Origin of the sequence: Micromonospora sp. NPDC049891, assembly GCF_040660295.1 — a bacterium.
Taxonomy (GTDB): Bacteria; Actinomycetota; Actinomycetes; order Mycobacteriales; family Micromonosporaceae; genus Micromonospora.
Genome location: NZ_JBFAML010000034.1, coordinates 1 through 57671, shown reverse-complemented (window position 1 = coordinate 57671; position 57671 = coordinate 1). Strand labels below are relative to the sequence as shown.

At 71.3% G+C, this 57671-nt stretch carries 45 protein-coding genes, 1 tRNA gene, 1 rRNA gene and 3 pseudogenes (1 of these 50 running past the window's edge); 14 read left to right on the top strand and 36 right to left on the bottom strand.

Annotated features, from left to right (window positions below; translation table 11 throughout):
• From AB0I71_RS28790 to AB0I71_RS28780, 3 genes are all read left to right on the top strand, one after another.
• Nucleotides 1–528: the final stretch of an ABC transporter permease subunit gene (locus AB0I71_RS28790; RefSeq protein WP_357589881.1), read on the top strand. 549 nt of this gene lie to the left of the window's left edge; 528 of the gene's 1077 nt are visible here — the last part of the coding sequence; its start codon lies beyond the left edge, outside the window; it ends in the stop codon at nucleotides 526–528.
• Between the two features lie 9 nt (nucleotides 529–537).
• Entirely contained in the window at nucleotides 538–1491 is a 954-nt protein-coding gene (locus AB0I71_RS28785) for a carbohydrate ABC transporter permease (protein WP_357589879.1), read from the top strand.
• 107 nt (nucleotides 1492–1598) lie between these two features.
• Nucleotides 1599–2189: a hypothetical protein gene (locus AB0I71_RS28780; RefSeq protein WP_357589896.1), complete on the top strand. Its 591-nt coding sequence runs from the start codon at nucleotides 1599–1601 to the stop codon at nucleotides 2187–2189.
• A gap of 278 nt (nucleotides 2190–2467) precedes the next feature.
• Here the strand turns inward: AB0I71_RS28780 and AB0I71_RS28775 are convergent.
• Nucleotides 2468–3007: pseudogene (locus tag AB0I71_RS28775) on the bottom strand (transposase family protein); the annotation flags it as partial.
• 770 nt (nucleotides 3008–3777) lie between these two features.
• Between AB0I71_RS28775 and AB0I71_RS28770 the strand changes: the two are divergent.
• Nucleotides 3778–5073: a cellulose binding domain-containing protein gene (locus tag AB0I71_RS28770; RefSeq protein WP_357589877.1), complete on the top strand. Its 1296-nt coding sequence runs from the start codon at nucleotides 3778–3780 to the stop codon at nucleotides 5071–5073.
• 473 nt (nucleotides 5074–5546) lie between these two features.
• On the opposite strand, the gene AB0I71_RS28765 is transcribed toward AB0I71_RS28770, so the two are convergent.
• From AB0I71_RS28765 to AB0I71_RS28755, 3 genes are read right to left on the bottom strand one after another with little or no spacing between them, the layout of a single operon-like run.
• Entirely contained in the window at nucleotides 5547–6890 is a 1344-nt protein-coding gene (locus AB0I71_RS28765; RefSeq protein WP_357589875.1) for an MFS transporter, read from the bottom strand.
• Entirely contained in the window at nucleotides 6887–7714 is an 828-nt protein-coding gene (locus AB0I71_RS28760; RefSeq protein WP_357589873.1) for an SDR family NAD(P)-dependent oxidoreductase, read from the bottom strand. The genes AB0I71_RS28765 and AB0I71_RS28760 overlap by 4 nt, the downstream gene beginning before the upstream one ends.
• Entirely contained in the window at nucleotides 7711–9054 is a 1344-nt protein-coding gene (locus tag AB0I71_RS28755; protein WP_357589871.1) for an NAD(P)-binding domain-containing protein, read from the bottom strand. Before AB0I71_RS28755 ends, AB0I71_RS28760 begins: the two co-directional genes overlap by 4 nt.
• Nucleotides 9055–9180: 126 nt before the next feature.
• Here AB0I71_RS28755 and AB0I71_RS28750 point away from each other — a divergent pair, with 126 nt between their 5' ends.
• Nucleotides 9181–10311 (top strand): helix-turn-helix domain-containing protein, encoded by a 1131-nt coding sequence (locus AB0I71_RS28750; RefSeq protein ID WP_357589869.1) that lies wholly within the window; start codon nucleotides 9181–9183, stop codon nucleotides 10309–10311.
• Nucleotides 10312–11495: 1184 nt separating this feature from the next.
• Here AB0I71_RS28750 and AB0I71_RS28745 read toward each other — a convergent pair.
• The 5 genes from AB0I71_RS28745 to AB0I71_RS28725 all read right to left on the bottom strand — a co-directional run bounded on the left by AB0I71_RS28745 (nucleotide 11496) and on the right by AB0I71_RS28725 (nucleotide 17877).
• Nucleotides 11496–12542 (bottom strand): hypothetical protein, encoded by a 1047-nt coding sequence (locus AB0I71_RS28745; protein ID WP_357589867.1) that lies wholly within the window; start codon nucleotides 12540–12542, stop codon nucleotides 11496–11498.
• Nucleotides 12506–13327, bottom strand: coding sequence for a hypothetical protein (locus AB0I71_RS28740; protein ID WP_357589865.1), 822 nt, complete (start codon nucleotides 13325–13327; stop codon nucleotides 12506–12508). Before AB0I71_RS28740 ends, AB0I71_RS28745 begins: the two co-directional genes overlap by 37 nt.
• A gap of 4 nt (nucleotides 13328–13331) precedes the next feature.
• On the bottom strand, nucleotides 13332–13559 hold the full coding sequence (locus tag AB0I71_RS28735) for a hypothetical protein (protein ID WP_357589863.1): 228 nt from the start codon (nucleotides 13557–13559) through the stop codon (nucleotides 13332–13334).
• A 395-nt stretch (nucleotides 13560–13954) separates the two neighbouring features.
• The gene (locus tag AB0I71_RS28730; RefSeq protein WP_357589861.1) at nucleotides 13955–16579 is read right to left on the bottom strand and encodes a hypothetical protein; all 2625 of its coding nucleotides are present in this window, start codon (nucleotides 16577–16579) and stop codon (nucleotides 13955–13957) included.
• Entirely contained in the window at nucleotides 16576–17877 is a 1302-nt protein-coding gene (locus tag AB0I71_RS28725; protein WP_357589859.1) for a CHAT domain-containing protein, read from the bottom strand. The genes AB0I71_RS28730 and AB0I71_RS28725 overlap by 4 nt, the downstream gene beginning before the upstream one ends.
• Nucleotides 17878–17970: 93 nt before the next feature.
• Here AB0I71_RS28725 and AB0I71_RS28720 point away from each other — a divergent pair, with 93 nt between their 5' ends.
• Entirely contained in the window at nucleotides 17971–18342 is a 372-nt protein-coding gene (locus tag AB0I71_RS28720; protein ID WP_357589857.1) for a hypothetical protein, read from the top strand.
• The gene (locus tag AB0I71_RS28715) at nucleotides 18339–19136 is read left to right on the top strand and encodes a hypothetical protein (RefSeq protein ID WP_357589855.1); all 798 of its coding nucleotides are present in this window, start codon (nucleotides 18339–18341) and stop codon (nucleotides 19134–19136) included. Before AB0I71_RS28720 ends, AB0I71_RS28715 begins: the two co-directional genes overlap by 4 nt.
• Here AB0I71_RS28715 and AB0I71_RS28710 read toward each other — a convergent pair.
• Nucleotides 19133–21613: a tetratricopeptide repeat protein gene (locus AB0I71_RS28710; RefSeq protein WP_357589853.1), complete on the bottom strand. Its 2481-nt coding sequence runs from the start codon at nucleotides 21611–21613 to the stop codon at nucleotides 19133–19135. The genes AB0I71_RS28715 and AB0I71_RS28710 overlap by 4 nt on opposite strands.
• Before the next feature lie 110 nt (nucleotides 21614–21723).
• Between AB0I71_RS28710 and AB0I71_RS28705 the strand changes: the two genes are divergently transcribed.
• From AB0I71_RS28705 to AB0I71_RS28695, 3 genes and pseudogenes are all read left to right on the top strand, one after another.
• Nucleotides 21724–21819, top strand: coding sequence for a hypothetical protein (locus AB0I71_RS28705; protein ID WP_357589851.1), 96 nt, complete (start codon nucleotides 21724–21726; stop codon nucleotides 21817–21819).
• A gap of 70 nt (nucleotides 21820–21889) precedes the next feature.
• A pseudogene (locus AB0I71_RS28700) lies at nucleotides 21890–21979 on the top strand (DNA-binding protein); the annotation flags it as partial.
• A gap of 3 nt (nucleotides 21980–21982) precedes the next feature.
• On the top strand, nucleotides 21983–23194 hold the full coding sequence (locus AB0I71_RS28695) for a tyrosine-type recombinase/integrase (RefSeq protein ID WP_357589849.1): 1212 nt from the start codon (nucleotides 21983–21985) through the stop codon (nucleotides 23192–23194).
• A 113-nt stretch (nucleotides 23195–23307) separates the two neighbouring features.
• Here AB0I71_RS28695 and AB0I71_RS28690 read toward each other — a convergent pair.
• The 9 genes from AB0I71_RS28690 to ald all read right to left on the bottom strand — a co-directional run bounded on the left by AB0I71_RS28690 (nucleotide 23308) and on the right by ald (nucleotide 32121).
• Nucleotides 23308–23381, bottom strand: a tRNA-Pro gene (locus AB0I71_RS28690).
• A 194-nt stretch (nucleotides 23382–23575) separates the two neighbouring features.
• Nucleotides 23576–24979, bottom strand: coding sequence for a ribosome biogenesis GTPase Der (der, locus tag AB0I71_RS28685; protein ID WP_357589847.1), 1404 nt, complete (start codon nucleotides 24977–24979; stop codon nucleotides 23576–23578).
• Entirely contained in the window at nucleotides 24976–25656 is a 681-nt protein-coding gene (cmk, locus tag AB0I71_RS28680; protein ID WP_357589845.1) for a (d)CMP kinase, read from the bottom strand. Before cmk ends, der begins: the two co-directional genes overlap by 4 nt.
• A 147-nt stretch (nucleotides 25657–25803) precedes the next feature.
• Entirely contained in the window at nucleotides 25804–26574 is a 771-nt protein-coding gene (locus AB0I71_RS28675; RefSeq protein WP_357589843.1) for a pseudouridine synthase, read from the bottom strand.
• Entirely contained in the window at nucleotides 26561–27520 is a 960-nt protein-coding gene (scpB, locus tag AB0I71_RS28670; RefSeq protein ID WP_357589841.1) for an SMC-Scp complex subunit ScpB, read from the bottom strand. Before scpB ends, AB0I71_RS28675 begins: the two co-directional genes overlap by 14 nt.
• Nucleotides 27517–28665, bottom strand: a complete 1149-nt coding sequence (locus AB0I71_RS28665; RefSeq protein WP_357589894.1) for a ScpA family protein — start codon at nucleotides 28663–28665, stop codon at nucleotides 27517–27519. Before AB0I71_RS28665 ends, scpB begins: the two co-directional genes overlap by 4 nt.
• 145 nt (nucleotides 28666–28810) lie before the next feature.
• Entirely contained in the window at nucleotides 28811–29734 is a 924-nt protein-coding gene (locus AB0I71_RS28660) for a ParA family protein (RefSeq protein WP_099851725.1), read from the bottom strand.
• A gap of 273 nt (nucleotides 29735–30007) precedes the next feature.
• Complete coding sequence (locus tag AB0I71_RS28655; protein ID WP_357589839.1) at nucleotides 30008–30994, bottom strand: site-specific tyrosine recombinase XerD; 987 nt, start codon at nucleotides 30992–30994, stop codon at nucleotides 30008–30010.
• Between the two features lie 11 nt (nucleotides 30995–31005).
• On the bottom strand, nucleotides 31006–32121 hold the full coding sequence (gene ald / locus AB0I71_RS28650) for an alanine dehydrogenase (protein WP_357589836.1): 1116 nt from the start codon (nucleotides 32119–32121) through the stop codon (nucleotides 31006–31008).
• A 294-nt stretch (nucleotides 32122–32415) separates the two neighbouring features.
• Between ald and AB0I71_RS28645 the strand changes: the two genes are divergently transcribed.
• Entirely contained in the window at nucleotides 32416–32673 is a 258-nt protein-coding gene (locus AB0I71_RS28645; RefSeq protein ID WP_357589834.1) for a TM2 domain-containing protein, read from the top strand.
• 61 nt (nucleotides 32674–32734) lie between these two features.
• Here the strand turns inward: AB0I71_RS28645 and AB0I71_RS28640 are convergent, their stop codons facing one another.
• The 9 genes and pseudogenes from AB0I71_RS28640 to recN form a co-directional block, all read right to left on the bottom strand.
• Entirely contained in the window at nucleotides 32735–33340 is a 606-nt protein-coding gene (locus tag AB0I71_RS28640) for an NUDIX hydrolase (RefSeq protein ID WP_357589832.1), read from the bottom strand.
• Nucleotides 33341–33419: 79 nt separating this feature from the next.
• Complete coding sequence (locus tag AB0I71_RS28635; RefSeq protein ID WP_357589830.1) at nucleotides 33420–35159, bottom strand: CTP synthase; 1740 nt, start codon at nucleotides 35157–35159, stop codon at nucleotides 33420–33422.
• Between the two features lie 172 nt (nucleotides 35160–35331).
• A pseudogene (locus AB0I71_RS28630) lies at nucleotides 35332–37536 on the bottom strand (hypothetical protein); the annotation flags it as partial.
• The gene (locus AB0I71_RS28625; RefSeq protein WP_357589828.1) at nucleotides 37536–38711 is read right to left on the bottom strand and encodes a glycosyltransferase family 4 protein; all 1176 of its coding nucleotides are present in this window, start codon (nucleotides 38709–38711) and stop codon (nucleotides 37536–37538) included. The gene AB0I71_RS28625 and the pseudogene AB0I71_RS28630, both read right to left, overlap by 1 nt.
• Nucleotides 38712–38763: 52 nt before the next feature.
• Nucleotides 38764–40398, bottom strand: a complete 1635-nt coding sequence (locus AB0I71_RS28620; protein ID WP_357589892.1) for a lipid II flippase MurJ — start codon at nucleotides 40396–40398, stop codon at nucleotides 38764–38766.
• Between the two features lies 1 nt (nucleotide 40399).
• Entirely contained in the window at nucleotides 40400–41266 is an 867-nt protein-coding gene (locus AB0I71_RS28615) for a hypothetical protein (RefSeq protein ID WP_357589890.1), read from the bottom strand.
• An 81-nt stretch (nucleotides 41267–41347) separates the two neighbouring features.
• On the bottom strand, nucleotides 41348–42289 hold the full coding sequence (locus AB0I71_RS28610; protein ID WP_357589826.1) for a copper transporter: 942 nt from the start codon (nucleotides 42287–42289) through the stop codon (nucleotides 41348–41350).
• Nucleotides 42290–42316: 27 nt separating this feature from the next.
• The gene (steA, locus tag AB0I71_RS28605) at nucleotides 42317–43495 is read right to left on the bottom strand and encodes a putative cytokinetic ring protein SteA (protein ID WP_357589824.1); all 1179 of its coding nucleotides are present in this window, start codon (nucleotides 43493–43495) and stop codon (nucleotides 42317–42319) included.
• Nucleotides 43496–43613: 118 nt separating this feature from the next.
• Entirely contained in the window at nucleotides 43614–45371 is a 1758-nt protein-coding gene (gene recN, locus AB0I71_RS28600) for a DNA repair protein RecN (RefSeq protein ID WP_357589822.1), read from the bottom strand.
• 91 nt (nucleotides 45372–45462) lie between these two features.
• Here recN and AB0I71_RS28595 point away from each other — a divergent pair, with 91 nt between their 5' ends.
• Nucleotides 45463–46452, top strand: a complete 990-nt coding sequence (locus tag AB0I71_RS28595; protein WP_357589820.1) for a helix-turn-helix domain-containing protein — start codon at nucleotides 45463–45465, stop codon at nucleotides 46450–46452.
• Between the two features lie 50 nt (nucleotides 46453–46502).
• On the opposite strand, the gene AB0I71_RS28590 is transcribed toward AB0I71_RS28595, so the two are convergent.
• From AB0I71_RS28590 to AB0I71_RS28570, 5 genes are all read right to left on the bottom strand, one after another.
• Complete coding sequence (locus tag AB0I71_RS28590) at nucleotides 46503–50222, bottom strand: S8 family serine peptidase (RefSeq protein WP_357589818.1); 3720 nt, start codon at nucleotides 50220–50222, stop codon at nucleotides 46503–46505.
• 196 nt (nucleotides 50223–50418) lie between these two features.
• Complete coding sequence (locus tag AB0I71_RS28585; RefSeq protein WP_357589816.1) at nucleotides 50419–51303, bottom strand: NAD kinase; 885 nt, start codon at nucleotides 51301–51303, stop codon at nucleotides 50419–50421.
• Nucleotides 51304–51468: 165 nt separating this feature from the next.
• The gene (locus AB0I71_RS28580; RefSeq protein ID WP_357589814.1) at nucleotides 51469–52329 is read right to left on the bottom strand and encodes a TlyA family RNA methyltransferase; all 861 of its coding nucleotides are present in this window, start codon (nucleotides 52327–52329) and stop codon (nucleotides 51469–51471) included.
• Nucleotides 52330–52345: 16 nt separating this feature from the next.
• Nucleotides 52346–52567 carry a hypothetical protein gene (locus tag AB0I71_RS28575; RefSeq protein WP_357589812.1) on the bottom strand — a complete coding sequence of 74 codons (222 nt, stop codon included), beginning with the start codon at nucleotides 52565–52567 and terminating at the stop codon, nucleotides 52346–52348.
• Between the two features lie 22 nt (nucleotides 52568–52589).
• Entirely contained in the window at nucleotides 52590–53171 is a 582-nt protein-coding gene (locus tag AB0I71_RS28570; protein WP_357589810.1) for a hypothetical protein, read from the bottom strand.
• 111 nt (nucleotides 53172–53282) lie between these two features.
• Between AB0I71_RS28570 and AB0I71_RS28565 the strand changes: the two genes are divergently transcribed.
• The gene (locus AB0I71_RS28565) at nucleotides 53283–53621 is read left to right on the top strand and encodes an SCP2 sterol-binding domain-containing protein (RefSeq protein ID WP_093409767.1); all 339 of its coding nucleotides are present in this window, start codon (nucleotides 53283–53285) and stop codon (nucleotides 53619–53621) included.
• A gap of 14 nt (nucleotides 53622–53635) precedes the next feature.
• Here the strand turns inward: AB0I71_RS28565 and AB0I71_RS28560 are convergent, their stop codons facing one another.
• Together AB0I71_RS28560 and AB0I71_RS28555 are read right to left on the bottom strand one after the other, a co-directional pair.
• Nucleotides 53636–54649, bottom strand: coding sequence for an HAD-IIA family hydrolase (locus tag AB0I71_RS28560; protein ID WP_357589808.1), 1014 nt, complete (start codon nucleotides 54647–54649; stop codon nucleotides 53636–53638).
• Nucleotides 54646–55662, bottom strand: a complete 1017-nt coding sequence (locus tag AB0I71_RS28555; RefSeq protein ID WP_357589806.1) for a Replicase polyprotein 1ab — start codon at nucleotides 55660–55662, stop codon at nucleotides 54646–54648. The genes AB0I71_RS28560 and AB0I71_RS28555 overlap by 4 nt, the downstream gene beginning before the upstream one ends.
• Between AB0I71_RS28555 and AB0I71_RS28550 the strand changes: the two genes are divergently transcribed.
• Complete coding sequence (locus AB0I71_RS28550; protein WP_357589804.1) at nucleotides 55612–57483, top strand: hypothetical protein; 1872 nt, start codon at nucleotides 55612–55614, stop codon at nucleotides 57481–57483. The genes AB0I71_RS28555 and AB0I71_RS28550 overlap by 51 nt on opposite strands.
• 94 nt (nucleotides 57484–57577) lie before the next feature.
• On the opposite strand, the gene rrf is transcribed toward AB0I71_RS28550, so the two are convergent.
• Nucleotides 57578–57671 (bottom strand): 5S ribosomal RNA (rrf, locus tag AB0I71_RS28545); the annotation flags it as partial.

Sequence of the window (57671 nt, the reverse complement as noted above, 5' to 3'; positions counted from 1 at the left end):
GTGGCGCTCTCGCTGCCCTCCTCCGGCGGGTTCATCAACCAGGGCCTCATGAGCCTGCACATCATCGACCAACCGATCCTGTTCCTGACCGAGCCGAACTACTTCTGGGGGATCGTCGCCGGGACGAACCTGTGGAAGGAGCTGGGCTGGAACACGATCATCTACCTGGCCGCGATCACCGCGATCGACCCGAGCCTGTACGAGTCCGCCGAGGTCGACGGAGCAGGCCGCTTTCGCAAGATGTTCAGCATCACGCTCCCGAGCATCAGGCCCACGATCGTCGTGCTGCTCATCATCAACAGCGGCTGGATCCTGTCCACGAACTTCGAGCTGCCGTACTTCCTCGGCAACGGCCTGGTGTCCGACAGGTCCGAGACCATCGACGTCTTCGTGCTGCGCTATGGCTACGAGCTGGGCAACTACAGCCTCGCCATCGTCGCGGGCATCTTCAAGACCATCGTCGCCGTCATCCTGGTGGGCGCGGCGAACCAAGCGGCCAAGCGCCTCAACCAAGAGACGCTGGTCTAGGAGGACTTCATGTCAAGCACCACTGTCGCGAAGCCTCTGGCGCGGCGCGCATCACGGGGCGGGTCACGGCGTCGCAAGTGGACGACCGAGCGGATCATCTTCACGACGCTCAACACGACCTTCCTGCTGGCCCTCGCGGCGGTCATGGTCTACCCGCTGCTGAACACGCTCGCCATCTCCCTGAACGACGGCATGGACGCCGTCCGTGGCGGGATCGGCATCTGGCCTCGGGACTTCTCGCTGCAGAACTACAACGTCGTGTTCAACATGCACACGATCTACCAGGCGTTCTTCATGAGCGTCCTGAAGACGGTCGTGGTGGTGGCGACAAACCTGTTCTTCACCTCGATGCTCGCCTACGCGCTCAGCCGCACAGAGTTCATCTTCCGCCGCCCGATCACCGTGATCTTCGTGCTGACGATGTACTTCGACGCCGGGCTGATCCCCAACTACCTGCTCATCAAGGACCTGGGCATGCTGAACACCTTCCAGGCCTACTGGGTGCCGACGATCATCAGCGCGTTCAACCTGATCATCCTGCGCACGTACATCAAGTCGATCCCTGAGGAGATCATCGAGTCGGCACGGATGGACGGTGCGGGCGAGTTCCGCACGTGGTGGCAGATCGTGATGCCGCTGTGCAAGCCCGCGCTGGCCGTGGTGGGTCTGTTCGTGGCGGTGGGCAGCTGGAACGCCTGGCTGGACACCCTGCTCTACGCCTCGGGCAATCCGGCGTTGACCACCTTGCAGTACGAGTTGCAGAAGCTGCTGTCGAGCTCGATGAACGCCGGCGTGAACTCCGTGGCCGCCACGGGCGCCACGGCCTCTGGCGGGCAGGTCACCACACCGATCGCGCTGCGGTCGGCGATCACCATGGTGGCGGCCGTCCCCATCCTGTTCGTCTACCCGTTCCTGCAGAAGCACTTCGTGTCCGGTCTCATGATCGGCTCCGTGAAGGGCTGATCGCGTCGGCCTCCCGCCCGCCGCAGGAGGCCGACCCCGTCCTCAGGACCCGCAACTGCGCACACTGAAAGGCCCCGACCATTCTCCGTTTCAACCCCGCGTCGCGACTGTGGCGCATCCTGGACTCGCTCGGCTCCATCATCCTGATCAGCCTGTTCTGGCTCCTGAGCCTCGGCCTTGTCGTGACGGCGGGAGCGGGAACGGTGGTCGCCTACGAGGTGTGCCGCCGGTACGTCCTGGGCAAGGACGGTGGCGTCCGGGCCATTGCTTCGAAGGCCTTGCGGCAGAGCTGGAGGCAGGCGACCGTCGTCGGTCTGCTGGCCGTCCCGGTCGCGGCCGTCGGCATCCTCTCGCTCTCCTACCTGCCCACTCGCGGGCTGGCCGAGGTCTGGGTGCCGCTCATTGTCGTCGGACTTTTCCTCCTGCTCCTGGTCTTCTGGTGCCTCCCCCTCGTAGCCCGCTTCACCAACCCCACCTGGCGCCAGGTGCTCAACGGGCTCACGTTGGGGCTGACGACGCCCAGCCTGACGTTCCTGCTCGGGATCGTCGTGGTCCTCGGGGGCGTCGCCATCTGGAACTTCATGCCCGCGGTGTTCGTGGCGCCCGGCCTGATCCTCCTGTGGTGGTGCTACCTGCTCGAGCGGTTCTTCGTCGCCCGGGGGTACGTGCAAATGGAGCCGAAGGAGGCAGAGGCCTGACGCTCTCCAGCCGTGGACCTGAGTTGTCTCGTGAAGCGGCTCGCGGCGATCTTGTACACAGAACGGTGGGGGTGGACCAGCTTCGGTGGCCTGGGCACCGACGTATGGGAGGTGCGAGTGGGACGGCAGGTTCGCCGGTTCCGGCACACCCCTGACTGGACGTTTAATCCACGCTGGTGGCGAGAGCGGCGGATTCCTATATCGGTTCTGATGACCGGGCGGGTCCTAAGGGACGTCTCGTAACTGGGTGAAGGAGTTGCCCGGCACCGGCCCGGTGGTCAGCCGGCGAGGATGATGTTGTGGAGGTTGGCGATGCCGGAAGCGGCGTCGGCCAATGTGTGGGCGGCACGGCGGTAGTCGCGCAGGATCGTGAAGCACTTCATCCTGGCCAGGGCGTGTTCGACCCCTGCGCGGACGGTGCGGTGTTCGACGTTGAGTGCTTCTTTCCAGGCGGGCAGGTCGGTGCCGTCGGCAGGCTTGCGGTACGGCATGATCACCTCGGGGTTGCCGCGGTAGCCGCCGTCGGCCATCACCGGCCGCCCGTCCAACTTCTCGGCGATGCCGGAGGTGCGGTAGACGATGGTGTCGTTGCGGTTGCCGGGCTGCGGGTCGCCGACAGCGACGACCAGGCGGGTGCTGGCGTCGATGGCGACCTGCAGGTTCGTCGAGTACCGGTAGTTCTTGCTCCGGGCGGCCAGGCGATGGTCGCGGGTGGGGACCAGCGTGCCGTCGACGATCGCGATCTGCTCGACCGGCCGTTTGCGTACCGGCGCCAGGGCCAGCAGAGGGGCGAGGGTGTCGATGACCCGGTGCGCCGCGGGGCCACTCGCGGAGGCTTCGCAGGCGAACACCGATGCGTTCGGCGGTGCGGGCCGCGAGGATGGGTCGGCTTGCGCACAGGTCGGCGATCTCGTCGAGATTGTCCAGTCGGTTGAGGTCAACCAGGAGACCGGTTGCCGTTCCGGTGAAGGCGGGTTGGGTGGCGAGCCACCGTGCCGATTCGATCAGTGTGGTCCGGTCGGCACTGGACGGCTGGTAGCCGGATCGGACGGCCGCGCCGCGGGACAGCGGGGCAACGATCGTCAGCGTCAGGTACGCCGCCTCGACGGGGGATCGGCCGCTTGGCGGTCGGCTGATCGTTTTGGACGGCCGCCGGTTGAGTGGCCATGGCGTGCGGCACGCCACCGGCCAGCGGTACCACCTCGCCAGCGGCGCCGTTCACGCCGCCCATGCCGGCACCCTCGTCCGCCGTAGCGGCTCCGGCACGGTGCGCCGGACGGCTGCCCAGGGAGCGCCCGCCTGTCGCACAGTGCCGCGGACGGTAGAGCCATCAGATCGATACGAGTTCTGGAGGCGTTTGTATCGGACAGATCCAGCCATAGAGCGACCTGGCTACGCGATCTGTTGACTTTCATCTGATGACCGTCGTACCGTTCGCAGTGACAGCCTTCGATGGCGGGCATGGCGACCGGGCCGGCGCCGTGTTACCGGGCGGCCTCTGGGCGCGGTCGTCAATGGGTGTTGGGGTTCGCAAGCCCAGTTCCCTGTCTACGTATGCCGGCATTCGAACGGCAGAGGGAGTTCCATGATGTCCAGGCGTAGATCCCTCTTTGGACCCGTCGCGTTCGCAGTAGCTCTCGTCTTGGCCACGGGTGGCACGATGCTGAGTGGCGGCCTCGGCGGCACCGCGTCGGCCGCGAATGCCGTCCCACTCGCGGCGACGGCCGGATGTGGCAAGGCCCCGGGATTGAACAGTGGCACGCACACGATCCAGAGCGGCGGCCAGAATCGCAGCTTCATCCTGCGGGTGCCCGCCAACTACAACAACAACAACCCGTACCGGTTGATCTTCGCGTTCCACTGGCGCGGTGGCACCATGAACGACGTCGCGTCGGGCGGGAGCAGTGGCAGCATCTGGTCCTACTACGGGATGCAGGAGCAGTCGAATAACAGCGCGATCCTCGTCGCACCGCAGGGTATCGGCAACGGCTGGCCCAACTCCGGTGGTCAGGACATAACCTTCGTCGACGACATGATCAGGCGGATCGACGATGCTCTCTGTGTCGACACGACGCTGCGCTTCGCCCTCGGTTTCAGCTACGGCGGCGGCATGAGCTACTCGATCGCGTGCAGCCGGGCCAACGTCTTTCGGGCGGTCGCGGTCTACTCCGGCGCGCAGCTGAGCGGATGCAGCGGCGGCACCCAGCCGATCGCGTACTTCGGCCTGCATGGCATCTCGGACAACGTCCTGAACATCTCTCAGGGCCGTTCGCTGCGGGACACGTTCGTACGCAACAACGGCTGCGCCGCCCAGAACCCGCGCGAACCGTCGCAGGGCAGCGGGCAGCACTTCACCACCCTCTACTCGTGCCGGGCGGGTTACCCGGTGCAGTGGGCCGCGTACGACAGCGGCCACGGGCCAGCTCCGGTGGACGGATGCTCCGGCTGTGAGGACGGCGCCCGGACCTGGACCAGGGCAGAGGTGTGGCGGTTCTTCGCACAGTTCGGGGGCACCCCGCCGACCACCCCACCCACGACCCCGCCGACCACCCCACCGACCACCCCACCGACCAGCCAGCCGCCGGGCAGTTGCACCGCCACGTACAAGGTCGTGAACCAGTGGCAGGGCGGCTTCCAGGGTGAGGTAACCGTGACCGCCAGCGCCGGCGCCCTGACCGGGTGGCGGGTCAGCTGGACCTTCGCCAACGGGCAGGCCATCACGCAGATCTGGGGCGGCCGCAACGCACCGAGCGGCAGCACCCAGAACGTCACCAACGAGAGCTGGAACGGCAACCTCGGTGCGGGCGCCTCGACCACGTTCGGCTTCCTCGGCACCTGGAACGGCACCAACAGCATGCCCGCCCTGACGTGCGCGCGGGCATAGCCGTGACGATCACCTGCCACTTCTGGAGCGGCGCCCAGGTCACGTACTACATCACCTGGTTCAGCAGCACGGTCACCGACACCACCAGCTGACCTCGACAGGGTGCCGCGGCCTACCACCGGCCGCGGCACCCTCCACATCCGACGGCGAACGCTCACCATCGACACGATCCGTCCGTATGCGCCCTGGCCGAGCCGGGAGGGCTACACCAAACGGCCAGCACCGCGCCCAGGCGCTGCTCGACGCCGGCGTGCGCCGGGTCCTCATCGAACGCGTCGCTGATTGACCAGCCGTCGATGCGGCGGTGCGGGACGCTTTGGCAGCGGTGGCACCGCGTGATCGCCGAACCCGAACCGGCGCAATGCCGGCAACGTCAGCCCCCGTTCTCGCTGCTGGCTCCCCGCCCGATGCTCGGGACGCTGGCCATGCGAGCTTTCGCTCGGCGACCGGTGTCCGGCCTGAGCACGCAACGCTCAACCGGTGTGGCGTGTCCGATCCAGCTTCCAGCGCACTTGGAATGTCAGCGCCGCGGCCATCAGCACCGCCGGGACCACGGTGAAGCCGATCAACAGGGCGGTGTGGGCGGACTCCGGCTGCGTCACGGTCTGCCCCTCGGTGGTGGCGATGAAGCCGCCTAGGGCGAGCACGGCCGAGTACACGTACGGGCCGATTGCGGTGCCGGTGGCTTCGGTGGCAGTCCAGACACCGGTGTAGGCGCCAGCCCGGACGGTACCGCGCTGCTCGGCGGCCGCGACCGCATCCGGGACCATCGAGAACGCGAACAGCTGCAGCCCGGCGAACGCGATGCCCAGGACGCCGACCACCGCGACAGCCGGCCCGGTGCCGTAGCCGAGCAGCGGCGCCAGCGAACCGGCCACGAAGACCGCCTGGCAGATCAGCAGGCCACGCTGCTTGCCGATGCGCCGGGACACCTGCATCCACACCGGACCGGCGATGACCGCTGGACCGAGGAACGCCCCCATGAACACGGCGGTTAGTCCAGAGTCCTCGAAGACGTACTTGGTGTAGAACGGCAGCGCTGCGAGGAACAGGTGAGTAGTGGTGCCGGTGAACAGGTAGGACAGCACCAGCGCGCGGAAGTCGGGGTCCCGCCAGGCGACCGCGATGTCACCGATGGTCGAGTGGGCCGCCTGCTGGTCGGGCATCCGGAAACCGGCGTGGGCAGTGAGACGCCGTACCCCGGTCAGTGCGACCAGCCCGGAGATCACCATGACGCCGGAGAGCAGCAGGGCCATCCAGCCGTAGTCGCCGCGCCGTCCCGACTCCACCAGCGCCGGTGCGGCCACACCGGCACCAAGCAACCCGAGGGTGAGGAAAAGCATCCGGAACATGAACACCCGGGTGCGCTCGTGGTACCCGACTCGAAGATCGGACGGGGTGGTCAGGTAGGGCACCTGGAAACACGCGAAGAGCAGGTTGCCGGCGATGAACCAGCCGCCCACCCAGAGCGCCGCCGATGCGCCGGAGAAACCGGCGGGCACCGAGAACATCGCCACCATGGCCACCGGAAGCAGCAGACCGACCCGCAGCATGCCGAGCCGGTGTCCGCTGCTGCGCGCTTCCCGGTCGGATCGGCTGCCCAGCATCGGATGCACGATGATGTCGATGATCTTCGGCAGCAACAGGGTGAGACCGGCCAGGAACGGCGAGACCCCGAGCGTATTGGTGAGGAAATAGAGCAACAGCAGGCCGGGAACGGTCACCCAGACGCCCATCCCGACCGAACCGGTGGCGTACGCGATCAGGTCACCTGCCCTGGTCCGCACCTCGCCCGCCGCCCCGCGCAGCGCCGTCATCGGGTCGCCTCGTGCCGTGCGACCACACCCGCGGCAAGCTCGGCGCCCTGGAACGCGCCGGAGCGGACCCGGCCGGCGAGGATGCGCGCCACGATCCGATCGGTCAGCGCGGGCAGGTGACGGGCCAGGAAGAACTCGACCGCGCCCCGCCGGGTGGTGGGTAGATCACGGCGAGGACGACGACTGAGCGCGGCGCGCAGCACGGTCCGGACCACCCCGTCCAGCGGCTCGTATTGGCTCATGCCCTCCAGCGAGAGCCCGGCCGCGGCCGTCGAGTCGTGGATCGGGCTTCGTACCGCCGACGGGTACACGCAGGTGACGCCGACATGGGTGCCGAGCTCCAGACGCAGCGCGTCCGCGTAGGCGACCAGGGCGCGCTTGGAGGCACCGTACGCAGCGGCCAGCGGCAACTGCATGACGGCCATCCGCGAGCTGAGCATGACGATCCGGCCACCAGAGGCGACCAGCGCGTCCACACATGCGGCGGTGACCCGCCAGGTGCCCAGCAGGTTGATGTCGAGCTGGCGGCGTACTTCCGCGCCCGGCGCCAGTTCGGCCGGGGCGGGCCCACCGATCCCGGCGTTGTTGATCAGCAGGTCGAGCCCACCGAGCTGGTCAATTGCTTCGCGTACCACCGCCGGCACCGCGTCGTCGTCGGTGATGTCGCAGGCCAGGACCCGGACCGGGTCATCAGCGCGGGGGGCCAGGTCCAAACCGACGACCTGGGCCCCCATCTCGTCCAGCCGGGCACAGATGGCCCGGCCGAACGTGCCGGAGGCACCAGTGACGAGGACACGCAATCCGCGGGGGTCTCGGGCGCTCAAACCACACTCTCCTCGGCGGTGAAGGTGCGTCCGCCCCGGGCGAGGCGATTCCGGCCCGCCGCGACCTCCCTGGGCAGGTCGGCGACGTACCGGTCGAAATCGATACGCATGTGCGGCCGCGCGTTCGTGCCCCACCGCTCGATGGCGGCGCGCAAGGCTCGCTGCACGGCGTGCTGCTGTTCGTCGATGCCGGGCAGGGCATAGCCGCCGGAGAGATACGCGGCGACCAGTTTGGCCTGGACCTCCACGACCGGCAGAGCGGCACCGGTGGACTGCATCAGGCCGACGAATGCCAGGCTGGGGTCGTCGAGATGGAAGACCCGCTGGTACAGCGGCAGCTGCTGGGGGTCGGGGCCCAGCCATTGAGGGGACAGGAACGGGATACTCACCCGGTACCCGGTGGCCCAGACGATCACGTCGACCGGGTCGGCGCTGCCGTCGGTGAACATCACCCGTTCCCCGTCCAGCCGTTCGATGCCGGGACGTGGGGTCACCTCGCCGTGGGTGAGCCGGTGCAGGATCGTGTCGCTGATCGTCGGATGGTTCTGGAACAGGCCACCGGCCGGGGCGGGTAAGCCGTACCTCTGCGGGGTCCCGACGGCGAGCCGCAACAGGGTCTCGGCGATGCGCTGCCGCAGCCGCCACGGCAGGGCGGCGAGGGTGCCGCCGGTCGCGTCGGCCGGGCGGCCGAACAGGTACTTGGGGACGATGTGGACGCCGCGCCGGGCGGAGAGCAGGACCGGCCCCCGAGCGACGTGCGAGGCGTCCACCGCGATGTCCATGGCCGAGTTGCCCATGCCGACGATCAGCACCCGCCGATCCCGGAAGACGTCCGGAGTTCGGTAGTCGTGGGCGTGCATCTGGGTGCCGTGGAACGTCCCCGGATAAGCCGGATCCGGATAGCGCGGATGCCAGTTGTGGCCGTTCGCGACCACCACGGCGTCGTACCGCTCGGTGTCACCGGACTCGGTCGTCACCGCCCAGAGCCGGTCACGCTCGACGCGGGTGACCGTGCTCCCGAACCGGATGTGTGGAATGAGCCCGAACGACTGCGCATAGTCGGCCAGGTAACTGGCGACGTGACTGGCCGACGGATAGTCGGGCCAGTCCGCGGGCATCGGAAAATCCGCGAACTCGGTGCGGCGTTTGCTGGTGTTCAAGTGCAGGGAGGCGTACGCCGGAGACAGGCCGCTGCTGTTGTCCCTGACCCACAGGCCACCGGGCCGGTCACCCTTTTCGTACGCCACCACCGCACAACCGGCGTCGAGCAGCGCCTTCACCGTGGCGAGACCGGCCGCTCCCGCACCGATCACCGCCACCCGACTCGAAGAAACGGCCATGGTGCTCCTCGACGGTTGTAGCTTCCGCCAAACCGTAGGGCCTGGCACGGGGGCGAATACATGGCGTGGACCACGCAGTTTTGGGTTCTTGTTGTAGCGCACCACAACGGCGGGGAGCATGACAGGATGACGCATCCGGACGGCTGGACGACGATGGTGGACCTGATCGAACGCGTCGTGGGCGATGACGAACTGCTGCCGTCGGTGGTCGCCGGAGTCCGTACCACCGTGCGGGAGGTCTCCGCACTGCCCACCTCCGACATCGCCGGGCACACCCGCGCTCTGCTGGTGGCCGCAACCCGCGCATTGGCCGCACGGCGCGGCCCCACCGAAGCTGAGCTGTCGTTCGTCGCGGACCTCGGTGTCACCCGTGCCCGGCAGGGCGTGCCGATCGAATCGGTGCTGGGCGCGATCCACTTCGCCGAGCGCGCGATCTGGGCCCGGGCCCGGGAACTCGCCCGGGACCAAGGCGTCAGCGCCGAGCAACTGCTGGACGTCCGGGACCTCTACGACGACTGGGCCGAGGCCGTCCGGGCCCGGCTGATCAGCGCGCATCGGGCTACCGGAGCCAGCACGGATCCGCTTCCCGGGCGCCGGGACACGGCACTGCTGCGGCGGCTGCTCCAGGGTGGTTCGGCGGCCACGCTGGCAGCCGCCGAGGCCGGCCTTCCGGTCACCGACGGGCTGTGGGTGCTCGTCGCCCGGCCCGGGGAGACCGCCGCCGGCATCGAACGAGCCGTGCGCGAGCACCCGCCGGTGCTGTGCGCAACCGTGGACGACCTGATGGTCGGAGTTCTGTCCCGGGCTCCGTCCGCCCGCCTGAAGGGGACCGGGGCCGTGGCAGGGCTCGCCGGTCCGGCCGAACCGGAGAAACTCGCGCCGGTGCAGCGGCTCGCCACCGCGGCCCTGACCGCCGCCGAGTCCACCGGCCGCACCGGGCTGATCCACATTGCCGATGTGGCCTGGCTGGCGGCGTTGACCGAGCGGGCAGACCTGGCAACGGTGCTGCTCGACCGGTACGCGCCCGCTTGGGCGACACTCGGACCGACTGCCGAATCGGTGGCGCACGCCGTGCTCGCCTGGCTGGAGAGCGACCGCGATGTCGACCTCGCCGGAGCGAGACTTTTCGTGCACCCCAACACGATTCGCAATCGGGTCCGGCGCTTCGCCGCCGTCACCGGCATCGACCCGGCGGGCGCCTTCGGCGCCATGACCGCCTGGTGGCTTTGCCGAACCTGGCTGCACGACGCGACCTGATCTCGCACCGTAGGGCGTGTAGTCGAGGCGGTTATTCCAGTATCGAACGATACGTTGCCGACACAGGATCACCACCCTCCCACCAGACGGGAAGATCGGAGCCGAAAATGGGAAAGAAAAGGCCGTGACCCTTGTTTCCGCAGGTTACGACCTTGATCTTTTGCACGCCCGCCCGAAGGGACTCTAGCCCCTAACCTTCTGTCACGGTCCGTAGTGGCCACAGCCTTGTCGTTGATTGTCATAGATAAACGCTGAGCTGCACCGACATGACCACGCGATAGCCATCCTTTGTCACCGATTGTCGACCACTAGCCTCGATCATTCACCGCTGATGTCGGCCGCTTCGGTCCCGCGCCTGTGATCGCTGGTGTTCGATGCGGTCCGGTCGGGGCATGGTGAGGGGCCGTCTGTCGCGGCGGTGGGCGTGGTCTCCTGGGTCCCCCGGTCGTCGGGACAGGGCTGAGTTGGTCAGCCGAGGGCGGGATTGGCCGCGATCCGGCTGTTACCGTCAGTAGCCATCTCGACCTTGTCACTGGCTGTCGAAGTTCAGTACTGAGCTGCGCAGACATGATTAAGCGATGATCGCTACTTGTCACTGGTTGTCACCCACGGGCGAGGGTTTTCGGGGGCAAACGGGGGCCGACAGGGCGCGCCAGTCCAACGCGTCCCGCTGCCCTACCAGCAGAACACCCGTCACCAAGGGAGCGGCGCGCTCCTACCCATCGCTGCACGCCCGCCAAAACCCAACCGGGTCCGACGCTGTCAGCATCGATCCCGTTGCTATAGCGGCTGATCGATTGGCAGTGCTCCACTCTCGACATCCATGTGGTGGAGCAGCTCGTGGGGATTAGCCTCATCAGCGTCTATAGGCTCTTGGTTCTGCTTCCCTCGCTCTTCGTCTCTTCGCACAGCCTACATCGAGGATCTACGCCGGGCTGCCGCTGGCCGACGGGGCGCGGGGCAGTCGGAAACCCCTCGATCGGCTCTCGTGCAGCCCGCTGGCCTGCCATATCATGCAGGTCAACCGTCGTGCCCCTTTCTGGAACCCCACAGGCATCCTGTGCCCCGATCAGAAATCGGAACCGGTTGGCGCCCCCCCAGCTCCAGCATCAGGTTGCCGCCTGCTGCGCCATACCCTTTACCATGCCCCCGCCGACGTCGTGGTGATCGGTCCACGAGCGCAGCTAGATGTACTGGTTTGCGCCTTCGTCACGTTGTATGAAGTCGTGGTGCACGTCGATGGTGCCGTCCGCATCGATCGAAAGCGCAACCCAAGTGCGGACGTTCACAGGTGCCGACGCCGGCAGGTGGACCAGGATTGGCCCGCGATCGGTGGGGACGGTGAGAGATAGTTGAGCGCGGGCGAGGGCAGCACCCGCGGTGAATGCCCGGACTTCGACGTCAACGGGCAGGTAGAGCCCATCCCTGCACTGCCTGACGATCATCCTCTCCGGCTCTCGACCGTCGAGCACGTCTTTTACGAGTTCCACGTGCTCGCTAACTTTCCGCGCGTGGTAGATATGCTGCTCGGCGTCGCCGGTAGCGATGTAGGCGTGCAGGTCCAGGTCCGGAACCACTGGATCCCAGGAGAGCTTGAGGGTTGCTTGCGGGGCGACGAGCTTCGGTTTGGGTGGCGGCAGCGCGGCAGCGATCTGCTGCTGAAAACTGCTGCAGCCCGGTGCACCCGGATGTACATAGTCGTGCACATGTGCCCGATGCCGCCGACTCTGGGGAACGTAGATGATGGCGGAAGGGCTTACCGGCCCGTACGCAGCCAAGATGACAACCGCCTTCGGCAGGCCACCGCTGTAGTCGGCCAAGGCCTGTCCAGGATTCTTGGCAGCCGGCCGCAGGTATTGTTTTGCCTCGACCGCGAGGACCGTGTCACATTGTGGATCGGGGCCTGCGAGGAACCTGTAGTCGGGTTGGATGCCGTTCTTGCGTGAGGCACCGATCGGGTTGTGGTACGGCGACCGTAGCTCGGCCCAGAGTTCGATGGGACCGGCAGCGCTTTCCATGTCCGCTATGGGAGTGGCCCGAAAAGGGAAGGCCAGTATGCCCTCCTGGACTCGGAAGGTCAGTCGTTCGGGGAGCGCTTTGTCGAACTCAGTCACGAGCCACGCCGAGTAGAACTCGTGCCTCCGGCCCCAGATCGGCAACGCGAGCATTGTCTCAACGGCCTCGCGCAGCACCTCTACGTCGACGGGCGCCAATCGAGGTCGTCGAGCCATTCGCGGAGTCTGGCTGCGGTCCGGGCTCCACGAGACCGATCTTCTGCTGCCATCGCCGCTTCCCCGTGCAGGCCGAACAGACGAGTGGGGAGCCAGTTCTCTGCGTCGCTAGTTCGGACAAGGTCGGCGTCAGGCGGGAGCAGGTCAGAGACACTAGACCGAAGCGAGAGCCGGTTGGGAGCCAAAGATCGGGCCCTGTCGAGGTACGCACGCAGCACGGTCATCGCCTCGGCCACTGCGCCATCGAGTGCCGAGTCGCCGGTCGGCGCTGGTGCGGGCAGATCATCTGGCCAAGAACCGGCGGTGTAGGTTGCGGCCCACACTTCCAACCCCGACGGCCGATCGCTGATGTGATGCGCGAAGGGGAAGGTCCATAGCTGACGGTGTGTGATCTCGAGCCGCAGCACGGTCTCGATGCTTCTCTGGGTCACGCGCGCCTGCTCACGGAACGCGGACAGCAGAAGATCAAGCTGGTCACTCTCGGAAAACTCGTACACGATCCGTAGGTTGTCGCTGGTTGCGCTGGTCGCGGCGATCCGCTCATACAATCTGAGCAGGTCCATCATCATCATTGCGAAGGGCTGCAGCTCGCGCAGCAGCGTGCGTACGAGGGTCTCGGCTGGTACGCCCCGCCGGTGGAACTCTTGGGCTACATCACGTCCCGGGGCTAAGCCAAACTCGGTCCTGACCCTCTGAACGATATCCGCGTCGTAGTCACGCGGGCGCAGTTGCCCAAGCCCGCAGAGCCTCCGCCACAGATCAGCCGCGGAGTCGATGCGATCCACATCGTTAGACTAAAGCTACGGGCGCTCCTCGTCTCGCCAGCGGCCGTATAGAACTTGCGTCACACCGTGAAGCCGGCTCAATGGGACGGCGCAAACTGGCAGGCAGGTCAGCAGCGACCAGTTCGACCAACTGGTGCAGGAACGGCGGCAGCAGCACAGGCAGCAGCTCGAACTGGCCATCGGGCACCATCACCCTCAGCCGGCTCATTCCGGTGGCCAGGAACAGCAGCATCGCCGCAGTGCTCGCTCGGGCTCTCGTGGACGGCGCAGGTTCGAGCAGGGCTTGGCGCAGCAGCAGCCGGCTAAGGCCGAACGTGATGCCGAAGAACCACTGTTTCAGGCCCGGGCACTCAGGCGGAGGCTGACTGGCAGCCAGCGCGTCGAGCTCGGCCTCGACGGCGCGCTCGTGCGACCGGTGACGGCAAGGTGGTCTGGGCGACCATCCACGGTCACGGTCACTCGATGCCCTGATGGCTTGCCCGCACCGGCATGTTGACCGCGACTCGGTTGGCGGACCGCTGGTCAACCGTAGGGCCGCTGTGCGGCTGGCGACTCGGGGACGGCCGGAGAGACCGTGATCACATTCACCGGTGACCAGTCCTCGGTGGGTGTGCGCACAAAAACGGACTAGTCCAGCAGGACGCGGAGGGCATCGAGCCGGGTCGCCAATCCCGGCCGGGCCCGGCGCAGCCCGGCGTGGTCGTCGCGGAGCTGGAGCATCTGTCCCCAGAGCACGTTGCGGCTCTGCTCCAGCCAGGTGACGGCGTCCTCGACGCGGCCAGCACGCAGGGCGAATGCGGCCGCGCCGGTGCCCAGGCCTTGAACGGTGGTCAGGTGCCGCTCGCGGGTCTCCCGGTCCAGCCCGTGCCAGACGAATTCCGGCAGCAGGTCGACGGTGGCCGCGAACGCGGGTATCGCCGTCTCCGCCTCGCCGGTGGAGGCGGCGGTCACCCACAGCCGGGCGGCCTCGAACCGTTCCGCGACGGAGGCGGCCGCGGTCCCGGTGACCGCCCGCCAGCAGTCCACCGCCCGTGCCCGGTCGGGGTCCGGACGGTTCCACAGTGCCCGGCCCAGGGCCGTCAGGGATCGGGCGTGGTGCGGTGTGCCGGGCGGGCTCGCGGCGACGGCCCGCTCCGCGAGGATCAGGGTGTCCTCCGGGACGGTGACCTCCGGCCGGTCCCGTGCCATGTGCACGGCGGCAGCGAGGTTGCACAGGTGCAACGCCTGGTGGTGCGGTGCCGGCGCAGTCTCCTCCACGGCGTGCCGGAGCTGGTCGAGCGCCACCGTCAGGTCGGCGGTATCCCCGCCGCGCTCGAACCGGGTCAGGAGTGCCCCGGCGAGGCTGCCGCGGTACAGGGCGCGGTCGACGGCCTGGCCGGGTGCGGCACGTCCCGCCTCGTGCAGGCAGGTCACCGCCTCCGCCAGGGTGTCGCCGTCACCGTCGCGCTTGTACGACCGCACCAGCGCGATCCCCAGATTGTGCAGGTACTGGCCGCGGTCGGACCGTACCGTTCCGGCGGCCGCCACCGCGTCGCGGCCGGCGCTGATCGCCTCGTCCAGGTCGGCGGCCTGGCCGGTCACGTCGTGGCGGGTACGCAGCAGGTTGCCGAGGTTGGACAGGAATAACGGGCGTTCCGGGTGCCACTGTGGTGCCTGCGCCACCGCGGCCCGGCACAGCACGACGGCGGTGGTGAGATCGGTCAGGTCGCCGGACAGGGTGAACCTGCTCAGCAGCGCTTCGGCGAGATTGACCAACGCGGTGACCCGGTTGACGTCGTGTTCGCCGAGTCCGGCCAGCGCCGCCCGGTAGACGTCGATCGCCTCGTCCAGGCCTGCGCTGTCCCGTCCGTACCGATGCCGGGCATGTAAAGCGCCGCCCAGGTTCAACAGCCGGCCGAAGCGCGCCCGATCGCCCGGGCCGGAGGATTCCAGCGCCCGGCGGTGCACGGCGATGGACGCGTCGATGTCGGCGGTATCGCCGGTCGCGGTGAACCGGGATCGCAGCACCTCGCCGAGTTCGCCCGGCGGCGCCGCGCCAGTGTGCGACAGCACCGCCACCGCCTCGTCGAGGTCCTCGATCCGGCCGGTGGCCTGGTGGCGGCGGTGCAGCGCCCGCGCCAGCGTCGCCCGCAGCCGGCCGGCGTGCCGATCGGTGACATCGATGCCGGCGACCGCGGCGCGGGCGAGCCGGACGGCACCGTTGAGGTCGGCCGGACGCCGCTCGTGCAGGTGGCGCAGGATCCGGATGTCGGCGAGGGTGCCCAGCACGATCGGCCGGTGCGGGGACGACGGCCCGAGTTCGTCCAGCGCCCGGCCGCCGATCAGCAGCACGGTGCGGAAGCCGTCGGCGGACATGCCGGTGTGCGCGGCCTGACCGAAGACCGCCAGGGCGTTGACCAGGACCCGGCCGCGTTCCGGCGCCTCCGGTGGCATCACCCGCATCGCCCGGCGCGACGCGGCCAGTGCCCGGGTCAGATCCTCCTGATCCCCGGTCTCCACCCACCGGTCGTGCAGCGCGATGCTCACCGTCGCCAGGCTGACGCCCAGCTGGGTGGCGTCGGCAGCCGGTCCGGCGACGCCGCGCTCGCCGAATGCCACCGCCTCGTCGAGGTCGGCGAGTACACCGCGGTGCTCGTACCGGTCGCGCAGGGTTTCGCTCAGTGAGCAGAGCAGGCTGGTGGTGACGGTGTCGCCGGACGGCAGGGCGTCGGCCGCGATGCGGCCGAAAGCGATGGCCAGGTCGAGCAGGCCGATGTCCCCGTCGTCGCGGGCCAGGCCCGCGAAACATTGATGCAGATTGCTCAGGGCGTACGAGTGGTGCCGGGGCCCGGTCGGTGCCAGCGCGGTGTGCAGCATCCAGAACAGGCCGTGCCGGAGTGCCTCCGGGTCGCCGGTGCGCTGGTATCCCCGCATCGCCGCCAGCCCGGCCCGCAGCGGGATGCGCAGCGCGGATTCCACCCGTTGCAGGGCGGCCCAGACCGGAGCCGGCACGTCCGGCGCCGGGATCGCCGCGTAGAGCGCGAGTCCCGGGCGGGCCACGATGTCCGCGTCACCGGCGGCGCACGTCCAGTGCAGGTCGGCCAACGTCCGCAACAGAGCGGCGTCAGGCGTGCCGGAGGTCCCCAGGTCGAGCAGCACCCGGCTCAGCAGGGTGGTCAGCCGGTCACGCAGATCCGGATCGGTCGCCGGGTCGACCGGGTTCGGCTGCCCGGCCCGTTCCCGCACGAGCCCGGCCAGAGCGGTGACACTCACGGGCCGGTATGGGTGTACGGCATCCAGACGCTCGGCTCCCCCAGCCGGTCCGCACGCAGGGCACGTACCGCATGGTGCAGGGCGACGGCGGAGCGTTCCGGGCGCAGCATCGCGCCGTCGGCGAGCGATCGGTAGACCGACTCGGCGACGGTGGGAGCCGTGTCGTCCCAGATGGACCAGAGGGTGGCGATGACGTGCCGGTAGCCGGTGTAGTGCAGCGCCGCGGCGAGAGTGATCGCCTCGTCGGGCAGGGTGGTGCCGCCGGTTGCGGTCTTGCACGCGGACAGGTATGCCAGGTCGCTGTGGTACTGCCGGGCGCTGATGTCGGTGACGGTGAGCATGCCATCGGTGAGCAGCACGCCGCCCTGTGCCGGGTCGTCGAGATTCTGGTCGCCGTGGCAGGCGAAGTGGACCCAGCGGTGGCCGGACAGCGCCTCGCGGACGGCGTCCACGGTGGCGCCTGGGCCCTGCAGAACCGTGCTGCCGAGGCCGTCCAGTCCGGTGAGGAGGGCGACCTCGCGTGCCACGTTGGGCAGCGCCGGCTGGCCGGGGGTCTGCGGCATCGCGACCACCAGCAGGGCGTCACGTACCGCGGAGTCCTCCTCGGCCGTGGGGGGCGGGCGCCGGGCCTCCAGCAGCGCCCGCAGCGTTGGCGTGTAGGAGGACACCACCCGTTCGATCACCGACTCTCCGGGTGTCTCGTGACGGCCGGCCGCGTGCAGCGGCAACAGGGTGAGCAGACCGGTCGGGCACCACCACAGGCGCGGCCACCGGTCGCCGCCGGGCGGCGCGGTGAACCCGAGCCTGGTCAGGACCGGCTCGGTGACGTGTTCCCAGCACCATTCCAGCACCAGGGACAGGCGTTGCTCCAGGTCGATCATGTCGAGTTCGTACGTCTGGACGGCCCCCCGCATGCCCTCGTCGTCCAAGGCGCCGGCTCGGTACTGCTCGGACGCGGATGTCAGGGCCAGCGTGACATCCTGGAACCGGTCGACCGTTTCGAGATAGGCGGCGATACGGTTGATAATCTCGGGGTACGTCAGGGAGCCGAGTTCGACGACATCCACCCCCCCGGTGGTGACGAGCAGGGCGTCGCACCGCCAACGGCTCACATTGATGACCACGACCGGACCGTCGGCGGCGGCCGGCAACAGGCTCTCCAGCGACGGGGGCCGGAGGAAATCCGTGAAGCCCGGCAGCTCGCGCACCTCGGCGACCAGGTCGTCCCACTGGCGGGCGAGGGTCATCCGCCGGTCCAGGTGGTGCTGGTGATCGGGCCATGTCTCGGGCTTCGCCATGGAGCACCTCCGGACGGACAGTGTGGGCGCGGCGCCGGCGCACGAACCACCGTACGGTGTTGCCAGGTTTTCTACTGGGAAGGATCGGCCACGGTGGCACTGAGCGAACGGGACGCCCACGAATGGCTCTGTACCCAGCTGGCGCCGCTGCGCGCCCGGGCTCGCGAAGGTGGCTGGGAGGACAAACTGGAGCGGACCGTCCGGACCGTGCAGGACGGAGGTTCAGCCGTTCGAGCGTGCCGGCTGCTCGGTTACCGCGGTCACGCCGAGAGCGTCCGGGGGACGTTTTCCGGCGGGATCCCGCTGGCGCGGCTGGGTCTCGACCCGCTCGTCCGGCGTGGCGAGTACGTGTGCCCGAAGAGCAACTGCGGGCGCCGGGCCGGGGTACGGCCGGACGGCGGCGAGCCACGCTGCACCCTGTACGGCTCGGTGATGGACCTCCAACCGCTCGACGAGCCCTCGTGAACACCCTGCTGGCCGAGATCGGCAAGAAGATCGCCGACCGCTGGCTGACCGCGCTGCTGCTGCCCGGGCTGCTGTTCACCGGGACGATGGGGTGCGCCTGGCTGCTCGGCCAACGTCACGCCCTGGACCCCGGGGAACTGGCCCGGCGGATCGCCACCGAGATCGCCCCGCTGAACAAGCAGCCGATACTCATAGCGGTGACGATCGTGGTGGCGCTGCTGGCCGCCACCGTGTCGGCGTACCTGGCGCAGGCGTTGGCCGGTGCGGTGAACGCGATGTGGACGGCGAAACGCCCACGATGGATCGTCAGGCGACGTCGCAGGTCCGCCCAGCGGCGCCTGCCGGGACAGCCGGAGCCGTACCTGCCCGCCCGGCTCACCGCGGCCGGCGATCACTGGCGGCTTGCCGGCGCGCGGGTCGCCACCCACTACGGCCTCGACCTCAACCGGTTGTGGCCACGTTTGTGGCTGATCATGCCGGTCGAGTCCCGGACCGTGGTGCAGACCTCGTACGGCGTCTACCACTCGGCGCTGACGCTGACCGGCTGGGGACTGCTCTACCTGGTCCTCGGCGGCTGGTGGTGGCCGGCCGCGGCGGCCGGCGTCCTCATCATCGCGATCGGGCACCGGCGGGGCGCGCTGGCCTCCGCGGCCACGGCCGAACTGCTGGAGGCGGTGGTGGATCTGCACCTCAAGACGTTGATCGCCGGCCTGGACGCCGGGAAGGAACGGGCGCTCACCGACGCCGACGCGCTACGCCTCAACAACGTGCTTAGCAAACGCCAGCACTTCTAGAGATTCTGGAGCACCGGCACGACGAGGTCGGGCTCGGCCGGCCGGCCCTGTCCGAGCTCGGAGGCGATGCTCAGCCGGTCGAGTTCAGTACGCACCGCGATGAGCCGGTCGGCACGGGCCGGGTCGGCGGCTCGCAGCGCCGCCAGCTCGCCCCGGGTCTCCAGACGCTGGGACCAGCGGACCGCCCGGCTCTGCTCCAGCCACTCGACGGCGGTGGCGGCCCGGCCGCCGGCGATCGCGGCGGCCGCGGCGTCGCCGGGCACGTCCTCCCATCGGGCCAGTCGCCACTCCACGTCGGTCCGGCCGCTCCCGCGCCAGGCCAGCAGCGGCAGCAGACCGGCCAGCAGGCCGTACGCCTGGCCGGTCTCCTCCGCGGCCAGGTCCTCCGACGCCGCGGCGTACGCCCAGCGGCCGGCCGCGCTCAGCCGCACCGGCAGCGGCGTGCTCGCCGTGGTGACGGCCGTACGGAAACAGTCGGCTGCCTCCTGCCGGTCCCCGGCCTCGCCGAGGCTGCGGAACCGCTCGAGCAGGGCGATGGCCAGGTTGCTCTCGATGGTGCCGAGGTTCGGATGGTCGGCGGCGACCATGCCTCGCTGGGCGCGATACATCTCGACGGCCTCGCCGAGGGCCTGGAGATCACCGTCATGGCGGTACCTGCTCATCAGGGCGTTGGCGAGCGCGGCGAGCGTGATCTGCCGGTCCATCGGCCGCTCCACCGGGGCGTCTACCGCCGACCGGGCAACGCCGACGGCGTCGGTCAGGTCCGCGGGCCGGCCGTCGGCCTCGAATCGTTTGCGCAGCATTACCGCCAGGTTGGCCAGCGGCATCCCCCGCTCGGGGGCGTCGGCCGGGGTGGCGTCGATCCCGGCACGGGCGGTCTCGATCGCGTCGTCCAGATCGGTACGGTCGCCGGCCCGGTCGTAGCGCAGCAGAAGCACCCGCGCGAGGGTGTCCAGAAATCCGGTGCCGCCGGGAGCGGCCAGCCGGGCCGCGGCGACCGCCTCGTCCAGGTCGGTGGATTCGTTGAAATGCTCGTACCGGTTGCTCAGCAGCACACTGAGGTTGTTGGCGTACGTCGGGTCCGTCTGCCCCACGGCCGAGGAGCCCCGCAGCGCCGCACGTGTGACGGTGATGGATTCGTCCAGGTCGGCCGGGTTCCCGAAGCTCTCGAACCGCCGGAAGAGGACGCCGCCGAGGTCGAAGAGCCGATCGGCGATGATGTCCAGTCCCGCGGTGGCGGCGGCCGCGCGGCTCGCCCCGACCGCTTCCTCGATGTCCTCGCGGTCGCCGGTCCGATCGAACCGGTAACGGACCGCGATGCTCAGCGAGGCGTGCGCGTACCCGCCGGCCATCGGATCGTCGCGCAGCATCACGGCGAGGCGGCGGGACGCGTCGACCAGGTCGTCGAGGACGGCCGGGTCGTCCACCTGGTCCCGCGCGGCCAGCGCACCTACCAGGCCGCTCTGCAGGACCGCCTGTGTCCGGATCGGCGCGCCGCGTTCGGCCAGCTGTTGCGCAATCCGCACGACCTCGTCCCGTTCGTCGCGGTCACCCGATTGCCGGTAGCGGCCGGTTAGGGCGAGGCCGAGGTTCAGCAGCCGGCTGGTAAGGGCCGGGTCACGCGGACCGGTACGTTCCACCGCCTTGCGGCCGAACACGACGGCTCCCTCCACGTCGGTCGGATTCCCACCGATCTCGGAACGTTTACGCAACGCCAGGCTCAGGTTGGTGAGGTCGCCGGTGCGGCCCGTCCCGTCCGGGCTCAGCAGCAGCGCAGCGGAGCTGGCCCCGATCGCCTCGTCGAGGTCGCCGGCGTCACCGGTGAGCTCGAAGCGCATGTAGTAGGCGACCGACAGCTGGGACAGCGCGCCCATCCTCTCCCGCGGCGCGGCGACCATGCCGGCCGTACGCCCGACGGTGATCGCCCGGTCCAGATCGGCGGCGTCGGCGTCGCGGTCGAACCGCATGCGCAGCGACATGGCGAGGTTGGCCAGGTGCCGGCCGTGGTCGGGATCGTCGGCCGGCACCAGGTCGGCGAGCTGCTCCAGCAGCCGGATAACCTCGTCGAGCCGGCCGAGGTCGCCCGCCTCGACCCGTGTCGTCTCCTGCGTCAGCCGGTCCTCGAGGTCCGCGGAGTTGCGCGTCTCGGCCGACACGACGCTGCCGCCGAGGAGCGGGCGCAGCTGTTCCGGCACCCGGTCGGGGTCGATAGCCGCGACCGCCCGGAAGAGGCTGATCGCGAACTGCAGGTCAGCCCGCCGGTCCTGGTCCGGTGTGGCCAGCACCCGGTACCAGAAGAGCCAGGCCACCGCCTGCAGGACCCGGAACGTGTCCTCGGCGTCGGCCGCGTCGTCCTGGGCCGCCTGCAGGGTGGCCAGCGCCTCCTCGACGGCGCTGTCGTCGAGGATCGGTGCGGAGTCGCCCCGCTTGGCGAAGGCGTCGAGCCGGGCCACGATCGCGGCGATCTGCTCCTTCATCTGCACTCCCGCCTGGAGCCGGATCGACAGCCTACGACCGTCGATGGACGTGGCGGTAGACCCGCCACCCGGCAGGGTGCCTCACCTGCGGGCCGGTTCCTGCCCGGAGCGTGACCAAGCTTGCGGAGCTGTTCGAGGTGTCGCGTCCGACCGTCTACCGGGTGCTCGAACGCGCCGCGGTCTCCCGGACCGCAGGCGACACATGAGCAGCCTTCCATCCGGGCCGACGTGGGCCATACTCGGTGGGCGGTGGTCTCCCGGCCCGCAGCAGCAGTACCACGCGCCATCCGCGTCGGCAACACCCTGCGCTACCGGCGCAGCGAGGTCGAACGGTGGCTCGACGAACACACCGACACGGACCGGTGACCTGTGGCCCGTCCTGAACTGCCCATCGGCACCGCCGGCAAGATCCGGACCGAGAAGCTGGGCCCTGGCCGATTCCGGGCCAGGGTCCGCTTCCGTGACTACGACGGCATCACCCGCGACATCGAAGTCACCGACACCACCGCCCCCGCCGCCGTCCGGGCGCTGAAGGTCAAGATCCGCGACCGCAGCACCCCCAACGACGACGAGATCAGCCGCGAGACCCCCATCAACGCCCTCGCCGAACTGTGGATCGAGGAGATCACCGCCGAGGAACGCATCGCAGTCCAGACCATCCACCGCTACCAAGCCAGCCTGCGCACCACGATCCTGCCCGCCCTGGGCAACCTGCGTATCCGAGAGGCCAGCGTCGGGCGTCTCGACCGGCTGCTCCGCGAGATTGCCAAGGACCGGCCTTCCGCGGCCAAAGGCGTGAAGGTAGTCCTGGGCCAGATGTTCGCCCTCGCCGTGCGGCACGGCGCGATCCCGAGCAACCCCGTACGCGACACCGGCCGGCTCCGTAAACCCCGCCGCACCGTCGTCGTCCTCAGCGGCGAGCATCTCCACGCTGTCCGGGCGGCGATCCGTGACTGGCAGCAACCGGTCCCCGGCAAACCCGGGCCTCGGCACACCGGCGACCTGGCCGACGTCGTCGACCTCATGCTCGCCACCGGCGCCCGCATCGGCGAAATCCTCGCCCTACGCTGGGAAGACCTCGACCTCGCCGCCGCGCGTCCCACCCTGACCATCTGCGGCACGCTGGTCTACGTCAAAGGCCAGGGCATCTTCCGGCTGCCCTGGACCAAGAGCGACGCCGGCTACCGGATGCTCGTCCTGCCCCGATTCGCCGTCGGCATGCTCATGGCCCGCAACGTCGGCGCCGCGGACAACCCGCACGACGCGATCTTCGCCTCCCGGCGCGGTACCTGGCTCTCCCCCAACAATGTCCGCCGTCAGTGGCGCCAGGCCCGCGCCGACACCGACCTCGACTGGGTCACCCCGCACAGCTTCCGCAAGACCGTGGCCACCCTGATCAAGGAGGAAGCCGACACCAAGAGCGCCGCCGCACAACTCGGCCACTCCAGCGAAGAGGTCACCGCCACCTACTACATCGCCAAGCCCATCCAAGCCCCCGACGTCTCCGACGTACTGGAACGCCTCGCCGCCAACCCAAACCGACCGCACTCACCAGCCCTGCACAACGATGCGGGTCGATGACGAACTTGGTTGCCGCACCCGGTAAACGGGGGGTTTTCGGGGGGCGGTTCAAATCTCCATCGAAGAAAGTCAAAGCCCTGACCGCGTTTCCGCAGGTCAGGGCTTTTTCTTTGTCGGGACGGCCGGATTCGAACCGACGACCCCTTGACCCCCAGTCAAGTGCGCTACCAAGCTGCGCCACGTCCCGATGCCACCGTCGGGCATTGCCCGCGACAGCCGGTACAGCTTAGCGCAGCTACTCCCTTCCGTCGCACAGCCCCCACCCCTGCCCCGCGCACCCGTCACGCACGTCACCACCGCTAGAGCGTCCTAGGAAGATGGGTGGAAAGGGTAGGGCTCGGGTGGTCATGAAGTGTCCACCCGAGCCCTTGAGAGACCGGATCAGCCGTGCGCCTTGCCGCGGCCGCCGGGGCCGAGCTTCTTACGTGGGCGTACCGAAATCTCGATCGGGCTGCCCTCGAAGCCGAACTCCTCGCGGAGCTTGCGCTCGACGAAGCGCTGGTAGCCAGCGTCCAGCGGACCTGTGGTGAAGAGCACGAAGCGTGGCGGGGCCACCCCCGCCTGGGTGGCGAACAGGATCCGGGGCGCCCGTCCCCCGCGGACCGGGTGCGGGGTGGCCTGGACCAGGGCGGTGAGCCACGCGTTGAGCTGTGCGGTGGGGATCCGGGTCTCCCAGCTGTCCAGCGCCCGGTGCAGAGCGGCGGCGAGCTTGTCGACCGCCCGGCCGGTCTTCGCCGACAGGTTCAGCCGGATCGCCCACGGGATACGGCGCAGTTCCCGTTCGATCTCCTTGTCCAGGTAGTACCGACGGTCGCCATCGACCAGGTCCCACTTGTTGAAGGCGATCACCAGCGCCCGGCCGGACTCGGTGACCATGGACAGGATCCGCTGGTCCTGCTCGCTGATCGGCTCGCTGGAGTCGAGCAGCACCACCGCCACCTCGGCCGCCTCGATCGCCGAGGCGGTACGCAGGCTGGCGTAGTACTCGGTGCCGCTGGCCCTGCCGACCCGCTTGCGCAACCCGGCCGTGTCCACCAGGTGCCAGGTGTCACCACCGATGGTGACCAGGCTGTCAACCGGGTCGACGGTGGTCCCGGCAACCGCGTCGACGACTGCCCGTTCCTCGCCGGAGAAACGGTTCAGCAGGCTGGACTTGCCGACGTTCGGCCGTCCCACCAACGCCACCCGACGCGGACCCCGGGGGCGGTACTCCGCCACCTTCGGTGCCTCCGGCAGCGCCGCCAGGATGGCGTCGAGCAGGTCACCGGAGCCGCGGCCGTGCAGTGCCGACACCGGGTGCGGTTCGCCGAGACCCAGTGACCACAGCGAGGTGGCCTCCAGCTCGACGCTGGCGTTGTCGGCCTTGTTGGCCACCAGGATCACCGGCTTGGCGCTGCGGCGCAGCATCTTCACCGCCGCCTCGTCGACGTCGGTGGAGCCCACCGTCGCGTCGACCACGAAGACCACCACGTCGGCGGTCACCACCGCGGTTTCGGCCTGCGCCGCGATCGCCGCGGCACGGTCCTTCGCGTCCGGTTCCCAGCCGCCGGTGTCCACCACGGTGAACGCCCGCCCGGACCACTGCGCGTCGTAGGGCACCCGGTCGCGGGTCACCCCCGGCACGTCCTCCACGACCGCCTGGCGGCGGCCGATGATGCGGTTCACCAGGGTGGACTTGCCCACGTTGGGTCGGCCGACCACGGCCACCACCGGCTGCGGACCGGTCTGTTCCTCGGTCTCCAGGTCCGGCTCACGCAGCTCGACCCAGCCGTCGTCGTCACTCACGCCACTGACCGTTCGACCAGGAGTGCCCGTAGCCGCGCCACGACCTCGTCGATGCCCAGCTCGGTGGTGTCGAGCACCACCGCGTCCGGCGCCTGGGCCAGCGGGTCGGCCTTGCGGGTCGAGTCCAGCTGGTCACGCCGGGCCAGGTCGGCGGCGGTGGCGGCCACGTCGGAGGCGTTCTCGGCGCTGCGCCGCGCGGCACGCGCCGCCGCCGAGGCGGTCAGGTACACCTTCAGGTCGGCGTCGGGCGTCACCACGGAACCGATGTCCCGCCCCTCGACCACGATCCGGCCCGCCTTGGTGATCATGTCTCGCTGACGGGCGACGAGCAGCGCACGGACCGCCGGCACGGCAGCCACCGCCGAGACGGCGGCGGTCACCTCGGGACCACGGATGTCGGTCTCGACGTTCACCCCGTCGACCGTCACGCCGTAACCCGCGGGGTCGGTGCCGATGCGCAGGTCCACCTCGCCGGCGACCTTCGCCACCGCCTGGGTGTCGGTCAGGTCGACGCCGGAACGCAGCACCGCCCAGGTGATCGCCCGGTACATCGCACCCGTGTCGAGGTAACGCCCGCCGAGGCTCGTGGCGAGCCGCCGGGAGACGGTGGACTTACCCGAACCGGACGGCCCGTCCACAGCGACCACGCAGCGCCCGGCCGGCACGTTTTCCTCCACCGTCGTCCTCCTCAGCCCGTACCTCACGATCCGTCAGCGACGACCGCAAGCGGTTGACCACACATGTTCAATCATGCCCGGTGCCGTGGCGCACCACCGGCCGGGCCGTCAGGCAGCCTACCCTCAGCCGTACCCGCGACTGCCGCCTCAGTCACCCACGGCCTTGAACAGTGCGGCGACCTCCGCGTTGGTCAGCCTCCGGGTCCGCCCGGCACGCAGGTCGCCGAGCCGGATCGGCCCGATGGAGGTACGCACCAGCCGGCTCACCGGGTGGCCGACCTCCGCGAGCAGTCGGCGTACGATGTGTTTGCGGCCTTCGTGCAGGGTCAGCTCGACCTGGGCGGTACGCCCCAGACTGTCCACCACCCGAAAGGCGTCGACGGTCACCGGGCCGTCCTCCAGCTCCACCCCGGCCGCCAACCGCTTGCCGAGGTTGCGCGGGATCGGGCCGGAAACCTCGCACAGGTAGGTCTTCGGCACCCCGAAGGACGGGTGCATCAGCCGGTGCGCCAGGTTGCCGTCGTTGGTGAGCAGCAGCAGGCCCTCGCTGTCCGCGTCGAGCCGCCCGACGTGGTAGACACGCTGCTCGACCCGGTTGCCGAGAAAGTCGGCGAGGGCGGTACGCCCCTTCTCGTCCGCCATCGTGGAAACCACCCCGCGCGGCTTGTTCATCGCCAGGTACACCAGCCGGGTGTCGGCCGCCAGCCGCTCGCCGTCGACGTGGATGACCGCCGTGGTCGGGTCGACCTTGTCGCCGAGCTGCGCCACCCGCCCGTTGACCGTCACCCGCCGACGGAAGATCAGATCCTCGCAGGCCCGCCGGGAGCCGACACCGGCGGCGGCGAGCACCTTCTGCAGGCGTTCCGGGCCGGTGTAGACGGGGGCGTCGGGGCGGGGGGTGCGGTCATCGCGCGGCATCGGCAAGCTCTTCTACGTCGTCGGGGAGGAAAGGGGCCAGGGGCGGCAGGTCGTCGAGGCTGTTCAGGCCGAGCTTCTCCAGGAACATGATGCTCGTCCGGTACAGGTAGGCCCCGCTGTCGGACTCGGTGCCGCACTCCTCGACCAGGCCGCGAGTGACCAGGGTACGGATCACCCCGTCACAGTTGACACCGCGGATGGCGGAGATGCGCGACCGGGTCACCGGCTGCTTGTACGCCACCACGGCCAGGGTCTCCAGCGCGGCCTGGGTCAGCCGGACCGACTGCCCGTCGAGAACGAACCGCTCGACGTAGGTGGCGTATTCCGGGCGGGTGTACAGCCGCCACCCGCCCGCCGCCCGGCGCAGCTCGAACCCATGGCCGGCCGCGGTGAACCCGGCGGCGATCTCGTCGAGCATCGGACCGATCCGCTCGGCGGGCTGCTCCAGCACCTGGGCGAGGACCAGCTCACTCACCGGTTCGTCGACCACCAGCAGGATCGCCTCCAGCGCGCCGCGCAACTCCGCGTCGTCGAGTTCCGGTGCCGGCTCCGGTACCGGCCGGGCCCGCGCCCCTGACCGCTTCCGTCCCAGATCCGGGACGCCCTTCCCCGTGACATCTCCCCGCAGGTCACGTCCCGAGACCTCCTCCCCCGTGACGCCCTTTGCCGAGTCCTCCTCCCCCGACTCCCCGTCATCGCCGACCCGCCCCCCAGCGCGCTCCTCGACCACATCGATCTTGGACGGAAACCGCCCCTGGAGGGGTACCTGCGCACCAAGATCTGCGGCGTCCACTTCCGCATCTGCGGCGGTGGCGGTGGGCGGAACTGGGGCGGGATCGGTGGGTGGGGGGGAGTCCTCTGGTGGGGCGGGAGCCGGGCGCTGCCACGGTGGAATCCAGGCGGCGGCCTGGTCGGCCAGGGAGTCCGGCCGCTCTTCGTTGCTCATCCAGCTCGCTCCTCGGTCGTTCCCATCGCCTCAACCTCGCCAGCACCGGCACCGGCCTCGCCGAGCCCAGCACCACCGACACCCGCACCGCCAGCATCGGCGTCACCGGTGCTCACAGAGTCACCAGCACCGTCCGCCGCCAACGGTCCGCCATCCGGCGGCGGCTCAGAAGGCGGCTCCGGCTCAGAAGGCGACTCCGGCCCGGAAGGCAGCTCCGTGGACGACCCAGAGGGCGACTCCGGCCCAGGGTGCGACTCCGGCCCGGAAGACGACGCCGTGGACGGCCCGGAGGGCGGCTCGGTGGACGTCTCGGGCGGTGTGCCGGCGTACTCGTCGATAGCCAGCGCCGGCCCGCCGTCGGCGGGTCCGGTCCAGCGGACGGTCAACTCCTCCAACGCCTGCTCCTGGACGAAGGCCACCACACCCTGCCGGTACAGCTCCAGCAGGGCGAGGAACCGGGCGACCACCTCCAGGGTGGCCTCGCAGTCGGCGCAGAGCAGCGAGAAGCTGGCGGTGCCGGCCCGGCGTAGCCGTTCGGCGATGATGCCGGCGTGTTCCCGGACGCTGACCCGGACCATGTGCACATGGGCGACGGAGACCTCGGGTACCGGCTTCGGGGTCATCGCCCGCACCGCCAGCTTGAGCAGCCGTTGCGGGCCGATGCCGAGCACCAGGTCGGGCAGCGCCTCGGCGTAGCGGGGTTCGAGGGAGACGGCGCGCGGGTAGCGCCGACCGCCGACCTCCTCCAGTGCGGCGATGTGCGCCGCCGCCTCCTTGTAGGCCTTGTACTGCAACAGCCGAGCGAAGAGCAGGTCCCGCGCCTCCAGCAGAGCGAGATCCTCCTCGTTCTCGACCTCTGCGGCGGGCAGCAGCCGGGCCGCCTTCAGGTCCAGCAGCGTGGCGGCGATCAGCAGGAACTCGCTCGCCTCGTCCAGATCCCAGTCGTCGCCCATGGCCCGGATGTAGGCGATGAACTCGTCGGTCACCTGGTGCAGGGCGACCTCGGTGACGTCGAGTTTGTGCTTGCCGATCAGTTGCAGCAGCAGGTCGAACGGGCCGGTGAAGTTGGCCAGCCGCACGGTGAAACCGGTGGTGTCGGCCGGCTCGGCTGCCTGCGTCGCCCCGACGCCCGCCGACGGGTCCACGCTGCCGGTCGGCTCGGCACCGGAGGCCGGCGCGGCTGGATCAGCCACCACTGGCTGCGGATCCGCGGCGGCGGTCGGGTCGAGGGGCGGGGCGCTCACGTCGACGACGGTAGTCCACGGTCGGGACACCTCGATTCAGCGCCTCCTACCGCTCGGCCTGCGCGGCGATCACCTCGCGGGCCAGCTGACGGTAGTTACGGGCGCCCGAGGAGGCCGGGTCGAGCGTGGTGATGGGTGAGCCGGCGACGGTGGACTCGGGGAACTTCACGGTCTTGGTGATCACCGTCTGGTAGACCTTGTCGCCGAACGCCTCGACCACCCGCTGGAGCACCTGCCGGCAGTGCGTGGTGCGGCTGTCGTACATGGTGGCGAGGATGCCCTCGAGCTCCAGGTCGAAGTTCAGCCGCTCGCGCACCTTGTCGATGGTGTCCAGCAGCAGGGCGACGCCGCGCAGGCTGAAGAACTCGCACTCCAGCGGGATGAGCACGCCGTGCGCGACGGTCAACGCGTTGATCGCCAACAGACCGAGCGACGGCTGGCAGTCGATCAGGATGTAGTCGTACTCCTTGCGGACGCTCTTGAGCACCCGGGCCAGAGCCATCTCGCGGGCGACCTCGTTCACCAGTTGGATCTCGGCGGCGGAGAGGTCGATGTTGGCCGGCAGCAGGTGCAGCCCGGCCACGTCGGTCTTGATGAGCACGTCCTCGGCGGTGACGTCGTCCTGCATCAGCAGGTTGTAGACCGACAGATCCAGGTTGTGCGGGTTGACGCCCAGCCCGACGGAGAGAGCGCCCTGCGGGTCGAAGTCGACAAGCAGCACCTTGCGGCCGTACTCGGCGAGCGCGGCGCCAAGGTTGATGGTCGTGGTGGTCTTGCCCACCCCGCCCTTCTGGTTGGCCATCGCGATGATGCGGGCCGGCCCGTGCCGGTCGGTGGGCATCGGCTCGGGGATGGGCTTACGCATGGTGTAGGCGGCCGGGTCGGCCGGACCCAGGTCGGCGCTGAGGGAGTTCTGCTGCTCGCGGAGCTCCGACGTCCACGTCTCGGCACGGTCACCGTTGCCAGCCATGTCCTCGTTGCCCCCTCCCGACGACCGTGCGGCGTCGGAGCCGCCCGACGTCCTTCGCGGTGCCGCTGCGCACCCCGGTCCACTCGCCGCGAGGGCCGCGCCATGCCGACTGTACGCCACCGGCCAGCAGGGCGTTCGGCACCCGCTCGGCGTGTCGGCCGGCAGCAACGGCCACCCGCAGGTCAGGCCGCCACCACATTGCCGGCACCGGCGGGATCGGGTGCCGCGCCGTCGGTCACCGGCGGGTCGGGTACGGCGAGCCGCCGTCGACGGTCAGCTCAGCGCACGGGGATGCGCGGTGGCGTAGACCTCGCGCAGTCGCTCGACGGTGACCAGGGTGTAGACCTGGGTGGTGGTCACCGAGGCGTGGCCGAGCAGTTCCTGCACCACCCGGACGTCGGCACCGCCGTCGAGCAGGTGGGTGGCGTACGAGTGACGCAACGTGTGCGGCGACACGGCGCGTGGACCGTCGACGGTCAGCCCGGCGCGTTCGGCGGCGCGGCGCAGGATGGTCCAGGCGCCCTGCCGGGTCAGCGGGCCGCCCCGGGCGTTGAGGAAGATCGCCGGGGTGCCCCGGCCGGCGGCGGCCAGCCCTGGCCGGGCGCGCACCAGGTACGCGCCGAGCGCCCGCAACGCGTACCCACCGATGGGCACCAGGCGGGTCCGGCCGCCCTTGCCGCGCAGCACCGCCACCCCGTCGTCGAGGTCCACATCGTCCACCGCGGCGCCGACGGCCTCGGAGATCCGTGCTCCGGTGCCGTACAGGAACTCCAGCAGCGCCCGGTCGCGCAGCGCCAACGGCGCGGTGTCCCCCGCCGCGTCGACCGGTCCGGCGGTCTCCAGCAGGGCGAACACGTCGTCGACCGGCAGCGCCCGGGGCAGCCGCCGGGGCGAAGCGGGAGGCCGTACGTCGCGGCTCGGGTCGGCGCCGACCAGGCCCTCGCGCAGCGCGAACCGGTGCAGTCCGCGTACCGCGCTGGCGGCACGGGCGGCCGAGGAGACCGCCAGCGGCGGGTGCCCGTCGGCGCCGGCACGCAGCCGGGCCAGGTGGCGTTCGATCTCACCGGTGGAGACGGCCGACAGGTCGGTCACCCCGGCGGCGGTCAGCGAACCGAGGTAACGGTCCAGGTCCCGGCGGTACGAGGCGAGCGTGTTCGCGGCCAGTCCACGTTCGACGGTGAGGTGGTCCAGGTAGCCACGGACGGCACGGCGCAGGGCCGGCGCGGGCTGGTCACCCTCGCCGGCCTCGTCCGCGGTCAACCGGTCGTCGGTCAGGCCAGCACCTCGGCCAACGGCAGGGTGGACAGGCCGTGCGCCTCGGCGACCGGACCGTAGACGATCTGTCCGTCGTGGGTGTTCAGGCCCAGCGCCAGTGCCGGGTCGCGGCGGGAGGCCTCGCGCCAGCCGTGGTTGGCCAGTTCGAGGGCGTACGGGAGGGTCACGTTCGTCAGCGCGTAGGTGCTGGTGTTCGGCACCGCGCCGGGCATGTTCGCCACGCAGTAGAAGATCGAGTCGTGCACCCGGTAGACCGGGTCGGCGTGGGTGGTGGGCCGCGAGTCCTCGAAACAGCCACCCTGGTCGATGGCGATGTCGACGAGCACGCTGCCCGGCTTCATCCGGGAGACCAGCTCGTTGGAGATCAGCTTCGGCGCCTTCGCGCCCGGCACCAGCACCGCGCCGATGACCAGGTCCGCGTCCAGCACCGCCCGCTCGATCTCGTACGCGTTGGAGGCGACGGTCTGCAGGTGGCCCCGGTAGATGGCGTCGGCCTGCCGCAACCGGCCGACGTTCTTGTCCAGCAGCAGCACCTCGGACTGCAGGCCCAGGGCGATCGCCGCGGCGTTCATGCCGGAGACACCGGCACCGATGACCACGGTCTTGGCCGCGTACACACCGGAGACGCCGCCGGGCAGCACCCCCCGGCCGCCGCCGGTGCGCATCAGGTAGAAGGCACCGACCTGCGGGGCGAGCCGTCCGGCCACCTCGGACATCGGGGCGAGCAACGGCAGCGACCGGTCCGGCAGCTCCACGGTCTCGTAGGCGATGCCTGTCACCTTCCGGTCGAGCAGCGCCTGGGTGCAGTCCCGGGAGGCGGCCAGGTGCAGGTAGGTGAAGAGCACCTGCCCGTCGCGCATCCGGTGGTACTCCTCGGCGACCGGCTCCTTGACCTTCAGCACCAGGTCCGCGGCGTCCCAGACCGCGTCGGCGCTCTCCAGGATCTTGGCACCGGCGGCGGCGAACTCCTCGTCGGTGATGCTCGACCCGAGCCCGGCGCCGGCCTCGACGAAGACCTGGTGACCGCTGCGGGTGAACTCGTTGACGCCGGCGGGCGTGATCGCCACCCGGTACTCGTGGTTCTTGACCTCGCGTGGGATGCCGACCTTCACGATGCAGACACCTCTCTTCGGGGCACGTTCACCCCGACTGCGCGGCGCCGCAGCGGCCCCATTGCCGCCCCGGTCAACCGGTCCCGCCGGCGGCAGTCTAGGACGTGACCGCAGGTCACCGGAGCCTGCACTGTGACACCTGCTCGCCGTGGCCGTTGACGATGTGTCAGGTGTGAGTACCCGGGCCGGCGGTGGATGTCACATCAGCCGTCAGGACAGTGTTCAACCATCATCGTCCCACCTGGTGCACACCGGTGCGGACAGCGAACGAGTGGATCACTATTGTGACGCCCCATGACCACTCCTCCAATGCAGCCCGGGTACCCCCAGGGCGTTTCTGACAAGAGCAAGGTCGTCGCGGGCGTCCTGCAGATTCTGCTGGGCGGCTTCGGCGTCGGCCGGTTCTACATGGGCGACACCAAGACTGGCGTCATCCAGCTGATCGTCACCCTGGTGACCTGCGGTATCGGCAGCCTCTGGGGCCTCATCGACGGCATCCTGATCCTGGTGAACGGCGGCGTCGACGCACAGGGCCGGCCGCTGCGCGACTGACCCACGGAACCACGCAGGGGCCGGGCGGTGCACCGCCCGGCCCCTGCGTCGCGTATCCCGGTCAGCGAGGCAGCGGAGCGTCCGTCCCGCGCAGCCCCGACCAGCCGGCGTCGCGGGCGCGGGCGGCGGCGAGCAGCCCGGCCACACACGGTCCGTTGCTGATCTCCCCGGCCAACACCATGCCGACCGCCTCGTCCAGGTCGATCCGGACGATCTGCAGGTCGGCCTCCTCGTCGTGGCGGTCGTGCCGCTGCTCCGCCGGCACCTCGCCGAGGTCCCGCGCCAGGAAGACCCGGATCAGTTCGTCGGTGAACCCGGGTGAGCTGTGCACGTCGACGAGCACGTCGAGCCGGACGGCCGTGAGATCGACCTCCTCGGCCAGCTCACGCGCCGCCGTCACCGCCGGGTCCTCCCCGGCAACGTCGGTCAGGCCGGCCGGCAGCTCCCACAACCGCCGACCCACCGGCTGGCGGTACTGCCGGATCAGCACCACCTGACCCGCGTCGTCCAGCGCCACCACCGCCACCGCGCCGACGTGCCGGACGAGGTCACGCGCCGCGGTGCCACCGCCGGGCATGGTGACCTCCTCGGTCACCACCTCGAAGATCCGGCCGCGGTAACGCAGCTCCCGCGAGCGCACCTCGTAGCGGTGCTCGACGGCACTCACGCCGCCACCTCGCTTCGCTCGCTGGCGACGCGAGGCGCCGCACTACTGATGAACCACATGGCTCGCTCGCTCCGCTCACTCACGGGGCCGAGGTCGCCTTCGTCGCGGCGCCGTTGCGGGTGGCCCGCTCCGCGGAGGCGGTGTCCAGGTCGACCGGAAGCTGGTCGGCCTGGGAGTACGTCACCGCGGCGTGGACGAAGGCGGCGAACAGCGGGTGCGGCCGGGTGGGACGGCTCTTGAGTTCCGGATGCGCCTGGGTGGCCACGAAGAACGGGTGCAGGTCACGGTCCAGCTCGACGAACTCGACCAGCCGACCGTCCGGCGAGGTGCCCGAGATGTGCAGCCCCGCCTTGACGAGCTGGTCACGGTAGGCGTTGTTCACCTCGTACCGGTGCCGGTGCCGCTCGCTGACCTGGGTGCTGCCGTACGCCTCGGCGACGATCGACCCCTCGGTGAGCGTCGCCGGGTACGCGCCCAGCCGCATCGTGCCGCCCAGGTCGCCCTTGCCGGCGACGATGTCCTGCTGGTCGGCCATGGTGGCGATGACCGGGTGCACCGCCTCCGCGTCGAACTCCAGGGAGTTGGCGCCGTCCAGGCCGGCCAGATGCCGGGCCACCTCGATGGTCATGCACTGCAGGCCCAGGCAGAGCCCGAGCAGCGGGATGCCGTTCTCCCGGGCGTACCGGGCGGTGCCGATCTTGCCTTCGATGCCGCGGACGCCGAACCCGCCGGGGATGACGATGCCGTCGACGCCGGCCAGGGCCGCCGCCGCGCCGGCCGGCGTGACGCAGTCGTCGGAGGGCACCCAACGCAGGTGCACCCGGGCCCGGTGGCCGAAGCCGGCCGCCCGGATCGCCTCACTCACCGACAGGTACGCGTCGGGCAGGTCGACGTACTTGCCGACCAGGGCGACGGTGATCGTGTGCCGGGGCTGGTGCACCCGCTCCAGCAGGTCGTCCCAGCCGTCCCAGTCCACGTCCCGGAAGGAGAGGCCGAGCCGGCGCACCACGTACGCGTCGAGCCCTTCCCGGTGCAGCACTTTCGGGATGTCGTAGATGCTCGGCGCGTCCGGCGCGGCGATCACCGCCTCGGCGTCCACGTCGCAGTAGAGGGACAGCTTGTGCTTGAGCTTGTCCGGGATGTCCCGGTCGGAACGGCACACGATGGCGTCGGGCTGGATACCGATGCTGCGCAGCTGGGCCACCGAGTGCTGGGTGGGCTTCGTCTTCAGCTCGCCCGACGGGGCGAGGTAGGGCACCAGCGAGACGTGCAGGTAGAAGCAGTTGTCCCGGCCCAGGTCGTGGCGCACCTGACGGATCGCCTCCAGGAACGGCAGCGACTCGATGTCGCCGACCGTGCCACCGACCTCGGTGATCACCACGTCCGGGGTGCGGCCGTCGTCGTCCGGGTCGGCCATGGCCAGGATCCGGGACTTGATCTCGTTGGTGATGTGCGGGATCACCTGGACCGTGTCGCCCAGGTACTCGCCGCGCCGTTCCTTGGCGATCACCTCGGAGTAGATCTGGCCGGTGGTGACGTTGGCCTTGCCGGACAGCGCCCGGTCCAGGAAACGCTCGTAGTGGCCGACGTCGAGGTCCGTCTCGGCGCCGTCCTCGGTCACGAAGACCTCACCGTGCTGGAACGGGTTCATCGTGCCCGGGTCGACGTTGAGGTACGGGTCGAGCTTCTGCATCACCACGCGCAGTCCCCGCGCGGTGAGCAGGTTGCCGAGGCTGGAGGCGGTCAGCCCCTTACCCAGCGAGGAGGCGACGCCCCCGGTGACGAATATGTGCCTGGTCGTCCGTGCTGAAGGGGCCAAGGCCTGCTCCCGTGTCGTCCGTCGCGGTCGTGCAGACCGCCGAGCCGATCAGCGAAGTGATCACGCGATCCACGGGATTCCACGGTAACACCTCCCCGATGGCACTCCGGTGCCGCACCCGGGTACCGCCGCTTGGTCACCCGGTCGCGACCTCGGCCGACGACCGCGCGCCCGGTCCGCCGTCACCCGGCCCACCATCGGTTGGCCCGCCATCGGTCGGCCCGCCATCGGTCGGACCACCACCGGCTGGCCCACCGTCAGCGGGACGCTCCGCGCCCGGCCGGGTCCGGTCCGCCGAGTGGTCGAGCACCCGCAGCGCTGACAAGGCCGCCATCGGCACCACCACGGCCGCCGCGGCCCCGGCCACGTCCAGCGCCGCGGCACCCAGCAGACCGCCGATCACCGCCGCCACGGCGGTGCCCGCCATCGCCGCCCGGATGGCCGGGTAGATGCCGAACAGCCGCATGAGCCCGCCCCAGGGCTGCAGCAACGCGAACCAGACCAGCAGCGCACCGGCCAACGCCAGCACCGTCAGCGGACTGTTGACGAGCGTCTCGAAGCTGGCGGCGCTGGACCGTTGCACGGTCAGCCCGCCGGTGCCGTCGCCGAGCGCGGCCAGGAAACGGCCCAGGCTGCCCCGCTCCGCCGGAGCCCGGCCCAGATCCACCACGGCGAACCCGACAGTCACGGCCAGCCCGGCCATTGCCGCCCAGGCGAGCCGGGTCAGCGTCAGCCAGCCACCCGCACTGATCGCCGCCGCCACGCTCACCCCCGCGGTAAGCGCGATCGCGCCGATCGAGTCGGCACCCAGGTACGGGCTGCCGACGATCACCACGGCGGCCCCGCCCACGATCACCATGACGGTCGGCCGCCAACCACGGCGTACCCGCTGGGCGAGCCAGCCGGCGCTGAGCAGGGCAGCGGCGACGAACACGCCGAGCCCGACGGTGCCGAGCCCGGCGTAGCGGCCCCCCTCCAGCGCGGAGTAGCCGACCACACCGTTGAGCTGCAACCGGGCACCGGTGACGACGTCCAGGCCGACGGCCAACGTGGTCAACCCGGCCACCGCGCCGAGCGGGCCCAGCGTGGTGCGGTACCCGGGGGCGAGCCGTACCAGCAGCGTCGTGGCGGCCAGCAGCACGGCGGTCAGCCCGGCGAACGAGGCCGCCGGATGCGCGAAGCGCCACCACGGCGCGGCCTCGGCGACAAGCGCCGCGGGTATCGCGAGCGCGGCGGCGACCAGCAGCACCTCCACCGTCGCCACCACCGGACGCGGCACCGGTTTCGGCCCGTACGGGCCGGCGTGCCGGCGGGCCCGGCGCAGCAGCGGCAGCACCGCCACGGCAAGTGCCACCTGGACGATGGCCAGCAGGGTGAAGAAGCCGCCGGCCACCTCCCGCTGGGCGGCGGCCTCCCGGTCCGCGTCCGCGGGCTCGGCGATCGCGGCGGACAGATCGGCCGGCCGACCACCGACGGACTCGGCGGGTCGACCCAGGAACGGCCGGTCCGGCATCGGACGCCCCAGGACGGACAGCGCGGTCGGGGCCAGATCGATGAGTTGCAGGTAGCCCTGGCGGCCGGTGCTGGGCGAGGTCAGCCAGCCCTCCTCCCAACCTGGGCCGTGGGCGACGGCCACGTGCAGTCGGGACGGCCGCTCGGTGTCGGAGACCCCGGCGACGATCACCAGTGAGCGCGGGGGACGACCGTCGAGCACCCGGGCCAGTTGGGCGTCCGCCGCTTCGGCCGACGCTGCCCGTACCGCCGGATCGACGCCCTCCACCGTGCCGAGATCGACGATGCTGAGCACACAGGAACCGAGCAGCCCGGCCGGGTCCGCCGGCAGAGTCGGCGCGTACCTGTCGACCCGGCCGAACGGCCGGGCGGCGGCCACCGCCGCGCCCGGTCCGACCGCCACCGAGCACCGCACCGACTCCGACAGCGCACCGGGCACCGTGCCCCACGGCAGCCGCTCCTGGTTGTGCAGGGCGACGCTCTCCTGGTCCGGCAGGTTCGCACCGATGCCGTCCGGCTGCTCCAGCGTCACACCTACCGGCGGGCACTGCCCGTCCGCGCTGCGGCTGCCGGGCCAGGCGGCGAAGCTACCCGCGCCGAGGGTCAACCAGCCGTCCACCGGACAGGTGGGCCGGTGCGCCGAACGCACCGACAGCGACCCGATCGAGCCTTCCCGGGCCAGCCGCCACAGCGTCGGCGTACGCTCCGCGTCCACGTCGTCCCAGCGCAGCCCGGCCACTCCGACGAGGACCACGTAGTCGGCGCTCTGGCGGGCCGGCGGGTTCTGCGGGCGGGCGGCCAGTGCGGTGACACCGAGCGCCACCACCACCAGGGTGAGCAGGATCGGAGCGATACGGCGCAGCATCACCGGCGTCCCGTCGACGGTGCGTCGGCGTCCGGCGTCGCCGGTCCGGCCGGGCCGGGCGCCAGCTCGGCGTAGAGCGCCAGCAGTTGGGCGAGGGTCTGCGCCTCGGTCGGCCAGGTCGACGCCCGCGCCGCGCCGCGCCGCGCCAGTTCGGTGCGGCCGGCCTCGTCGTCGAGCAGGCCGCGCACCGCCGCGTCGACCGCGTCCACGTCACCCGGTGACACCAGCACCGCCGCGTCGCCGACCAGGTCCGGCAGACCACCCACCGCGGTCGCCACAAGTGGTACGCAGGCCCGCAACGCCTCCTGCGCGAACAGCTGACGGGCCTCCCAGTCGCTGGTGACCACCGCGAGGTCGGCGCCGGTGAGCAGGTCGGCCACGTCGGTGCGGTGCCCCAGCAGGGTGACCGGTGCCCGGGCGGCGCTGATCCGGGCGGCCAGCGGCAGGTAGGCCGGTCCACTGCCGGCGATCACGACAACCGGCGGTGGGGTGCGCTCCCGCCACCGGGCCGCGGCGTCCACCAGCACGTCGTACCGCTTCTGCGGATGCAGCCGGCCCACCGACAGGATCAACGGCTGGTCGGCGGCGACAGCGAACTCGGCGCGCACAGCGGCCCGGCGGCGGCGCGGCGCGGACAGTTCGGGGGCGGCGACCGGGGCGAGCCGGGCATCCCCGGCGCCCAGCGCGGCGGCCCGCGCCACCAGGTCGGCGGAAGCGCCGAGGGTCACCCGGGCGCCCCGCGCCACGATCCGCTCCACCAGCCGGGACACGGCGCCGCGCACCCCGCCGGCCAGCACCGCGTTGTGCCAGGTGACCACGAGCGGGGCGGGCGGCCGGGCCAGCACCGCCACCAGTCCGGCGCGCAGCCCGTGCGCGTGCACCACGCTGACCTGCTCCGTGGCGAGCAGCCGGCGCAGCACGCTCACCGCGCGGGCGTCGGCCGGGGTGGGGCTCGCCGGGATCTCCACCGGCCGGAATCGGGCGCCGACGGCCACGAAGTCGAACTGGTCCTGAGTCGCCGCCGGCCCGCAGACCAGCACCGGCTGCCCGGCCGCGGCCAGCCCTCGCGCCACCGACCTGACATGCTGGCCGACCCCGCCGGTGCTGGAGGCCAGCAGCAGTACCACCGTGCCCGGCCGGCCCGGAACGGCCGCCGACCCACTCGTCGCGCTCACCGGACCAACTCTCCGTTCGCGACTGCGGGGCTCGCAAGCTCACTCCTCGCGCTCACCGGGACGCCTCCTCCTTCCGGTCACCTGACCGGGCCCGGCGTAGGCGTCGACCCAGCCCAGTCAGCAGTGGCCGCAGGTCCTGCCGGTCGACAAGCCACACCAGGGCGAGGAACACGACAGCGACCAGGACTCCGGACAGCATGCCCTGCATCAGTGCCGTCCACCGCGCCGGGGGGTCGCCCCCGGCGTCAAGCAGCCGCAGCACCGCCACCGCGGCGACGGCGGCCGTGCCACCGGCCAGCAGGCCGGCACCGCCGGCCCGGCCGGCACCGGCGAGCGCCTCCCGGCCGGCCGAGCGGGCGACCGCGACCAGCAACAGTGCACCGAGCAGCAGCATCCCCGCCGAGTTGGCCAACGCCACCGCCAGCACCCGGTCGGCCACCGGCAGCAGCGCGGACAACGGAAGCAGCACCAGCGGCACCGCGAGCCAGCCGGCGGTGATGGTGGCGGTGGCCGCCCGGGTCGCGCCGCGGGCGTACAACGCCCGCGACAGCACCGCGAACAGCCCGTATCCGACCAGTCCGGGAGCGTAGCCGGCGATCGCGGCGGCGGTCGCGTCGCTGGAGAGCGGAAAGAACCGTCCGATCGGTCCGGCCGCACCGACAAGTAGTGCGGCGCCGAGGAAACTGAACAGCAGCACCCCACGCAGCGTCGCCGACAGCACGTCCCGGTAGGTCCGCTCGTCGGCGCCCGCCGACGCGGCCAGGGTCGGGTACGCGGCGGTGGCCAGCGGCACCGCCAGCACCGCCCAGGGCAGCAGGTAGAACGTCTGCGCCAGGTTGAACACCTGGAACGCCTCGGTGCGGCCGCTGGAGAGCCGGTAGAGGATCACCGCCAGCGCCACCTGCTGGGCGGTGACCGTCACCACACCGGCCACCGCCAGCCCGCGTACCCGGGCCCGGGCGTCGGCCGGGAACGCGTACCCGGGGCGCAGCGTCAGCCGCAGCCGACGCAGCGGGATCAGCAGCGACAGTGACAGCACCACCACGCCGAGGGTGGTGCCGACCGACAGGATCAGCTCACCGCCGCGGCCGGCCTGCGCCACGCTCGCGCCGGTGCCGGCCGCCCCGGCGAAGACCAGGTAGACGACGACCACCGTGAGGCTGGACAGCAGCGGGGCGATCACCGGCCAGGCGAACCGCCGGTGCGCCTGGAGCACGCCGGTGAGCACGATGCCGATGCCGTACAGCGGCAGTTGCGGCGCGAAGACCCGCAGCATCCGGGCCGCCGAGGCCAGTTCCTCAGGCGACCGACCGTCACCGAGCGCGGTGATGATCGGGCCGGCGGCCAGGGCCACCAGCACCGCCAACGGCACGAGCAGCGTCACCGTCCAGGTGAGCAGGGCACCGGTGGTGGCCGCCACCGCCCGCCGGTCCCCCGCCGCGACCGCACCGGCGAGCAGCGGTACGACCAGACTGGCCAGCGCGCCACCCGCGACGATCTCGAAGATGATGTTCGGGATGGTGTTCGCGAGCAGGTACATCGCGCCCAGGTCGCTGCCCTGCACCACCCAGGTGAACACGGCGGTACGCCCGAACCCGGCCAGCCTGCTGACCACTGTGAGTACGGCGATGAGGGCCGCCGCTCCGGCCACCCGGCCGGCGCCGGCGAGGGGAGCCGGTCTGGTCACGTCAGTCGGCGCGTCGGCCCAGCGCGTCGAGTTCACGCAGCCCCGGCGTGCTCGCGATGACCTTCGTGAAGCTCACCTTCTCGCTGGCGGCGGTGAGCCCGGCGAGGACGGCGAGCAACCCGGCCCGGCCCGCCGGGCCGGTGCGGGCGGCCATCGCCACCCCGAGCACCGCGCCGAGGGCGTTCGCGCCGCTGTCGCCGAGCATCACGTCCTCGGCGAGGTCGGCGGAGAGCAGCCCGGCGGCAGCGCCGACGGCGCCCGAGGCGATCCCACCGTGCCGGCCACCACTGAGCGGCGTGCCGAGCAGCAGACCCGACTTCAGTGCCCGTCCGGGGCGCAGGTCGAGCAGGTTGACCAGGTTCGCCGTACCGGCCACCACCCCCGCGCCGAGCAGCACGTCGACGCCCCGTCCCCAGCCGCTCTGCCGCTGTCGGCGACGGTGCCCGACCACGCCGGGATCGGCGGAGAGCAGGATCGCCGCGCCCAGACCGGCGGCACCCACTCCAACGATCTTGACGAGGCCGGCGGTGACCCGGCCCTGCCGCAGCGCGGCCAGATGCCCGGCGAAGCCCTTGGCCGCCTTCTGCTCCGGGCGCGCGCCGACGACGTCGTCGTAGAGACCCACGGCACCGGCACCGAGCCCGGCCACCAGGGTCGCCGCCCCGGCCGGCACGCTCGCCGAACCACAGGCCCCGGCACCCGAGGCACCCAGCGCGAGTGCCGGGCCGGCGGCCAGGGTGACGGTACGTCCCCGGAAGTTCGTGCGTTCCAGTGCCGGCGCAGCCGGTGCGGTACGGATCCCGTGTAACGCGTACCGGGCGGCGACCGCCCCGATCCCGGCTGTCAGGAGTCGACCGAGGACCGTCACGTCACCGTCCCGCTCACTCACGCCATCCCCTCCCGCCGGCCGGCGGAGATCGTCGGAATCGGACACCGGGGTGCCTCGGGTTCACTGGGGCAGTCTAGGCACCAGCGAGGCGGCGCTGTCACCGACGCCGTACTGACCGGCCTTACGCTCGGTGAGCTGCTGCACCAACGCCAGGGTGGTGACCAACTGGCCCTGCACCGTGTTGGCGTTGTCGATCGTCGAGATGGTCTGGGTGAGCACCGCGTCGCCCCGTACGAAGGCCACCAGGTTGCCGCCGGCCGAACCGTTGCCGGCGACCACGATGCCCCCGGTCCGGTCGAACTGTTCGGCGATCTTGACCACGGACTCGTCCTTCTTGGCGGAGTCCTTGTCCACGTACGGCTGCCCACTGATCACCACGACGGCCTCCGCCGGCGCGTTGACCCGGTCGGAGGTGGTCAGGTAGTTGGCGTTGCCGTACGCGGCCAGCACCGCCCGCCGGTCGGCCTCGGTGACCGGCTCGGCACCGGCGGGCTGGTCCAGCAGCACGGTGGCCAGCAGGGCGCTGGAGGTCTCGACGCCGTGGCCGTTACCGGGCAGGCCCGCGGTCGGCGCGCTTGTGGGTCGGGCCGCGGTGACCGCCAGTTCGAGCAGGTCGTTGTTGTTCTCCGGGTTGATGAACTTGTCCTGCAGGTCGATGCGCCCGGTGACGTCGGCACCGGCCAGCTGGAGCATCTTGAGCACACCCTCGGTGTGGTCGCGGCCGGTGGGCAGGCTGAGCACCAGCACCCGCTTGCCGCTGAGCGTGCCCGGCAGCATCACCTGGGCCATCTCGGCGGCGAACTCCTCCTCCAGCTCCAGTTCCCGCTGCATGCTCTGGACCGCCTGGCGCATCTGCTGGTTGTCCTTGCGCAGCTCGTTGACGGTCTCCCTGAGCGAGTCCGCGACCGGGCCGTTGAGTGCGGCTGTACCGACCACCAGGCCGATCGCCAGGGCGAGGAAGACCGCGGTCAGGGACACCACGTGGTACCGGAAGTTGATCACGCTTGAAGCCTCTTGATCGGTCGGGAGCTAGAAGAGCTGGCCGAGCTGGAACACAAAATTGTCCCACCACTCGGAGACCACGCCCAGGTACGCCTTGCCGACGGTGGAGACGGCCACCGCCGAGGCCATGGCGGCGAGTGCCGAGAGGACCAGCAGCAGCAGGGACGACCCCGAGATGCTCTGCCGGTACAACCGGCTGACGCCCTTGGCGTCGACCAGCTTGCCACCGACCTTGAGCCGGGTGAGGAACGTCGACGCCATGCCACCGCGCCCCTTGTCGAGGAACTCGACGAGCGTGGCGTGGGTACCCACCGCGACGATCAGCGAGGCACCCTTCTCGTCGGCCAGCAGCATGGCCAGGTCCTCGCTGGTGGCGGCGGCGGGGAAGGTCACCGCCGGCACCCCCAGGCCGTTGACCCGGGGCAGCCCCGGCGCCCGCCCGTCCGGGTACGCGTGCACGATCACCTCGGCGCCGCAGCGCAGCACGTCGTCGGTGACCGAATCCATGTCGCCGATGATCATATCGGGGGTGTAGCCCGCCTCGACCAGAGCGTCGGCACCACCGTCGACGCCGATCAGCACCGGCTTGAATTCCCGGATGTACGGGCGCAGCACGTCCAGGTCGGCCTTGTAGTCGTAGCCCCGGACCACGATCAGGCAGTGCCGGCCCTGCACCTCGGTGGCGATCTCGGGCACCCCGACGCCGTCGAGCAGCAGGTCGCGCTCCTGCTTGAGGTAGTCCATGGTGTTGGCGGCGAAGGCCTCCAACTGCACCGACAGGCCCTCCCGGGCGTCGGTCATCGCCTTGGCCACACTCTCGGCGTCCTGGAGGCTGCCGTGCGCCACCGGATCGTCGTCCAGGTAGACGGTGTTGCCCTCGATGCGCACCGTGTCGCCCTCACGGATCCGCTCGAAGATGCCCTCGCCGAGGTCGTCGAGCAGCGGAATGCCCGCCGAGATCAGCACCTCCGGCCCGAGGTTGGGGTAACGGCCGGAGACCGACGGCTTGGCGTTGAGCACCGCGCCGACACCGACCGCGACAAGCGAGTCGGCGGCGACCCGGTCCAGGTCGACGTGGTCGATGACCGCGATGTCGCCGGGGCGGAGCCGGCCAACCAGCCGCTTCGTACGGCGGTCGAGGCGCGCGGTGCCGAGGATTCGTCCCGGTTCCGAGTTCCGGGCCCGGCGCAACGTGGGTAGACGCATCGTGACCATCCTGGCATGTGAGGCAGGCGAATCTGTCGCGACATGCCTGAGCAGGGCCGCCTACCCAGGGAAGCACACATGGGCGAAGGCCGGTGTGCCTCCGCTCACAATCGCGGTCTCAGGACCGCCGTTCCCTGGCCGCCACGGCCAGGAGTTCCTCCGCGTGAGCGATACCCAGATCCGAATCCGGCAAACCCGCGAGCATCCGGGCGAGTTCCCGGGCCCGCTCGGTGTCCTCCACCACCCGGACCCCGCTGGTGGTGACGGCACCGCCGGTGTCCTTGGCCACCACCAGGTGCCGGTCGGCGAAGGCGGCGACCTGAGGCAGGTGGGTCACCACCAGGACCTGGTGGCTACGGGCCAGCCGGGCCAGCCGCCGGCCGATCTCCACCGCCGCCTGACCACCCACCCCCGCGTCGACCTCGTCGAAGACGAGCGTCGGCGGGCCTCCGGAGCCGGCGAAGACCACCTCGATGGCGAGCATCACCCGGGACAGTTCACCGCCGGAGGCACCCCGTTGCAGCGGCAGGGACGGCGCGCCGGGATGCGCCAGCAGCCGCAACTCGACCTCGTCGCCGCCGTCGGGCCCGACGCCGACGTCGACGCCGTTGACCGGCAACGTCGGTTCGGTCCGACCGGCGGGTCGGGGCAGCACCGCCACCTCGATCCGGGCGTGCGGCATCGCCAGCCCGGCCAGCTCGACGGTGACCTGCTCGGCGAAGCGCGCCGCCGCCTCCTGCCGGGACGCCGACAGCCGGCCGGCCAACTCGGCCACCTCACCGGCCAGCCGGGACGCCTCCCGATCCAACTCGTCGAGCAGTTCGTCGGAGTTGTCCAGCTCGGACAGTCGGGTCCGCGCCCGCTCCGCCCAGGCGATCACACCGTCGACGTCGTCGGCGTACTTGCGGGTCAACGCACGCAGCGCGGCCCGTCGCTCGTAGAGGGCCTGCAACCGGGCCGGGTCGGCGTCCAGACCGGTGAGGTACGTGGACAGCTCCACCGAGACGTCGGCGACGAGCGTGGCCGCCTCCTCCAGGCGGGCGGCCAGCTCACCGAGCGCCGGATCGGTGCCGGCCTGCGCCTCCAGCGTGCGCCGGGCGGTGCCCAGCAGCGTCGAGGCGTCCGGGGTGTCGTCGGCGGCCTCCAGGCCGCCGGCCACGCACTGATGGGCCAGTTGGGCCGCGGTACGCAGGCCCTCCGCGTGCTCCAGCCGCTGCGTCTCCGCCTTCAGCTCGTCGTCCTCACCCGGTTGCGGATCCACCCGGGTGATCTCGTCGAGGCCCAACCTCAGCAGGTCGGTCTCCTGGTGGCGTTCCCGGGCGTTGCGTCGCCGGTCGGCCAGGTCGTCCACCACCCGACGCCACCGGGTGAACGCGTCCCGGGTCGCGTCGAGCAGCTTCTCGTGCTCGGGGCCGGCGAACCGGTCCAGCGCGGCCCGCTGCTCGGCCGGGCGCAGCAGGCGCAGCTGATCGGACTGGCCGTGTACGGCCACCACCTGCTCGCCGACCTCGCCGAGCATCGACACCGGCATGCCACGGCCACCCAGGTGGGCCCGCGACCGCCCTTCCACCGTGACCGTACGGCTGAGCAGCACACAGCCGTCCTCGTCCGGCTCACCTCCGGCGTCGGTGATCCGGGCGTGCACCGTCTCCGCCACCCGGCCACCGAGGCGCAACCGACCCTCGACGACGGCACGGCCGGGTTCGGCCCGTACCCGACCGGCGTCGGCCCGGCCGCCGAAGAGCAGGCCGAGGCCGGTCACCACCATGGTCTTGCCAGCACCGGTCTCGCCGGTGATGACGTTCATCCCGCCGGTCAACGGCAGCGTGGTGTCCTCGATGACGCCCAGTCCGGTGATGCGTAGCTCCTCCAGCACAGCAACCGACAGTAGACGCGTGGCCCGACACTTGACCAGCCAGCGCGGGCCGCGGCGTGCCCCGACCGGCGTCGTCGTACAGTTCTGCCTCATGTTGGAGGTGATCGGCCTGACCCCGGCGGAGGAGGAGCTCTACCGCTGCCTGGTGCAGCTCACCAGGGCACGGGTCGAGGAGTTGGCCGAGCGGCTGCACCGCCCCCGTACGGACGTCCTCACCCACCTCGACGCCCTGCGCGCCAAGGGGCTGGTGCTGCCGGTCGGCCCGGAACCGGACGCGCCACTGCGTCCGCTCGCGCCGGATGTCCCGCTCGGCGGGGTGCTGCTGCGCCAGCAGGAGGCGCTGGAGACGGCCCGGGCCTCGGTCACCCAACTCGCCGAGGAGTACCGGGCCGCGATGCGCCGGCACGACGCCGAACACCTGGTCGAGGTGATCACCGGAACGCGGATGCTCCGCGAACGCCTGCGCGACCTGCAGAACGCCGCCCGGGACGAGGTGCTCTGGTTCTGCCGGGCCAACCCGCTGGCGATGCCCGGTCAGGACAACGTCGAGGAGTTCCACGCCCTCGCCCGGGGCGTACGCTACCGGGCCATCTACGAACGCGAGATGCTCCTCGAACCGGGCGCGTTGCAGGACGTCGAGCAGGGTGTACGCGCCGGCGAGCAGGCGCGGGTCCTCGACCGGCTGCCGGTGCGCCTGGCCATCGTGGACGGTCGGACGGCGGTCTGCCCCCTGGTGCCGGATCGCAGCAGCGGTGAGCCGAGCGCCGCGGTGATCGGCCGCAGTCAGCTGCTCGACGCACTGCTGGCCCTCTTCGAGAGCCACTGGCGGACCGCCACGCCCCTGCGCTCCGCCGGGCCGGCTGAGCGGCGGGCCGACCCGGCGGCGGGCTACCGGCCGGACGCCGACGAGGCGCGGCTGCTGTCGCTGTTCGTGGCCGGGGTGCCGGACAAGTCCATCGCCTCGCAGCTCGGCGTCAGCCGGCGGACCGTGCAGCGCCGGCTCGCCGACCTGATGGCCATCGCCGGCGTGGACACCCGGCCGGGGCTGGCCTTCCAGGTCGCCAGGCGAGACTGGATCTGAATCGGACCGGCGCGGGCGGGGTGACCTGCCGGCCACCCCGCCCGGCCGCCTCAGCGCAGCCCGTACGCGTCGATCACGGTCTGCTCGACGGTGTTCCCGGCCCGGTCGCTGGCGTGCACCCGCAGCGACACGGCGCCTTGGCCGGCCGGCACGGTGGCGGTGTAGCGGCTGCCGTGCGCCCGCACCGACGCCGTGCGCCAGGTCCGCCCGGCGTCGAAGGACACCTCGACCCGCAGGCTGGTGCCGACCGGGGCGGCTACCCCAGCCGGTTGGCGCAGGGTCAGGCCGAGCTTGTGTGACCGCTTGCCGGACACCTCACCACGCAGGTCGGCGGGCACCTGGTAGTCGACCTGGAGCAGTGGTAGCGGGGTGGCCTCGCTGCTGGCCGGGCGGGCCGAGGTGAACTGCCACGCCGTCTCGGTCCGGGTGGCGTACCGCCACGCCTCGGAGGAACGTCGGGTGGACACGTCCAGCCGGTAGCGGGCCGGTCCGGCGATGGTGGGCACCGGTGCCCAGCCGGCGGAGAGGTCCGCGATCTGCCGCCCGTCCCGGCTGACCCGGGCCTCGACAGTTGTCGGCTCCTCGCCGGAGCCGGCGTCACCGACGTGGCCGTTGGCGTCGACGAACTCGGCCACCCGCAGGTCCAGGCTGTCACCGCTCCGGCGGGGCACCGGGCCGGCGCCCCCGGCCGGCACGGCGGGGCGGACCACCGGGGCGTGCCAGCTCTCGGTCACCCGGTCGGTGGCGGCGTACCGCCGGGGCTCCTGGGTCAGGCCGTCCCTCAAAATCCCCCAGGAGAACATCATCTTGTGCAGCACCCGGTGCTGCCACCAGTTGTCCCCCGAGCTGACGAACTCCTTGCGGGTGGTGCCGTTGCGGACCAGGCGCTGGTCGTCGTTCCAGGCGTACGCCTGCCAGGGACGCCAGCCGAATCGCTGCTCGGTGGCCCAGTCCGCGCCGGTGCCGCCGTAACTCGCGGTCACCTCGGCGGTGTTCTTCGCCGTCACGGCGTGGACGACCCGCTCCGGCACCCGTCCCTTCGACACCTGCCACACGTCGTAGAGGTAGGGGCTGTCCACGGTCAACGTGAGGTCCAGCGTCGCCCGACCCTTGCGGGCGGCCGCGATCAGCCGCTGCCCGTCGTCGTACGCCACCACCATCGAGGGAATCGGAAGCCGGTCGCCGTCCGGACGCCACACCGTCCAGGCGCTGAAGTCCGCCGGCCGCACGATCAGCACCGCGGCGGCGCCGGCGGCAGCGGCAGCGGCGATCTGGTCCTCCTCCGAGCGGTCCGGGTCGGCACCGAGCAGCACGGCGGCGTCCCGCACCCGGGTCAACTCAGCGGGCCTGCCGGTGCCGGCCCAGAGCAGCGGCAGCTTCCGCCGTCCGGTCGGCGCCGGCGACGTACCCAACAGGTTGATGTCGGTCGGGCCGGACACGCCGCTGATCCTCGCGTCCACCATCGGCGCGACGAGCTGCCAGCGGGAGGCGAACTCGAACTCTCCCACCCGCACCGGTCGGGTCGGCGTCACGTTCACCTGCTGGACGGTGCTGAACGCCATTACGCCGTGGTCGATCTGTCGGCCGTTGCCCAGCACCCGGTGCACGTAGAAACTGAGCGACGCCCGCTGTTCGGCCGGTTTCGGTGTCTCGATCCGCACCGGGGTGCCCTTGCGCGCGTCCAGCACCACCGTCAGATCCCTGTCGACTGTCAGTTCCGGCTCGATCAGGGAGGTCAGCTGCTCGTCCAGGGGCGCGCCGTGCTCGACGAGCGCGGTCAGCAGGTACGTGCCCTGCTCGACCCGCAGGGTGCCCTCGCCCGGCCACCAACCCCAGTAGTCCGACTCGGGTTGCTCGCCGAAGAGCGTCAGGCCCGGTGAGAGGGTCGGCTCACCCTGCCGGTCCAGCACCTTGACGGTGACCTGGTGGATCGGGCGGGAGAGGGTGAACGCGACAGGCGTCCGCACCGCGACGCCGTTCGTGCCGGTCGCCACCAACCAACCTCCGTGCGGCCCGGGGGCCAACTTCGCCGGGTCGGCGCGCAGCGCCACGGGCACGCTGCCGCCGGCCGGGACGGTGACCTGACCTGTCGTGAAGGTGACACCGTCGGTCTCGGGCACGCCGGTGTCGGTGTTGCGCAGGTCCAGGGCGAGCCGCAGGGTCTGCGGGGCCGACGTGCCGTTGGTGTACGTGACGTGCCGCTCGACAGTGCCGCCGTCGTCGACCACCCGACCGAAGTCGGCGGTGGCCGAGGCGTACACCCGCTGGCCGAGCGCCCGGGCCACGTCCACCCGGCCTCCGCCCTGCTCGAAGACGGTGAGCGACGAGTTCGCCTTGGTGGTGCTGACCAGCGCGTCCTTGAGCTTCCCCGCGGTCCAGTCGGGGTGCTGCTGGGCGAGGATCGCCGCGGCTCCGGCCACGTGCGGGGTGGCCATCGAGGTGCCGGAGGCGGTCGTGTAGCCCTGGTCCACAGGCGTACCCATGCTGGTGCCGGCCGACCGGGCGGCGACGATGCCGACGCCCGGCGCGGTGATCTCCGGCTTCAGGCCGTTGTCACCTAGACGCGGCCCTCTGCTGGAGAAGACCGCCAGATTGTCGTCACGGTCGACCGCACCGACGGTGAGGGCCGAGGTCGCCGCTCCCGGTGAGCCGACGGTACGCGCCGCGCCGGAGTTGCCGGCGGCCACCACGAACAGCGTTCCGGTCCGCGCGGTCAGGTCGTTGAGCGCCTGACTCGTCGGATCGGTGCCGTCGGTCGGGTCGCCGCCGAGGCTCAGGTTGACCACCGTCGCGCCGGACTCGGCGGCCCACTCCATCCCCGCGATGACGTCCGAGTCGAAGCCGGCGCCGCTGTCGTTGAGAACCTTGCCGACCAGCAGGCGCGCGCCGGGTGCCACGCCCTTGCGCAGACCACCCGACGCGGCGCCGCTGCCGGCGACGGTCGCGGCGACGTGCGTGCCGTGGCCGTGCCCGTCGCGGGCGCTGCCACTGCCGGAGAAGTCCCGCGCCTCGGCGATCCGACCGACCAGGTCCGGGTGGGTGTCGTCGACACCGGTGTCGAGCACGGCCACCGTGACACCGCTGCCGTCGCGGCCGGCCGCCCAGGCCGCGGGCGCGCCGATCTGCGGGACGCTGTGCTCCAGTGCCGGCCGGACCCGCCCGTCGAGCCAGACGCTGGCGATGCCGGCGCCCAGCGGCGGGGCGGTGGCCGACGGGGACTGCCGGGCCGCCGGAGGGCCGGCCAGCTGCGTCCACAGGCCACCGACGTCGTCCTTGCCGACCCGGACGGCCGCGCCGTTGATGCTCGCCAGAGGACGGGCCTCGGCCGCGGCGACCAGTGGGCGGACCCTGCCGGCGGCCGGCTCCCGGTAACGCACGATGAGCGGCAGGACGTCCCGGGTGCCGTAGCCGTCCTCGGCGAGTTCCTGCACGTCGAACAGGTTGGCGTCGAGCACGCCGCTGGAGACGTACGGCAGGACGTCGCTGGGCAGCACCCGCAGCCCACCGTCGACCTCCATGGTCTGGAAGATGACCCGTTCCCGGCCGGGACCGGGCCGGACGGTCGCGGCCACCCGGCCGGACGCCGCCGGGGCGAGGTCGACCTGGTCACCGGTGATCAGGGTGATCCGGACGGACCCGGCACCGGTGACTGTCGGCCCTGATGGCGGGCCGCTGGGTTGAGCGGGCGGGTCGGCGGACACGGGAGTGGCGAGTCCGATGGCCAACGCGCCGGCCGCGCCGGCGATCAGCCAGCGTGAGGGCCTGTGCATGCGATGCGCTCCTCTGCTCCGGGGGCCGATCAATCGAAGATCGACCGCTCGGAGTCTGCGACGCGGTGCACCGCACGGTCACTAGGCGGGTTACGCCGTACCGGCGACATGTCGCCAGGTGGACACCGAACCGACAGCTGACCGGCGGGTAAATGTCCGGCCGGTTACGGCTGACGCGTCACGAGGCGGGGTTCGGTCAGCGGCGGTTGCCCCGCCAGCCGTGCACCGGAAGGTCGAACTTGGCCACCAGGCGCGCGGTGAACGACCGGTCGCGCAGCCGGACGACCCGCACCGGCAGGGTGCCCCGCCGCACGGTGACCCGGGCGCCCGGCGGCAGGTCGTAGACCCGCCGCCCGTCGCAGCAGAGCACCGCCAGGGTGGTGAACGGGTCGACGGTTATCGAGATGGTGGAGGTGGGGGCGGTCACCAGCGGCCGGCTGAACAATGCGTGGGCGCTGATCGGCACCAGCAGCAACGCCTCCACCTCGGGCCAGACCACCGGCCCACCGCCGGAGAAGGCGTACGCCGTGGAACCGGTGGGGGTGGCACAGACCACGCCGTCACAGCCGTAGCGGGACAGCGGTCGCCCGTCGACGTCGACGAGCAGTTCCAGCATCTGGGCCCGCTCACCCTTCTCGACGCTGATCTCGTTGAGCGCCCACGACTCGATCGTCGGCCCACCGTCGAACTCCGCGGTCACGTCGAGGGTGAGCCGCTCGTCGACGCTGTAGTTGCGGCTCACCACGTCGCGGACCGCCACGTCGAGATCGTCGATCTCCGCTTCGGCGAGGAAACCGACCTTCCCGAGGTTGATACCGAGCAGCGGCACCTTCGCCGGGCGGGCCAGTTCCGCGGCGCGCAGGAACGTGCCGTCCCCGCCGAGCGCGAAGACGATCTCAGCGCCCTCGGCCGCTTCCGGTCCGGTCACCGGCACCACGCCCGGCAGGTCGAGGTCCTCGGCCTCCTCGGCCACCACCCGCACCTCGAACCCGGCGGCGATCAGGTCCGCGGCGACCGTGCGGGCGTGCTCGGTGCTGCGTCGGCGGCCGGTGTGCGTCACCAACAGGGCCGTGCGGGTCACCGGGACGACCGCCCGGGAACACCGCGCTGCTGGTTCGCGCGCGCCGCCACGCTGCTGTGCCAAACGGTTCGCTCGCTCCGCTCGCTCACGCCGCCGCCTCGCTCCGCTCCCCGGCAGCGCGAGCCGCCACGCTGCTGTGCCAAACGGTTCGCTCGCTCCGCTCGCTCACGTGGCCACCTCCTCCGTCGCCTCGTCCGGCCCGTCGCCGGACGTCACCGGGCCGGCTGGCCCAGCCGTCACCACGGTCCGCACCCGGTGCGGGTCTGCCGGTGGCGCGTCCCGGCGTAACCATACGAAGAACTCGACGTTGCCGCTCGGCCCCGGCAGCGGGCTGGCCGCGAGGTCCGCCAGCCCCAGCCGCAGCGTCGCGGCCGCCGTGGCGACATCCAGCACCGCCTGTGCCCGAAGTTCCGGATCACGGACCACCCCACCGGCTCCGACCCGCTCCCGACCCACCTCGAACTGGGGCTTGACCATCAGCGCGAGGTCACCGTCGGCCCGGGTGCAGGCCGCCAGGGCCGGCAGCACCAGTCGCAACGAGATGAACGACAGGTCGGCGACGGTCAGGTCGACCGGGCCCCCGATCGCCTCGGGGGTCAGCGTCCGGACGTTCGTGCGTTCGAAGACCCGTACCCGGGAGTCGTTGCGCAGCGACCAGGCGAGCTGGCCGTAGCCGACGTCCACGGCGACCACCTCGGCGGCGTCGGCGCGCAGCAGCACGTCGGTGAAGCCGCCGGTGGACGCGCCGGCGTCGAGGCAGCGTCGACCAGCCACCACCAGCCCCGCGGGGGCGAACGCGGCGAGCGCGCCGGCCAACTTGTGCCCGCCCCGGGAGACGTACTCCGAGCTGGGGTCGGCACCACTGACCAGCAGCGGATCTGCGGGGTCGACCATCGCGGCGGCCTTGCGGGCCGGCACCCCGCGCAGCTGCACGCGGCCGGCCTCCACCAACGCGACCGCCTGCTCGCGTGAGCGGGCCAGACCGCGACGGACGAGTTCGGCGTCCAACCGGTTACGCCGTGCCATGGATGGACGCGCCTCCTCAGGTCTGGTCGATGGTGGCCAGCGTCTCCCGCAACGTCTGGTACGCCGCCTCGTACTGGGCGATCTGGTCGGCGGGGCCGAGAGTCGCGGCGTTGGCGATCGCCTGCACCGCGGCGTCCACCGCCGGATGACCCCCGTCCTGCCCGCCCGTATCGGTCCAGCGCTGCGGCGGTGGACCAGGGCGCGGTCCCGGCGGCGGGCCGGGTCGCGGCGCGGTCATGCCGCCACTTCCCCTCGCCCGGTCACGCGACACCGTCCGGGCGCGGCGGGCGGGGCGGGGCGGCCTTCGCCGGTCGCGGCGTCGGTTCACCATCGGCGGTACGCACGACGGTTCCGGACGCCTTCTTCGCCACGGTCTTCTTCGCAACCGTCTTCTTGGCCACCGCCTTCTTGGCCACCGCCTTCTTCGCGACAGCCTTCGTCGGTGGGGCCGCGGCGGCGGTCGGTGGCGTGCCGACGGAGGGGGTGTCGGCGGACCCGGTTGCCGTCAGGAGGCCCGGCTCGGTGCCGCTGGTGGGCGTCCCGGGGGCGGCCCGAAGTTGACGTTCCAACTCGCGCACCCGGCGGTCCAGCTCGGCGACCTCCTCGGCGGTGGCCAGGCCCACCGCACCGAGCGCCCGCTCGACCTCGAACCGCACCAGCTTCGTCAGAGCCTCGCGGTTGGCCGCGCCGGTCGACCGCAACTCCTCGGCGAGGGTCTGGAGTTGGGCGGCTGTCGCTCCGGTCGATCCCATCGCCCGGCGCACCGCGTCCTGCGCCTTCTTCCGGGGCGCCTCCGTCAGGCCCATGGCCAGTTCGAGGTAGGCGCGCCACGCGTCCTGCATGCCTGAGTCCTTTCGCCCGGCGGCTGTGCAGGTGTCACGCTACCGGGCCGCCGGAACCGTCCTGTGCGGTACGGTGCCGGGAGACGACGTGGTGTGGCGAGGAGGCGATTGGTGGCCACGGTGGACGAGTGTCGGCAGGCGTTGCAGGATCTGGCCGCCCGGCTCGAACGCAACGCGGAGACCGTCCGTGATCGCGTGGACCTGGATCGCACCCTGGCCTGCCGGATCACCGACCTGGAGACCGCCTTCCACGGTCGGCTAACCGGCGGAAGGCTCGTGGAGCTCGCCGACGGTGACGACCCGAAGGCGAAGATCGCGATGAGCACCACAAGTGACGACCTGCTCGCCCTGGTACGCGGCGACCTCGACGTCACCCGCGCGGTCGCCAACCGCCGCGTGTCGATCAAGGCGAACCCGTTCGACCTGATGAAGTTGCGCAAGCTGCTCTGAGCCGGCAGGCCCGGTCAGGTCGCCAGGCCGAGCTTCTCCAGTGCCTTCCCCGCCTCCGGGGACGCCGGCCGGACCGGGCCGGACGGGTGGCGGTGCCAGGCAACCGCGCAGAGCGCGGCGAGCGCGTCCAGCGCATCCCCAGAGCCGGACAGCTGCCAGTCGTCGGCTCCGGTGGTCACCTGCCAGTCGCCGTGGCCGGCATCCGCCGCCGGCACCCGCACCACACCGCCGGGGTCGAAGAGCCCGGTCAGGTCCCACGACACGTACGTCGGTCGTCGCTCGGTGGGCGCGGCGAGCAGCTCGGCGGCGTCGCTGACACCTGTGAGAACCAGCAGGCTGTCCAGGCCGGCCCGGTTGGCACCCTCGATGTCGGTGTCCAGCCGATCGCCGACGACCACCGTACGACCGCCGTCCGCCCGCCGGGCGGCGGTGGCGAACAGTTCCGGCGCCGGCTTACCGACGATCTCGTCCGGGTCCCGGCCGAGGGCGGTGGCCAGCGCGGCGACAAGTGCACCATTGCCCGGCAACGGTCCACGCCCGCTGGGCAGGGTCCGGTCGGTGTTCGTGGCCACCCAGGTCGCTCCGGCCCGTACCGCCACCGCCGCCTCGGCCAGATCGGCCCAGCCCACCTGGGGGCCGTACCCCTGGATCACCGCGACCGGAGCCTCGTCCGCCGTGGCGACCGGCGTGAGCCCGGCCTCGCGGATCTCGGATCGGAGCGCGTCAGCTCCCACCACGAGCACCGGCGCTCCGGCGGGTAGCCGCTCACCGAGCAGTTGGGCGGCCGCCCCGGCACTGGTGAGCACCTCCTCCGGTCGCGCCGGCACGCCCATTCCGGTCAGCAGGTCGGCCACGTCGGCGGCACGGCGCGAGGCGTTGTTCGTCGCGTACGCGACCGCTCGGCCCTCACCGTGCAACCGGGCGACCGTCTCGACCGCACCGGGGATCGGCTGGTCGATCAGGTAGATCACCCCGTCCAGGTCGAAGACGACCAGGGCGTAACCGTCCACCAGCCGGTCCCCGCTCATCGCTGCCGCGCCTCCGGCTCGTCGGTCCCGTCCGCCGGGTCCGCGTCGAGTTCGGCGACCTCCGGGGCGGCTCCGGGCGCGGCCTCGATGTCCGGTGCCACGTCCTCGGCGACGTCGCCGTCGGCCGCGTCCCGCTCACCATCAGGGCCCGACGCGTCGACCGCCTGGGACTGGGCCGGGAACTCCGCGCCGGCCGGCTGATCGTCGGCGGACTGATCGTCGATCGGGTGGTCGTCCGTCCGTTCCTCGACCGCCACGTCATCGCCGTTCGGCTTCCCGACAACCGCCGCGTCGGCCTGCGGCTCGTCGGACGCCAGGTCGCTGCCGGCCGGATCGTCTTGGTCGGAAACCTCGGCGGTGGTCGACGGGCCGGCGTCCGGGCGGGCCGGCACGGCGCCGGGGGCACCCGGACCAGCAACCAGTTCCTCGGTCACCTCGTCCTCGTCGTCGCCCTCGATGACCACACCGTCGAGTTCGAGCAGCCGCTCGGCCGCGTCGGTCTCCGCCTCGGTGTCCACCTCCGCCGCGCGGGAGAACCACTCCCGCGCCTCGGCCCGCCGTCCCACGGCCAGCAGAGCGTCGGCGTACGCGTACCGCAGCCGTGCCGTCCACGGCTGCACGGCGTCGGTGGTCAGGTCGGGGACCTGGAGCATCGCCACGGCCGCGTCCCGCTGGCCGAGGTCGCCGCGGGCGCCGGCAGCCACGATCAGCAGTTCGATCGCGACGGCCGGGTCCAGCTTCTCCTGGTCGGCGCCCCGGAACAGGTCGATGGCGCGCTCGGGCCGCCCCAGTGCCCGCTCGCTGTCCGCGATCACCGCCAGGTGGCTCTGCGCGCCACTCATCCGGTGGTACGTCCGCAGCTCGGCGATGGCCGACTGCCACTCCCCGGCGTGGTAGGCGGCCAGGCCGACAGCTTCCCGGACCGCGGAGATGCGCGATGCGAGCCGGCGAGCGGCAAGTGCGTGCGCGAGCGCCTCGGCCGGGTCCTCGTCGATCAGTTGCCCGGTCGCCACGAGGTGCCGGGCAACGGTGTCCGCGACCGGCTTCGCCAGCGACAGCAGTTCGGCGCGGACGTCCTTGTCCAGGTCGGTCGCGACGATCTCGTCAGGAAGCGCCGGCGCCTCCGCACGCCCCTCCTCGGCCGAGCCCGGTCCGTCCCGGTCGTCACGCCGTCCGAACCGACGCTCACCGTCCCGGTCGTCCCGGAATCCGCCGCCACGGCGGTCGCCGCCACGCTCGTCCGCGCCACGACGGAATCCGCCGTCCCGGCGATCGGCGAAGCCGCCCGCTCCGCGAGCGCCGTCCCGATCCCGGAACCCACCCTCGCGACGGTCGCCCCCACGGAAGCCACCTTCACGGCGCTCGCCGCCACGGAAACCGCCCTCGCGACGCTCTCCGTCCCGGAACCCGCCTTCACGGCGGTCACCGCCACGGAAGCCACCCTCACGGCGGTCACCGCCGGAGCTGTCGCCATCGCGACGGTCCCGGAACCCGCCGTCCCGACGCTCACCGTTCCGGAATCCACCCTCGCGACGGTCGCTCCCACGGAAGCCACCTTCACGGCGGTCACCGCCACGGAAACCACTGTCGCGGCGCTCACCGCCGTCACCACGATCGTTGCCCCGGAAGCCACCGTCCCGACGGTCACCGTCCCGGAAGCCGCCCTCACGACGGTCACCGCCACGGAAGCCGCCCTCACGGCGCTCTCCGTCCCGGAACCCGCCCTCACGACGGTCGCCCCCACGGAAACCACCCTCACGACGGTCACCGCCACGGAAGCCGCCCTCACGGCGCTCTCCGCCACGGAACCCGCCCTCACGACGGTCGCCCCCACGGAAACCACCCTCACGGCGCTCTCCGTCCCGGAACCCGCCCTCACGACGGTCACCGCCACGGAAACCACCCTCACGACGGTCACCGCCACGGAAACCACTGTCGCGGCGCTCACCGCCGTCACCACGATCGTTGCCCCGGAAGCCGCCTTCACGGCGGTCACCGCCACGGAAGCCACCTTCACGGCGCTCTCCGTCCCGGGACCCGCCCTCACGACGGTCACCGCCACGGAAGCCGCCCTCACGACGGTCACCGCCACGGAAGCCGCCCTCACGACGGTCACCACCACGGAAGCCGCCCTCACGGCGCTCGCCGCCACGGAAGCCACCTTCGCGGCGCTCGCCGTCCCGGAACCCGCCCTCACGGCGCTCACCGTCCCGGAACCCGCCCTCACGACGGTCACCGCCACGGAAGCCACCTTCACGGCGCTCGCCGCCACGGAAACCACCCTCACGACGGTCGCCGCCACGGAAACCACTGTCGCGGCGCTCACCGCCGTCACCACGATCGTTGCCCCGGAACCCACCGTCCCGACGGTCACCGTCCCGGAACCCGCCCTCGCGACGGTCACCGCTGCGGAACCCGCCTTCGCGGCGCTCGCCGCCACGGAACCCGCCGGAGCGTTCGCCATTGTCGCGCCGGAAACCGCCCTCACGACGGTCGCCGTCGCGGCGTTCGGCCCCACGGAAGCCGCCAGTGCCACGGTCCCGGTCGCCGGAGCTGTCGCGCCCGCCGAATCCACGGTCGCTGCGGTCACCCCGGAACCCACCACCAGAGCGGCCGCTGTCGCGGAAGCCGCCCTCGCGACGGTCGCCGTCCCGACGGAAGCCTCCGGACCGGCCACGGTCGCCGCCGAATCCGCCGCCATCGCGTCCGTCGCGGGAGCCCCGCTCCTCTCCCCGGTCCTGGCTCGACGGGCGGTCGCCGCGGCGGGATCCGCCGTCGCGATCCGCAGGCCGACCCTCGTAACCCCGGGGGCGGTCCCCGCCCTGAGGTGCTGAACTCACAGGTACATCCTTCCTGAGTACGTCGTATCAACGACGCAACGCAGTCGAGGGCCGACCCGATTCCGGGTGGCCCTCGACTGTGACGTGTGTCCGGCGGTGTCCTACTCTCCCACACCCTCCCGGGTGCAGTACCATCGGCGCTGGAGGGCTTAGCTTCCGGGTTCGGAATGAGACCGGGCGTT

What these genes read in the sequence shown, in the direction of transcription:
- AB0I71_RS28770 (WP_357589877.1), top strand. Translation starts at nt 3,778, where the DNA reads ATGTCCAGGCGTAGATCCCTCTTTGGACCCGTCGCGTTCGCAGTAGCT.
- AB0I71_RS28755 (WP_357589871.1), bottom strand. Translation starts at nt 9,054, where the DNA reads ATGGCCGTTTCTTCGAGTCGGGTGGCGGTGATCGGTGCGGGAGCGGCC.
- AB0I71_RS28675 (WP_357589843.1), bottom strand. Translation starts at nt 26,574, where the DNA reads ATGCCGCGCGATGACCGCACCCCCCGCCCCGACGCCCCCGTCTACACC.
- AB0I71_RS28590 (WP_357589818.1), bottom strand. Translation starts at nt 50,222, where the DNA reads ATGCACAGGCCCTCACGCTGGCTGATCGCCGGCGCGGCCGGCGCGTTG.
- AB0I71_RS28645 (WP_357589834.1), top strand. Translation starts at nt 32,416, where the DNA reads ATGACCACTCCTCCAATGCAGCCCGGGTACCCCCAGGGCGTTTCTGAC.
- AB0I71_RS28660 (WP_099851725.1), bottom strand. Translation starts at nt 29,734, where the DNA reads ATGGCTGGCAACGGTGACCGTGCCGAGACGTGGACGTCGGAGCTCCGC.
- AB0I71_RS28765 (WP_357589875.1), bottom strand. Translation starts at nt 6,890, where the DNA reads ATGACGGCGCTGCGCGGGGCGGCGGGCGAGGTGCGGACCAGGGCAGGT.
- steA (WP_357589824.1), bottom strand. Translation starts at nt 43,495, where the DNA reads ATGCGTCTACCCACGTTGCGCCGGGCCCGGAACTCGGAACCGGGACGA.
- AB0I71_RS28560 (WP_357589808.1), bottom strand. Translation starts at nt 54,649, where the DNA reads ATGAGCGGGGACCGGCTGGTGGACGGTTACGCCCTGGTCGTCTTCGAC.
- AB0I71_RS28580 (WP_357589814.1), bottom strand. Translation starts at nt 52,329, where the DNA reads ATGGCACGGCGTAACCGGTTGGACGCCGAACTCGTCCGTCGCGGTCTG.
- AB0I71_RS28750 (WP_357589869.1), top strand. Translation starts at nt 9,181, where the DNA reads ATGACGCATCCGGACGGCTGGACGACGATGGTGGACCTGATCGAACGC.
- AB0I71_RS28570 (WP_357589810.1), bottom strand. Translation starts at nt 53,171, where the DNA reads ATGCAGGACGCGTGGCGCGCCTACCTCGAACTGGCCATGGGCCTGACG.
- AB0I71_RS28735 (WP_357589863.1), bottom strand. Translation starts at nt 13,559, where the DNA reads ATGCTGCTGTTCCTGGCCACCGGAATGAGCCGGCTGAGGGTGATGGTG.
- scpB (WP_357589841.1), bottom strand. Translation starts at nt 27,520, where the DNA reads ATGAGCAACGAAGAGCGGCCGGACTCCCTGGCCGACCAGGCCGCCGCC.
- AB0I71_RS28785 (WP_357589879.1), top strand. Translation starts at nt 538, where the DNA reads ATGTCAAGCACCACTGTCGCGAAGCCTCTGGCGCGGCGCGCATCACGG.
- AB0I71_RS28745 (WP_357589867.1), bottom strand. Translation starts at nt 12,542, where the DNA reads ATGGCTCGACGACCTCGATTGGCGCCCGTCGACGTAGAGGTGCTGCGC.
- AB0I71_RS28710 (WP_357589853.1), bottom strand. Translation starts at nt 21,613, where the DNA reads ATGAAGGAGCAGATCGCCGCGATCGTGGCCCGGCTCGACGCCTTCGCC.
- AB0I71_RS28725 (WP_357589859.1), bottom strand. Translation starts at nt 17,877, where the DNA reads ATGGCGAAGCCCGAGACATGGCCCGATCACCAGCACCACCTGGACCGG.
- AB0I71_RS28575 (WP_357589812.1), bottom strand. Translation starts at nt 52,567, where the DNA reads ATGACCGCGCCGCGACCCGGCCCGCCGCCGGGACCGCGCCCTGGTCCA.
- AB0I71_RS28595 (WP_357589820.1), top strand. Translation starts at nt 45,463, where the DNA reads ATGTTGGAGGTGATCGGCCTGACCCCGGCGGAGGAGGAGCTCTACCGC.